Origin of the sequence: Ohessyouella blattaphilus, assembly GCF_024721265.1 — a bacterium.
In the GTDB taxonomy this organism is placed as follows: Bacteria; Bacillota; Clostridia; order Lachnospirales; family Lachnospiraceae; genus Aequitasia; species Aequitasia blattaphilus_A.
In genome coordinates this window covers 1-45,226 of record NZ_JAMXOC010000026.1, presented here as the reverse complement: position 1 = coordinate 45,226, position 45,226 = coordinate 1, and the positions used below count along the sequence as shown (strand labels likewise).

The 45,226-nt window shown below is 45.2% G+C and carries 45 protein-coding genes and 3 riboswitches; of the genes, 2 read left to right on the top strand and 43 right to left on the bottom strand.

Features of this window, described 5'->3' with window-relative positions:
* Window positions 1–60: 60 nt before the first annotated feature.
* From NHH16_RS13455 to NHH16_RS13425, 7 genes are all read right to left on the bottom strand, one after another.
* Window positions 61–2,046, bottom strand: a complete 1,986-nt coding sequence (locus tag NHH16_RS13455) for a 2-isopropylmalate synthase (protein ID WP_262070128.1) — start codon at window positions 2,044–2,046, stop codon at window positions 61–63.
* A 120-nt stretch (window positions 2,047–2,166) separates the two neighbouring features.
* Complete coding sequence (locus tag NHH16_RS13450; protein WP_262070127.1) at window positions 2,167–2,628, bottom strand: YbaK/EbsC family protein; 462 nt, start codon at window positions 2,626–2,628, stop codon at window positions 2,167–2,169.
* A gap of 12 nt (window positions 2,629–2,640) precedes the next feature.
* Complete coding sequence (gene scpB, locus NHH16_RS13445) at window positions 2,641–3,216, bottom strand: SMC-Scp complex subunit ScpB (RefSeq protein WP_262070126.1); 576 nt, start codon at window positions 3,214–3,216, stop codon at window positions 2,641–2,643.
* A 7-nt stretch (window positions 3,217–3,223) separates the two neighbouring features.
* Window positions 3,224–3,973: a segregation and condensation protein A gene (locus NHH16_RS13440; RefSeq protein WP_262070125.1), complete on the bottom strand. Its 750-nt coding sequence runs from the start codon at window positions 3,971–3,973 to the stop codon at window positions 3,224–3,226.
* Between the two features lie 14 nt (window positions 3,974–3,987).
* The gene (locus NHH16_RS13435; RefSeq protein WP_262070124.1) at window positions 3,988–4,881 is read right to left on the bottom strand and encodes a metallophosphoesterase; all 894 of its coding nucleotides are present in this window, start codon (window positions 4,879–4,881) and stop codon (window positions 3,988–3,990) included.
* A 10-nt stretch (window positions 4,882–4,891) separates the two neighbouring features.
* On the bottom strand, window positions 4,892–5,521 hold the full coding sequence (locus NHH16_RS13430) for a pentapeptide repeat-containing protein (RefSeq protein ID WP_262070123.1): 630 nt from the start codon (window positions 5,519–5,521) through the stop codon (window positions 4,892–4,894).
* Window positions 5,522–5,532: 11 nt separating this feature from the next.
* On the bottom strand, window positions 5,533–6,072 hold the full coding sequence (locus NHH16_RS13425) for a prolyl-tRNA synthetase associated domain-containing protein (RefSeq protein WP_262070122.1): 540 nt from the start codon (window positions 6,070–6,072) through the stop codon (window positions 5,533–5,535).
* A 130-nt stretch (window positions 6,073–6,202) separates the two neighbouring features.
* Here NHH16_RS13425 and NHH16_RS13420 point away from each other — a divergent pair, with 130 nt between their 5' ends.
* Window positions 6,203–6,781: a Maf family protein gene (locus NHH16_RS13420; RefSeq protein WP_262070121.1), complete on the top strand. Its 579-nt coding sequence runs from the start codon at window positions 6,203–6,205 to the stop codon at window positions 6,779–6,781.
* Window positions 6,782–6,787: 6 nt separating this feature from the next.
* On the opposite strand, the gene NHH16_RS13415 is transcribed toward NHH16_RS13420, so the two are convergent.
* From NHH16_RS13415 to NHH16_RS13305, 23 genes are all read right to left on the bottom strand, one after another.
* The gene (locus NHH16_RS13415) at window positions 6,788–7,495 is read right to left on the bottom strand and encodes an HAD family hydrolase (RefSeq protein ID WP_262070120.1); all 708 of its coding nucleotides are present in this window, start codon (window positions 7,493–7,495) and stop codon (window positions 6,788–6,790) included.
* 72 nt (window positions 7,496–7,567) lie between these two features.
* The gene (rpsU, locus tag NHH16_RS13410) at window positions 7,568–7,744 is read right to left on the bottom strand and encodes a 30S ribosomal protein S21 (RefSeq protein WP_006864570.1); all 177 of its coding nucleotides are present in this window, start codon (window positions 7,742–7,744) and stop codon (window positions 7,568–7,570) included.
* Window positions 7,745–7,835: 91 nt separating this feature from the next.
* Complete coding sequence (locus NHH16_RS13405) at window positions 7,836–9,200, bottom strand: APC family permease (RefSeq protein ID WP_262070119.1); 1,365 nt, start codon at window positions 9,198–9,200, stop codon at window positions 7,836–7,838.
* Window positions 9,201–9,325: 125 nt separating this feature from the next.
* Window positions 9,326–9,386, bottom strand: a riboswitch (glycine riboswitch).
* Window positions 9,387–9,389: 3 nt separating this feature from the next.
* Window positions 9,390–9,495: riboswitch (glycine riboswitch) on the bottom strand.
* Window positions 9,496–9,569: 74 nt separating this feature from the next.
* Window positions 9,570–12,209: an alanine--tRNA ligase gene (gene alaS, locus NHH16_RS13400; protein WP_262070118.1), complete on the bottom strand. Its 2,640-nt coding sequence runs from the start codon at window positions 12,207–12,209 to the stop codon at window positions 9,570–9,572.
* 55 nt (window positions 12,210–12,264) lie between these two features.
* On the bottom strand, window positions 12,265–12,963 hold the full coding sequence (gene thiE, locus NHH16_RS13395; protein ID WP_316043942.1) for a thiamine phosphate synthase: 699 nt from the start codon (window positions 12,961–12,963) through the stop codon (window positions 12,265–12,267).
* Window positions 12,908–13,372, bottom strand: a complete 465-nt coding sequence (locus NHH16_RS13390; protein WP_262070117.1) for a hydroxyethylthiazole kinase — start codon at window positions 13,370–13,372, stop codon at window positions 12,908–12,910. Before NHH16_RS13390 ends, thiE begins: the two co-directional genes overlap by 56 nt.
* Window positions 13,345–13,860, bottom strand: a complete 516-nt coding sequence (gene thiW, locus NHH16_RS13385; protein WP_262070116.1) for an energy coupling factor transporter S component ThiW — start codon at window positions 13,858–13,860, stop codon at window positions 13,345–13,347. The genes NHH16_RS13390 and thiW overlap by 28 nt, the downstream gene beginning before the upstream one ends.
* Window positions 13,860–14,681 carry a bifunctional hydroxymethylpyrimidine kinase/phosphomethylpyrimidine kinase gene (gene thiD, locus NHH16_RS13380; protein ID WP_262070115.1) on the bottom strand — a complete coding sequence of 274 codons (822 nt, stop codon included), beginning with the start codon at window positions 14,679–14,681 and terminating at the stop codon, window positions 13,860–13,862. Before thiD ends, thiW begins: the two co-directional genes overlap by 1 nt.
* Complete coding sequence (gene thiC, locus NHH16_RS13375) at window positions 14,678–15,994, bottom strand: phosphomethylpyrimidine synthase ThiC (RefSeq protein WP_262070114.1); 1,317 nt, start codon at window positions 15,992–15,994, stop codon at window positions 14,678–14,680. Before thiC ends, thiD begins: the two co-directional genes overlap by 4 nt.
* A gap of 136 nt (window positions 15,995–16,130) precedes the next feature.
* A riboswitch (TPP riboswitch) is annotated at window positions 16,131–16,230 on the bottom strand.
* Window positions 16,231–16,273: 43 nt separating this feature from the next.
* The gene (locus NHH16_RS13370; RefSeq protein WP_262070113.1) at window positions 16,274–17,785 is read right to left on the bottom strand and encodes a 4Fe-4S dicluster domain-containing protein; all 1,512 of its coding nucleotides are present in this window, start codon (window positions 17,783–17,785) and stop codon (window positions 16,274–16,276) included.
* 3 nt (window positions 17,786–17,788) lie between these two features.
* Window positions 17,789–20,179: a homocysteine S-methyltransferase family protein gene (locus tag NHH16_RS13365; protein WP_262070112.1), complete on the bottom strand. Its 2,391-nt coding sequence runs from the start codon at window positions 20,177–20,179 to the stop codon at window positions 17,789–17,791.
* Window positions 20,180–20,198: 19 nt separating this feature from the next.
* A complete protein-coding gene (locus NHH16_RS13360; protein WP_262070111.1) occupies window positions 20,199–20,867 on the bottom strand; it encodes a vitamin B12 dependent-methionine synthase activation domain-containing protein in 669 nt (222 codons plus the stop codon).
* Between the two features lie 3 nt (window positions 20,868–20,870).
* A complete protein-coding gene (glgA, locus tag NHH16_RS13355) occupies window positions 20,871–22,310 on the bottom strand; it encodes a glycogen synthase GlgA (protein ID WP_262070110.1) in 1,440 nt (479 codons plus the stop codon).
* Window positions 22,311–22,324: 14 nt separating this feature from the next.
* A complete protein-coding gene (gene recN, locus NHH16_RS13350; protein WP_262070109.1) occupies window positions 22,325–24,001 on the bottom strand; it encodes a DNA repair protein RecN in 1,677 nt (558 codons plus the stop codon).
* 10 nt (window positions 24,002–24,011) lie between these two features.
* On the bottom strand, window positions 24,012–24,461 hold the full coding sequence (locus NHH16_RS13345; protein WP_262070108.1) for an arginine repressor: 450 nt from the start codon (window positions 24,459–24,461) through the stop codon (window positions 24,012–24,014).
* A 4-nt stretch (window positions 24,462–24,465) separates the two neighbouring features.
* Entirely contained in the window at window positions 24,466–25,299 is an 834-nt protein-coding gene (locus NHH16_RS13340; protein WP_262070107.1) for an NAD(+)/NADH kinase, read from the bottom strand.
* Window positions 25,300–26,103 carry a TlyA family RNA methyltransferase gene (locus tag NHH16_RS13335; RefSeq protein ID WP_262070106.1) on the bottom strand — a complete coding sequence of 268 codons (804 nt, stop codon included), beginning with the start codon at window positions 26,101–26,103 and terminating at the stop codon, window positions 25,300–25,302.
* Between the two features lie 4 nt (window positions 26,104–26,107).
* A complete protein-coding gene (gene dxs / locus NHH16_RS13330; protein WP_262070105.1) occupies window positions 26,108–27,967 on the bottom strand; it encodes a 1-deoxy-D-xylulose-5-phosphate synthase in 1,860 nt (619 codons plus the stop codon).
* A 13-nt stretch (window positions 27,968–27,980) separates the two neighbouring features.
* Entirely contained in the window at window positions 27,981–28,877 is an 897-nt protein-coding gene (locus NHH16_RS13325) for a polyprenyl synthetase family protein (protein ID WP_262070104.1), read from the bottom strand.
* Window positions 28,870–29,076: an exodeoxyribonuclease VII small subunit gene (xseB, locus tag NHH16_RS13320; RefSeq protein WP_262070103.1), complete on the bottom strand. Its 207-nt coding sequence runs from the start codon at window positions 29,074–29,076 to the stop codon at window positions 28,870–28,872. The genes NHH16_RS13325 and xseB overlap by 8 nt, the downstream gene beginning before the upstream one ends.
* Window positions 29,063–30,271, bottom strand: a complete 1,209-nt coding sequence (gene xseA / locus NHH16_RS13315; protein WP_262070102.1) for an exodeoxyribonuclease VII large subunit — start codon at window positions 30,269–30,271, stop codon at window positions 29,063–29,065. Before xseA ends, xseB begins: the two co-directional genes overlap by 14 nt.
* A gap of 8 nt (window positions 30,272–30,279) precedes the next feature.
* Window positions 30,280–30,687, bottom strand: a complete 408-nt coding sequence (gene nusB, locus NHH16_RS13310; protein ID WP_262070101.1) for a transcription antitermination factor NusB — start codon at window positions 30,685–30,687, stop codon at window positions 30,280–30,282.
* On the bottom strand, window positions 30,688–31,071 hold the full coding sequence (locus NHH16_RS13305; RefSeq protein WP_262070100.1) for an Asp23/Gls24 family envelope stress response protein: 384 nt from the start codon (window positions 31,069–31,071) through the stop codon (window positions 30,688–30,690).
* A 127-nt stretch (window positions 31,072–31,198) separates the two neighbouring features.
* On the opposite strand from NHH16_RS13305, the gene NHH16_RS13300 reads away from it, so the two are divergent.
* A complete protein-coding gene (locus NHH16_RS13300; RefSeq protein WP_262070099.1) occupies window positions 31,199–32,383 on the top strand; it encodes a metallophosphoesterase in 1,185 nt (394 codons plus the stop codon).
* Between the two features lie 69 nt (window positions 32,384–32,452).
* On the opposite strand, the gene gpmI is transcribed toward NHH16_RS13300, so the two are convergent.
* The 13 genes from gpmI to NHH16_RS13235 all read right to left on the bottom strand — a co-directional run bounded on the left by gpmI (window position 32,453) and on the right by NHH16_RS13235 (window position 44,988).
* A complete protein-coding gene (gene gpmI / locus NHH16_RS13295) occupies window positions 32,453–33,994 on the bottom strand; it encodes a 2,3-bisphosphoglycerate-independent phosphoglycerate mutase (protein ID WP_262070098.1) in 1,542 nt (513 codons plus the stop codon).
* A 66-nt stretch (window positions 33,995–34,060) separates the two neighbouring features.
* Window positions 34,061–34,810, bottom strand: a complete 750-nt coding sequence (tpiA, locus tag NHH16_RS13290; RefSeq protein WP_262070097.1) for a triose-phosphate isomerase — start codon at window positions 34,808–34,810, stop codon at window positions 34,061–34,063.
* Between the two features lie 42 nt (window positions 34,811–34,852).
* Entirely contained in the window at window positions 34,853–36,046 is a 1,194-nt protein-coding gene (locus tag NHH16_RS13285) for a phosphoglycerate kinase (RefSeq protein ID WP_262070096.1), read from the bottom strand.
* Between the two features lie 211 nt (window positions 36,047–36,257).
* Window positions 36,258–37,268, bottom strand: a complete 1,011-nt coding sequence (gene gap / locus NHH16_RS13280) for a type I glyceraldehyde-3-phosphate dehydrogenase (protein ID WP_262070095.1) — start codon at window positions 37,266–37,268, stop codon at window positions 36,258–36,260.
* Between the two features lie 163 nt (window positions 37,269–37,431).
* On the bottom strand, window positions 37,432–38,250 hold the full coding sequence (locus tag NHH16_RS13275) for a histidinol-phosphatase HisJ family protein (RefSeq protein WP_262070094.1): 819 nt from the start codon (window positions 38,248–38,250) through the stop codon (window positions 37,432–37,434).
* Window positions 38,240–39,319 (bottom strand): tRNA 2-thiouridine(34) synthase MnmA, encoded by a 1,080-nt coding sequence (gene mnmA, locus NHH16_RS13270; protein ID WP_262070093.1) that lies wholly within the window; start codon window positions 39,317–39,319, stop codon window positions 38,240–38,242. The genes NHH16_RS13275 and mnmA overlap by 11 nt, the downstream gene beginning before the upstream one ends.
* 1 nt (window position 39,320) lies before the next feature.
* The gene (gene nifU / locus NHH16_RS13265; protein WP_262070092.1) at window positions 39,321–39,767 is read right to left on the bottom strand and encodes a Fe-S cluster assembly scaffold protein NifU; all 447 of its coding nucleotides are present in this window, start codon (window positions 39,765–39,767) and stop codon (window positions 39,321–39,323) included.
* Between the two features lies 1 nt (window position 39,768).
* Complete coding sequence (nifS, locus tag NHH16_RS13260; protein WP_262070091.1) at window positions 39,769–40,956, bottom strand: cysteine desulfurase NifS; 1,188 nt, start codon at window positions 40,954–40,956, stop codon at window positions 39,769–39,771.
* An 18-nt stretch (window positions 40,957–40,974) separates the two neighbouring features.
* Window positions 40,975–41,418 carry an RrF2 family transcriptional regulator gene (locus NHH16_RS13255; RefSeq protein WP_262070090.1) on the bottom strand — a complete coding sequence of 148 codons (444 nt, stop codon included), beginning with the start codon at window positions 41,416–41,418 and terminating at the stop codon, window positions 40,975–40,977.
* A gap of 13 nt (window positions 41,419–41,431) precedes the next feature.
* A complete protein-coding gene (locus tag NHH16_RS13250) occupies window positions 41,432–42,355 on the bottom strand; it encodes a SufB/SufD family protein (RefSeq protein WP_262070089.1) in 924 nt (307 codons plus the stop codon).
* Window positions 42,356–42,366: 11 nt separating this feature from the next.
* On the bottom strand, window positions 42,367–43,086 hold the full coding sequence (locus NHH16_RS13245) for an ABC transporter ATP-binding protein (RefSeq protein ID WP_262070088.1): 720 nt from the start codon (window positions 43,084–43,086) through the stop codon (window positions 42,367–42,369).
* 144 nt (window positions 43,087–43,230) lie between these two features.
* Window positions 43,231–43,779 carry an NUDIX domain-containing protein gene (locus NHH16_RS13240; protein WP_262070087.1) on the bottom strand — a complete coding sequence of 183 codons (549 nt, stop codon included), beginning with the start codon at window positions 43,777–43,779 and terminating at the stop codon, window positions 43,231–43,233.
* Window positions 43,780–43,791: 12 nt separating this feature from the next.
* Window positions 43,792–44,988 carry a pyridoxal phosphate-dependent aminotransferase gene (locus NHH16_RS13235; RefSeq protein WP_262070086.1) on the bottom strand — a complete coding sequence of 399 codons (1,197 nt, stop codon included), beginning with the start codon at window positions 44,986–44,988 and terminating at the stop codon, window positions 43,792–43,794.
* Between the last annotated feature and the right edge of the window lie 238 nt (window positions 44,989–45,226).

The window sequence follows — 45,226 nt, the reverse complement described above, 5'->3', positions numbered from 1 at the left end:
ACGGTACGTACGGTGCTGTGAGAGGACGGCGGTTAGTCACCGCCTCCTACTCGATTTTAACTATTTATTGCGATATTGCAAAGGTGTTAGCTGATACTCTTTCTTGAAGAGGCGGTTAAAGTGCTCTACATTTGGGTAACCTACCGATTGTGAAATATATTCAACGGTGGAGCTACTGTTTTTTAGGAGCTCTTTTGCTTTCTTCATGCGAATAGTTTTAACTAGGTCACCAAAAGTCATACCAGATTTTTCTTTAATATACTTCGACAGATACGGTTTCGATAGATAGAAGGCCTGAGCTAAGTCGTCAAGGCTAATATCCGCATAGTTTAGTTGGATGTGATTGCGGATTTCAATCATCCGTTTATCCGTTATATAATCCTGCTTTGCTAGCGCCTCTAGCTTATTAACTGCCACAGTCAGTGCTTCTATCGATGCCGTGATAATATCTTGATCGATGCCGACACCCCAGTACGTTTTCTTCTCTAGCTGAATACCAACGTATGCCACCGCTTGGGAAGACGAACCGGTGGTTAAGGAGTGTTCCTCATAAAAGGAAAGCTCGTAGTTCACATTAAAGTATTGCTTAATGGCATTACTAACGGCGTCAAGACGTCCATTACCCATAGCTGTTACGGTATTCACCTCTTCGCCCCGGGAAATCTTCACATCGGCAAAGGTGCTATCGCCTCTGCGAATATGGTATTCATCCACATGGAAAATCGGTTTGGTATTCACATAATTTTCTGAGAAAATTTGGTAAACCAAGGCTGGCGTTAATTCTTTGTGAGCCTTATCCGAGACATCCTTTACCAGATAGCCCACCTCTTCCCGCATCTTCTCTGGCACATTGATACCATAGGACTGCTTCAAGATGTAGCTTACGCCACCTTTACCCGATTGGCTATTAATACGGATAACATCCGAATCGTAACGTCTACCGATATCCTGGGGGTCAATTGGCAGATAAGGAACCGTCCACTTCTCTTCACCTCGCTCTTCCCGGTATGTCATGCCCTTCGCAATAGCATCCTGGTGAGACCCAGAAAAGGCGGTAAAGACCAAATCGCCGGCATACGGTTGCCGTTCGTAGACGTGCATTCTCGTTAACCGTTCATACTTTTCTCGAATGTAAGACATATTTGAAAAATCAAGTCCCGGATTAACGCCCTGGGAGAACATATTAAGTGCTAATGTGATAATGTCCACATTACCAGTACGCTCACCGTTACCAAAAAGCGTCCCTTCAATCCGGTCAGCCCCTGCAAGCATTCCTAGCTCTGCTGTCGCCACCCCAGTTCCTCGGTCATTATGAGGATGAATGCTCAAAATAATATTCTCACGACTATTTAAATTTTTATGCATATACTCTAGCTGGGTAGCAAAGGTATGAGGCATCGCATTTTCCACCGTCGTGGGCAAATTGATAATGCACTTATTACTTTCGTTGGGCTCCCAGATATCGATAACCGCATTGCAAACTTCTAAAGCGTATTCCATCTCCGTACCGGAGAAACTTTCTGGCGAATATTCAAAGGTAAAGTTCCCATCGGTCTTTTCCGCTAGGTCTTTTAACAGCTTCGCCCCTTTAATGGCAATTTCTTTAACCTGAGCCATGTTCTTTTTAAACACCTGCTCTCTCTGAGCTAAAGAGGTGGAATTATAGACGTGAACTACCGCGTGAGGCGCACCTTTAATCGCTTCAAAGGTTCTGCGAATAATATGATCACGAGCCTGAGTAAGTACTTGAATGGTCACGTCCTCGGGAATGTGATTCTGCTCGATTAGGGCCCGCATAAACATAAACTCGGTCTCTGACGCCGCCGGAAAACCGACTTCGATCTCTTTAAAGCCAATATCCACTAGCAAATCAAAGAACTCTAGCTTCTCTTCTAGACTCATGGGCTCAATCAAAGCTTGATTGCCGTCTCTTAAGTCTACGCTGCACCAAATCGGCGCTTTATCTATAGCATCTTTGCTCACCCAATCATACGTTACCTTCGGTGGCATATAATACATTTTTTGATACTTAACAAAATTCTTCATAACCTATCCCCATTCTCATTGCCTAATTACATCAATTAGGTTGTTTTATTTTATCTTCCTAATGGTAACATAGAAGACAAAAAAAGAAAAGTGATATTTCTTCACTTTTCTTGATGTTTTTTATTTCGATACGTCAACAAAGCCTTTGGCGCACCCATATTGACTTAATTGTTCTAGAGAGAGCTCAATCATCGAGTTGCCGCTACCGGCGGCGGGAAATACGGTCTCAAAGCGCTCTAGGGAGCGGTCCAGATAGACATCCACCCCTTCATTTACCCCAAAGGGGCACACTCCGCCAGCGGCATAGCCCACCTTCTCTTCCACTTCTTCTAGCTTTAACATCCGGGGCTTAAAACCAAAAGTATCACGGAATTTCTTATTATCGGTTTTGCAATCACCTGCCATAACGATCAAGATTACTCTTTCGTCATTATTAAAGGTCAAGCTTTTGGCAATTCGGGCTGGTTCTACTCCGAGAGCCTGGGCCGCCAGCTCAACCGTAGCTGACGATTGTTCCTTTTCAATCACCTGATTCTCTACCCCAAATCTCGCGAGATAGGCCTTTACTTTTTCTACTGACATACTAATATCCTCTTACAAATCTAATTTCAGCTGAATCTCTTCTTCTGCTTGGGTTTTAAGCGTCTCCACCTCTTCGGCCTCAATGGTCGGCAAATCTTCAATCGAGTGAATACTAAACTTCCGCAAGAACTCTTCGGTGGTGCCAAATAAAATCGGTCTTCCTGGAGCATCTAAACGCCCCTTCTCACACACCAATTCGTATTCTACAAGCTTATTCACCGCATGATCCGTCTTAACCCCGCGAATCTTCTCAATATCTAACTTCGTTACCGGTTGTTTATAGGCGATAATCGAGAGGGTCTCTAAAAGCACATCCGTTAAAGCGTATTTCTTCGGTTGCTTAGCTACACGAATCAAATAGTCGTACATTTCCTTCTTGGTACACATTTGATAGGAATTCTCTAGTTCAATGACCCGAATTCCCCTGTCTTCTTGATCGTATTTATCCATCAGCTGATGAATCAGCTTTCTCGTAGTTTCATCGTCATGGCCGATAGCATAGGCAATCTTTCCTAGCTCAACAGAATCCCCCATGGTAAATAAAATGGCTTCTATCGCACTTTCTAATTTATTAATTTCCAAATCCATACTCCTCTTACGCCGCCTCTTTCGCTGTAATAGTAATATCATCAAAGGCTTTCGTCTGTTCTATCTCAATAGTGCCATCCTTCATCAGCTCTAAAATCGCTAAAAAGGTCACCACAATCTGAGTCTTAGAACTCTGCTTTTCTAGCAGTTCACGAAAACTAAAACGCTTGGAAGTCCGGGCGTAATTACGTACATACGTAAGCTTCTCCGGTAGCGTTACCTCTTCTTTTTCAATCTTGCCAAACTGGCTTCTCACTGGGTCAATCTTACCGGCCTGCTTTTTGATCACATCCTGAAAGACTTCACTTAAGCGAGACAGAGTCAAATCTCCTAATAGTAGGTCTAAATCCACCGGTTGCTGGTACTTAGAGACTTCCTCCGGAATCGAAGGCTCTTTGAACCACAGTAGCTCTCCGTCCACCTGCTTATCTCTAAGCTCTAGCCCCATCAACTTGTACATCTTATATTCTAGAAGCTTTTCTACCAGTTCTGCTCGGGGATCTTCCTCCTCGCCTTCTTCGTTAACTTCTTTCGGTAGAAGCATCCGGCACTTAATGTCGAGAAGCGTGGCCGCCATTACCAGGAATTCACTCATCACGTTTAAGTCATCCTGTTCCATCGCCGCGATATACTCCATATATTGACTGGTAATCTCCACAATCGGAATATCGTAGATATCAATTTTATTTTTATCGATTAGGTGCAAAAGAAGATCCAAGGGACCTTCAAAAGCTTCCAATTTAACCGGAATACCCATACTTAACCTCTCTCCTAATTTTTCACTTTGTCCATTATACCTTCTTTGCCCTGTAGATGTAAAGTAATCACCTCGGCCTTATTAAATAGTCGCAGCTTAACCGTGTGGTTCCCCAGACCGCGACTAACCACAATCCGCTTATCCCCATCGAGATACACACTGCCAGAATAGCGCTTATACTTGCCAAAGCCGGGAATAATCAAACCGCGCATTCCGGGAATACGAATAATCCCTCCATGAAAATGACCAGAGAGAATCAAATCCGCTCCCCAGTCCTTGTACACCTCCACATAAGCTGGATTATGGGCCAAAAGAATATTGTATCCGTCTTTTGCCTGACCAATTCGCTCTTCAATCTCTGAAAGGGCTAGCGGCGGCATCCGTAGATGCTGATAATTTTCCACCGGAATCTCCAGACCGGTAAGCTGGATACGAACCTGATCCTTCTCAAGAGTCACCGTTTCGTTTTCCAAAAAAATCACCCCCAATGCTTCTAGCTCCTGACGATACAAAGTAAAATCCATCTGGTAGCGCTTCGGGAATTCTTTTACCCTTTGTTCGTGATTGCCATTGGCGTAGTAAACCGGGGCAATGGCTGGTAGCTGGGCGACAAATTCCCGCGCCAACTCAAAATTCTTCCCCTCTTTGCTAATCATCATATCGCCACCGATTAAGATAAGCCACGGCTCCTCCTTTTTGATAGCGTTTAAAAGCTCGGCGTTATGCTTCCCGTATTGCTGGTCGTGAAGGTCGCTTAAAAAGACGATTTTACGCTCTCCAGAAAAGGTGTTTAATTTGGGCGATGCAATGAGGTAATGAGTAACTTGAAAAATCCGCAACTCTCTTCTAATTTCCAAAATTGCCATTAGCAATACAATCAGTAACACTAAGGCTATTGCTATCTTCATACAGTCTCCTCTAGTAATTCTTTGCCTCTTCCCTAGTCATCCAAAAATGAATACCTGTGGTGGAGTCCATAAAGCGATCCGGATTAAAATCAGGCACGCTTACCCACTCACCGACCCGGTAGACAAAATTCTCATCCACCAAGGACCAGGCCTCTTCATAGCTTTCTTTATAGTCGAAGCTTTTAATCGTCAAAACCTTGGCTTTATCACAGCGACAAGATGGATACGTCGCCGAGGTTCGCCTAGCATCTGCTGGGATAAGCAGTTGCACCAGACGGTCGTAGACACATTTCTTATACCCTAAGAAAGCACCTGTTTCCGGGCAGTGCATATGAAACCACTGGGTCTTGTCATCGGTAATCACCGTCTCTACTGCCGTACCTTCTAGCACCGCTGAATATAGATTCGCCCCTGATAAGTCACAGCCACTCAAATCATTATCGCGAATCGTAGCTCCCACCATCGAAGCCTGACGAAAACAAGCCCCCTTTAAAGGGCTATCGAGAAATAGCGTATTGTCGAGATTCGCCTCTGTAAAATTAGCGTCTTGCAGGTCACAACTGCGAAAGACCACCTTGGCTAAATTTTCTTTAGAAAAATCTTTCCCGCTAAAGTCTTCGCTTACATATTCTCTAACCATGGAAATGCCCTCTATAAGTTTACAATCCTAGGACGGTGATGATTCTTTGGTAAAAATTTCTTCAACAAATCTTCTGTCTTAAACTTCAAATGACTAGTATTGATACCCGGATTACAAGCAAAGTACTCTTCATCTGCCACCTCTTTATCAATAATCACCTGAACGTAGTCATCCAAGTCACAGAGAATACCGGCTACGGAAGCCGAGCCTGGCGTTGTCCCCAAATGCTCCAGCATATACTCAGGAGCCGCAAAAGACATATGAGAAACCCCCAATTTCTTACTAAAGGCACCGGTATCAAAGGCCTTATTCGCTGGCATCACCAGTAAGAAAAAGCTGGTCTTCTTCTGGTTGCAAAGAAATACGCTTTTGCGAATTTCACAGCCGATAACCGCATCCACTTCCGCACATTCTTCCATGGTGTGAGCTGGATCGTTATCTACGTGCTCATAGGGAATTCCTATTTTTTCTAAAGCGTCATACATCTTAAGTTCAAGCTCTGTCCGTTCGCCATCGCGAGGAGCTTTCGTTCTAATTTCACTAATATACATAGCCATCTACTCCTATCAAATTTATCTTTTCTATTATACTATATTTAGGCGCTCTTGCAAAGATTTTACCATATCTAGTTTTTGTGATAAAATCGTCTGGAAGCATAAGATACTCTTGGAGGTTATCCGTATGAAATACATTCTCGCTTCTGCCTCTCCTAGAAGGGCAGAGCTTTTAACCGAAATGGGCCTTGATTTTACGATTATGCCCGCCGATACCGAAGAAACCATCACTGCCGAAAAGCCTGGGGAAATCGTCACCTGTTTGGCCAAGGAAAAAGCCCTTAAAGTAAACGAAAGCCTAGTTCTTGCTGATAATTACTGCATCATCGGTGCCGATACCATCGTCTACTATGAGGGCGAGGTGCTAGGAAAGCCGGAAGATAAAGACGACGCTACCAGCATGCTGCTGATGCTACAGAACCGCACTCATCAGGTCTACACCGGCATCGCCCTTTGTTACAAAAAAAATGGCCAAGAAAAACTCTTGACCTTTTTCGAAAAAACCGATGTCACCTTCTATCCTGTGGACCGCTTTGATATTAAAGCCTATATCGAAAGCGGTGACCCTCTTGATAAAGCCGGTTCCTACGGAATCCAAAGCGGCTTTGGCAAACACGTAAGAAGCATTAAGGGAGAGTACACCAATGTGGTGGGCTTGCCCATCGGTCGCCTGTATAACGAGTTGTTAAAAGCCAAGCTTCTTTAACGCTCCTTATAAATTTTGCAAAAAGATTTTTAACTCTTCAAAATTGCCGTTTTGATAAACGCTAGGATCTGCCTTTTCCGGATTCTCCAGATATTCATTTACGAGAAACGTCTTAATTCCCAAGGCTTCCGCCACCATATCCTCCCGGATGTTATTGCCAATCATCAGGCAGTCTTCCGGGCGTTTGCCAATCTTTTCTAGCACTTCTCTATAGTAGGCAGTGCTAGGTTTACAGTACGTCGAGTTCTCATATGTAGTTACGTAATCAAAATCATCGATTCCCAGACCAATCCAGGATAGTCTAGTGGATACCGCCGTCTCTGGAAATAAAGGCGCCGTCGCTAAGACTAACGAAAAACCACGGTACCGCAAATCCTGAAGCATTTGTTCCTGGCCATAAGAATCCCCTAACACTTCCTTCACCTGATCAAACTCCCCTTGATAGAAATCCAAAAACAACGCTTCCCATTCGCTAATATCCCACCCTGTAAGTTCTACAAAGGTTTGAAAAAAACGCTCTCTATTAGACATACTGCCATCGTTTTCCACGATCGCTTTCGTCCCTGCCCAGATAACCTTGGTCAGCATTTCCTGATCACAGGCCTTTTCTCTCGCTAGATGACTTGTAAGCTTGCTAAAATAACTAGTGATAAAATCACCTTGATCAAAGGGAAGTAGCGTCCCATCAAGATCAAATAAAATGGTATTTTTCATCTCTCATCTCCTATAAAAGTGAAGTAAAAAGGAGTTTCCATAGGAAACTCCTTTCGATAAACATTGTGTTTATTAATTGAATTTACGTTTTCTAGCCGCTTCAGACTTTTTCTTACGTCTTACGCTTGGCTTCTCGTAATGTTCTCTTTTACGAATCTCTTGTTGGATCCCCGCTTTAGCACAGTTTCTTTTGAATCTGCGTAGAGCGCTGTCTAACGTTTCGTTTTCTTTAACTATTACATTTGACATAGACTCACACCTAACCTCCCTCCAGTCCTATATTGTGCGTAATACGACTGTTTGGGTATTTTTTTTGCACTATTAGAATTATATCATATTTTCACGCTACGTCAATGCTCTTTTTGCTTTTTAATGTTTTTCCTTTCTTACCGTTCCTTGTTGCGTAATATACCGGGACCCCAATCAAGGTTACCGTCATGCTCGCAATTGATAAAAGAGTAGCCTGTAAGCCCGATAAAAAGACGCGACTGATAATCACGTAAATACCACTAATTACTGCGACGATGGGCACCACCGGATAAAGGGGCACTCTATAAGTACGCACGGCCTCCGGCTGATCCTTTCTAAGCTTCATTACACCTAAGAAGGTCAGCGTATAGAAGGTCCAACTGGCAAAAACGGCTACATCCGTTAGCAGATTAAACTGTCCAGAAACAGCGTAAAGAGCACCGATGCCACCTACTAGATAGATAGAATTAGAAGGTACCTGAGCCTTATTAAGCTTAGAGAAAACTCTGCTAAAGGGAATCTCTCCTTCTTTAGCAAGGGAGTACGCTACTCGCGAACCCGATAGAATAAAACCATTGCAGGCACCGTATACGGAAATCATAATGCCAATGGAGATAATCTTGCCACCCACGTCCCCAAAGATAGCGATTGCTACCGCGGACGCAGGTGCTGCTAGATTTGCAAGCTCACTGGAGGGTAGTACTTGCAAATAGGCAAGATTAATCACGAAATAGACCGCCATAATGACCGATACTCCGCCCACTATAGCTATGGGTAAATCTTTTCCCGGACGTTTCATCTCGCCGGCAATTGCCCCCACATTGGTCCAGCCTTCAAAGGCAAAAAGAATAGAAACCATTAAGGATCCCAGAACGATGGCCGGATTAAGACCTTCGCCAACCATGGGCGTAAACACAGGATTTCCGCCACCACCCCGGGCAAAACCGAAGATCATCAGGATAAAGAGGGGAATCAGCTTACAGACAGTAAAGATAATCTGAACGGCTCCGCCAACCTTTGACCCTAGGTTATTTAAAAAAATGATAGAGATAATTACTCCAATAGCCACCGGCACTACAAACCCTTCACCGATAAATAGCGACGCCTGCGTCGCACACGCTACCGCTAGCGCCGAAATCATCGCCGGGTAAAAAATCAGCGTCTGAATCCAGCCCGCCAAAAATCCCACCAGCGGGTTGTAAATCTCTTTTAGATACGCAACCATACCACCGGTCTTAGGAATCATAATCGCCACCTCGGCAAATGTAAGCGCTCCGGCAATACTTGCCACCCCAGCCACAATCCAAGCGATCATTCCTAGTCCTGGCGCCCCACCGGTCGCTGCGTAAATCGCTTGGGGTTTGAAAAATACACCGGAACCGATGACCGAACCTACCACGGTGGCAAGGGCTGCAAAAACACCTAAATTCTTTTTTAGCTCCTTTTTGTTTTCCATCAATTAACCTCACTTTCTGAACTCACTTTCTTAAATAGAATTTGCGCTTGGCAAATTCTTGCGCCTTCGGTGTATGCTTTTACGTAAAAACAGAGGATACACACACGCAAATCACGTGCCGTATCCTCTGTCTGTTTACCTGAAAGCATTACTTCGTCGGTGAATCCCTACGGATTCTCTCCAGAGTTACATCCATAATAGGTACACTTACCTGAAAGATTCTCGTAAGACTAGGCGGTCTTACAATTGCTTCATCGGTTTTCCATATTTTTCGGAAATCTCCCTACTATTTCAACTGTCCGTCTTTAATTACCTTTAGTTTAATTGATGAAAAGTCTCTCGTCAACCATAGTTATTTTTTATACAATTCTAGACCACCTGCGCAGTAAAGACTTCTTTGGCTTTCGCCATGGCTTCACTTATCTTATCGGGATTTTTACCGCCAGCTTGGGCCATATTCGGGCGTCCACCGCCACCGCCGCCAACCATGGGTGCTACTTCCTTAATCAGATTTCCGGCGTGAGCACCGCCTTTAATCGCATCATCCGTCGCCATAGCAATCAGATTGACCTTGTCGCCGTTCTTAGATGCAAGGACCACCATACCGCTTCCCACTTTCGTCTTCAGCTGATCTCCTAAATCCCTAAGTCCGTTCATGTCAATGCCTTCTACTGCTGTTGCAATAAAGGCAAAATCGCCAATTCTTTCTATCTTTTCACTTACATCACCCATGGAATCCTTAGCCAACTTGCTCTTTAAGCTTTCCACTTCACTACTTAAAGCCTTATTCTCCTTAAGGAGATTTTCCACTCTTTCCTCTAGCTTATCGGGAGTGGTTTTGGCCTTGCCGGCAATTTCTGAAAGGGTGTTCTCCAAACGGTTGTAGTAAGCGAATAAGCCTTTTGAAGTAATGGCTTCGATTCTTCTCACCCCTGCCGCAACGGAAGTCTCCGAAACGATCTTAAAGGCCATAATCGAGCCCGTATTCTTAACGTGAGTTCCGCCGCAGAGTTCTCTTGAGAAGTTACCCATGCTGACTACGCGAACCACATCACCGTACTTTTCACCGAATAGAGCGGCAGCCCCGGTCTTCTTCGCCTCTTCGATCGGCATTAGTTCCACACTAACTGGTAAGTCGGCGGCAATTTCTCTATTGACGATCTCTTCTACCTTCTTAATCTCTGCTTTTGTCATCGCCTCAAAGTGGGTAAAGTCAAAGCGTAAGCGCTCCGAGTCCACAAAAGAACCGGCTTGCTCAACGTGATCGCCTAAAGTCATCCTTAAGGCTTTGTGAAGCAAGTGAGTGGTACTGTGGTTTCTCGCCGTTAGCTCCCGGCGCTCTTTATCCACCTGCAAAGTAGCTATTTCGCCCACATTAAACTCGCCCTTGGTCACGTGACCGATATGAGCAATTTTATCTCCAAGTACCTTAATCACATCGTCGATAACAAACTCGCTATCCCCGTAAGTGATAACGCCCCGGTCAGCCTCTTGTCCACCGCTGGTGGCATAAAAAGGCGTCTCCTTAACAAAAATCGTCCCGTTTTGTCCTTCTTTTAATGTCTCAACTAGCGCTTCTTCGGTCGTCAACACTAGAATCTCACTATCAAATTCCAAGTGGTCATAACCGACGAAGCTCGCTTCCATCTTCGGATCAAGTTCCAAATACACAGTGGCATCCGCACCCATGTAGTTCGTAGATTTCCAGCTTTCCCGAGCGATTTTCTTCGATGCCTCCATCGCCTCGGCAAAGCCTTCTTGATCCACCCTTAAACCTTTTTCTTCCAAAATCTCAATGGTTAAGTCGATAGGGAAGCCGTAGGTATCATAGAGCTTAAAAGCGTTTTCACCGGAAAGCACTTTCTTTCCTGCCGCCACCATCTCGCGCTCCATCTCCATTAAGATATTCAGGCCTTTGTCAATGGTCTTATTGAATTTTTCTTCTTCCTGAGCTACTACTTTTTCAATAAAGGCCCGTTTTTCTTCTAATTCTGGGTATCCGTCTTTAGAGCCCTTAATTACATCATCAGCTAGTCCTACTAAGAACTCACCGTCAATGCCCAAAAGTCTGCCGTGACGACAAGCCCGCCTGAGAAGTCTTCTAAGAACGTAGCCCCGGCCTTCGTTAGAAGGCATAATACCGTCGGAAATCATAAAGGTCACTGAGCGAATATGGTCGGTAATCACGCGAATCGAAACATCGGTGGCATCGTCCACGCCGTACTCTTTGTCTGCTAAGTTAGAAACAGCCTCTCTCAGAGCCTTAATCGTATCCACGTCAAACATCGAATCCACGTCTTGAACCACACAGGCCAAACGCTCTAGCCCCATCCCGGTATCAATATTCTTTTGATCTAGTTCGGTATAATTATTATTGCCATCGTTCTCAAACTGGGTGAAGACGTTGTTCCAAATCTCCATATAGCGGTCACAGTCACAGCCAACGGTACAATCTTCTTTGCCACAGCCGTACTTTTCACCCCGGTCGTAATACACCTCCGAACACGGTCCACAAGGTCCGGCACCGTGCTCCCAGAAGTTATCCTCTTTTCCAAAACGGAAGATTTTCTCCGCCGGAATACCGATTTGCTTATTCCAGATTTCCCAAGCTTCATCATCATCTAGGTAAACCGATGGATATAGGCGGTCGCCGTCAAGGCCTACCACTTCTGTTAAAAATTCCCACGTCCAAGCCAAAGACTCTTCTTTGAAATAGTCGCCAAAGGAAAAATTCCCTAGCATTTCAAAGAAGGTTCCGTGACGAGCAGTCTTACCTACGTTTTCAATATCCCCTGTCCGGATACACTTCTGACAGGTAACCACCCGTTTGGAAGGTGGTACCTCCTGTCCTGTAAAATATGGCTTTAAAGGCGCCATCCCGGAATTTATCAGCAATAAACTCTTGTCGTTATGAGGCACTAAGGAAAAGCTTTTCATCGCCAAATGTCCCTTGCTCTCAAAATACTCTAAAAACATCTGTCTTAATTCGTTAACACCGTATTTTTTCATAAATTATCTCCTCTTTGGTTCTAACCATTAATTATAAAGGAGGGATTCCCGTCTGTCAACGAAGGAGGTCCGTTACTTTCTTCACTAACCTACCTGCCTTTGCCCCTGGATCATCTGCTTCCATCAGTTCACTTACAACAGCGATCCCCTGGGCTCTAGAGCCTTTTAAAATCTCCAGATTGCCTTCCTTTAAGCCGCCGATAGCCACAATCGGTAGCTTCGCTTCTAGACTAATGGCGTTTAATGTAGCCACTTCTGTTCTCTTAGTTATCACCTTCGTCTTTGTGGGGTAGATCGCCCCCACACCTAGATAATCGGCTCCTTTGGCTTTCGCCGCTAGCGCTACCGCCACCGTTTTCGCCGTAGCGCCAATAATCTTTCCTGGCCCTAATACCTTTCGCGCTTCTTCTAAGTCATCATCCATGGCTCCTAGATGAACCCCAGCGCAGTCTAAGGCTTTGGCTACCTGAACCCGGTCATCAATCACTAAGGGCACCCCGTAAAAGTCGGTTAACTCCTTTACCTTTTTCCCAAGAGCTAACACCTCTTCATCGGTTTTATCCTTCTCCCGCAGCTGACAAAAGGTCACCCCGCCTTTAAGTGCCCCTTCTACCTGACTTAAAAATTCCTCTTCGCTAAGTTTATCGCTATTGGTAACTAAATAGAGTTTTAAGTCAAAGGCTTTTTCGCTTGTCTCCCTAGTTAATGCACTTAAGAGGGCCTCTCGGTGACAGAGCCAGTTCCGTGGTGCTATCGATACCAGAGGTCCGGTGGTCTTTATCTAAGAGCGCCATGATTTCTCCCCGGTTTCCTTTCAGTACTGCCGGAGGATATAGTTTAATGAGCTCCTGGACAAATTCTCGGCGCAAGGTGCTACAACCTATGCCGACACAGTCTAAAACATAGGGAATCTGCTCTTCTTTTGCTTTCTCCACAGCAATTCTCATGCTCTCCTGAGACTCCCCAGTAATCGTCCCTAGATTAATCAGGAGAGCGGCCGCTGTTTTCGTTATCTCCCCCACTTCTCTCGGGTCACACGCCATAATCGGCCTTGCGCCAATTGCTAAAAGACTATCGGCAAGAAATAAGGAGGTCACACTGCCGCTTAAACAGTGGATTAAAGGCGAAGCAACTTTTACTCTTTGCAAAATTGTTCCATCCACGATAATACCCCCCTTTTCTTAAAAGCAATCAATAATAGATAAGCTACGCTACCGCCGATAATCGTTCCTAGTAGAAAAGACGGTAAGTAGGTATACCACTTAATATCCGGGAAGCCGTAGATATACTTCATAATCGGTCCCGAAATTAATGCGCCGATAATGCCTGTCCCGAAAATTTCCCCTAGCACGGCGGCAAAGAGCTTTCCTGTCTTTTTATAGAGCAGTCCTGCGAAAATAGGTCCAATAATCGCTCCCGAGACGGCCAGTAAGTTAATTCCCATAAAGGTCATTCGCAAAAGCGCGATTAATAACGCGCAAGCAAAGCTATACCAGGGACCAAGGAGAACAGCCGCCAATACGTTAATAAAATGCTGCATTGGTGCCATGCCAGGAATCCGCAAAATCGGCGATAGAACGTATCCTAAGGCTACTAAAAAAGCCAATATTGTCGTCTTTAAGACCACTTTATTTCTCACTGCTGTCTTCATTATCTACTCTCCTCTATTCTCTCAAGTTGTCGGTAAATTTCATTTAAATGCCCCAGGGGACCGACACCGTGACCAATGGCTAGCCCGTCCTTAATCCCTTGCCCAACGTAAGCTTTTGCCTGCTTAATAGCCTCTACCGGCATTAGACCCTTAGCTAGGTTACTAGCAATGGCTGCCGATAAAGTACACCCGGTGCCATGGGTGTTTTTCCCTGGGATTTTCGGACTTTCAAAGGGATAAAACTGTCCCTTATAACAAAAGATATCTAGCGCGCTACCTGGCAGGTGCCCGCCTTTTATTAGGACAGCCGCTGCGCCTCTTTCACTGATTACTCTAGCGGAGCGCTCCATCTCTTTTGGCCCCTTGATTTTAATACCGCTTAAAAGCTCAGCCTCTGGGATATTAGGGGTAACAATATCCGCAATCTGGAGAAGCTCACTCATCGCCGCTATGGCTTCTTCTTTTAAAAGACTAAAACCGCTTTTCGAAATCATCACCGGATCAAGCACGATGTTTTTTGCCTTTTGGCGCAAAAGTTCCTCTTTAATCGCCTGAATAATCTGGACATTAGAAACCATCCCGATTTTTACTGCGTCCACTTGAATATCCTCATAGACCGCGCGGATTTGGCCTGTTACAATCTCGGGATCGATATCCTGAGCCGCGTATACCTTCTGGGTATTCTGAACCGTAACGCTAGTAATTACACTCATTCCGTAGACCCGGTGGGCACACATAGTCTTTAAATCCGCTTGGATTCCGGCCCCGCCACTGCAATCTGAGCCAGCGATTGTTAGCACTTTTTTTAATGTCTTACTCATCTGTTCTCACCACCAATCCACACCTCTTTGCCATTTAAGATATCGTTCATATTTTTCATAGCACACATATTTCCGCACATGCTACAGGTATTCTCTACCTCTGGAGGCGCACTCTCGTGATAGCTTCTTGCTTTTACAGGATCAAGAGCTAAAGCAAACATCTGCTCCCAGTTTACCTCTTGACGGGCTTTACTCATGGCATCATCCCAAGACCTGGCTCCCTGTAAGCCTTTCGCCAAATCTGCGGCATGAGCGGCTATTTTAGAGGCTACAATCCCTTCTTTCACATCATCTACATCCGGTAAGCGCAGGTGTTCCGCTGGGGTTACGTAACAGAGAAAGGAGGCACCCTTCCAGGCGGCTAACGCCCCGCCTATCGCCGCCGTAATATGATCGTATCCCGGTGCCACATCGGTCACTAGCGGCCCTAGCACGTAAAAAGGCGCACCATGGCAAAGACTTTCCTGAATCTTCATATTGGCCTCGATCTGGTCCATTGGCATGTGACCTGGTCCTTCAATGATTACCTGTACATCCTTTTCCCAGGCCCTTTTCGTCAAGTCGCCAAGGGTGATCAGTTCTTCAATCTGCATGCCGTCGGTAGCATCGTGGAGCGAGCCTGGGCGCAGAGCATCCCCAAGACTAAGAGTAATATCATAGCGGCGACAGATTTCTAAAAGTTCATCGAAATACTCGTAGAAGGGATTCTCTTCTCCGGTCATCTCCATCCAGGCAAACATTAAAGATCCGCCCCGGGAGACCACGTTCGTCAGTCGCCCTCTGCGCGCTTTAAACTTCTCGGCATTGGCGCGGTTAAGGCCAGCGTGAATCGTCAGGAAATCAATGCCGTCCTGACCGTGCATTTCGGCAACGGCTAACCATTCTTTAGCAGTAATGTCTTTTAAGGCCTTATTGTAATAAACCAAGGCGTCATAAATAGGTACTGTTCCCAGAACCGCTCCGCACTCCTGGCTTAGCCGCTTTCTAAAGGACTGGGTGTCACCATAGGTACTAAGATCCATAATGGCATCGGCGCCCATCTCTTCTGCCGCTTTTACTTTAGCCACTTCGCTATCTAGAGACACTAGATCTTTTGACGTTCCAAGATTCACATTGATTTTCGTCTTCAAAGCCTTGCCGATTCCCTTAGGTTTTAGAGCCACGTGATTAACATTGCAAGGGATCGCCACCTCTCCTTTAGCCACTAATTGTCGCAACTCCTCTGGCACTAGATTCTCCTCTTTTGCCACTGCCGCTAATTCCTTGGTAATAATTCCTTTTCGTGCTGCTTCCATTTGGGTGTGATAATTCATTTTCTCTTTCCTTTCCAAAAAAATAGTCACGCACACGTTCTCTGAGCCTGAGTACGTATGCGCGACATCTTTTAAGAGAGGATTCCGCTTGCGAATATAAAAAGCGCCTTTTCACTATTTAGAATAATGAAAAAGCGCTACGCGTTCTTTTCTTTCCTACGACGGCATTACCCGCATCAGGTTCAAGGGTTCGGTTTACACCATCTCAGCCGGTTAAAGCACCCCTATATACGTTATGCAATTACAGTGACAGTATAGCAAATTCCTATCTATTTGTCACTAGTTAAGTTCGATCTCTTTTAATTCTTTGGCCGGAAGTTTTTTTGATGATATCTTAACTATCTCCTCAACATTTTTCATCGCCTTAGGAATCGGAATGACGGTACCAGCCCCAGCCACACAGCCGCCTGGACAGCCCATACCTTCAATCAAGCAACCATCTAATCTTCCTGCTTTTGCCAGTGCTAAAATCTTTTTACAGTCCGCTAATCCTTGCGCTTTTTCTATCTTCACTTCCGTGCCTGGATAATAGGCGTCCACACACTGTTTGATGGAATCAGCAACTCCGCCGGCGACGGCGTAGCTTCGGCCAACACCGGTGGCATCATGAAAAGAATGCTCCGTCTCCTTGGCAGTTACTTCGATTCCTTTCGCATCAAGCATAGCCTGAAGCTCTTCAAAAGTTATGACGAAATCCACGTCACTACGAACACTTTTTCGCATGGCTTCTAATTTTTTAGCCGCACAAGGTCCGATGAACACTACTTTTGCCTGAGGATGCTCTTTTTTAATTGAGCGGGCGGTGGCAACCATTGGCGTTAACTCCTGGGACACTTGGGAAGATAAATCCGGGAAATATTTTTTTGCTAACATTGCCCAAGAAGGACAGCAAGAGGTTAATAGAAACGGCAACTCTCCTGTCGTCACTTTTTCCACATAGTGATGAGCCTCAGCAATAGCACCGATATCAGCGCCTAGAGCGACTTCGTAACATTCTTTAAAGCCTAATTCCATTAAAGCGGCCTTAAAATTCTTCGAAGAAACGTTATTGCCTAATTGACCGACGAAGGCTGGCGCTACCTCGGCAATAACTTCCCCGCCTTCACCTAGCGCTCTCATTAGTTGGAAGATTTGCGACTTGTCAGAAATTGCGCCGAAGGGACAATTCACCATACACATTCCGCAAGATACACACTTCTCATTATCAATATAGGCCCTTCCTAGTTTATCATTTACAATCGCATTTACGCCACAGGCTTCCTTACAGGGGCGCACTTTCTTAACGATTGCATCGTAGGGGCAGACAGCCTTACATTTTCCGCATTTAATACACTTGTCTTGATGAATATAGGATTTGCCATTAATCATTTCAATCGCATTCTTTGGACATACTTCCACGCAGGGATGAGCTAGGCACCCTTTACACATATTGCTAACTTCGTATTTATTATCTTCGCAGCTTTCACATGCCGAAGGGATTACCTGCATAAGCGGCGGCTCATAATATTTATCGGCCACATTACTCGCTTCCAAGCCTTGGGTTAGGTGAACAGCTTTGTCTTCAGGGCGTAGAGAAAGTCCCATGGCTAAGCGAAGGCGCTCTCGAATGATGGCACGAGCACGGTAGATACTTTCACGATACGTCTTATTGTCTTCAGGAACCAATTCATAGGGTAACTCTTCTATTCGTTTTACCAGCGTTTCCTCATTAGGATCTAGCCCCAAGATTGCTACGGATTTAAATACTTTTCTTCTGATTTGTTTAACTGTGGTGTCTAAGCCTCTGACCATTTTTTAGCTCCTCCTTGATGTGTGTACTTCTTTTGCATAATTTACCGATTGCATGGCGTCTTTTCCATAAAAATCGGCGCCAATCATATCGGCATACTCTTGGTTTAACACCGCACCGCCTACCATGATCTTGGTAGCTGGAGCGGCCTTTCTTAGTTGTTTTATCGTTTCTTCCATACTGGCAACCGTAGTAGTCATTAACGCACTTAAGCCAACGAGACCGACCTGCTCTTCTAGACACGCGGCCACCACTTTTTCTGGGGGCACGTCTTTGCCTAGATCTATCACTTGGAAACCGTAGTTTTCTAAAAGCACCTTCACAATATTTTTCCCGATATCGTGAATATCGCCCTTCACCGTCGCCACAATCACTTTCGGGCGCTCCTCTTCGCTGGCTCCTGCACTACTAAGGGCTTCTCTGATAACGGCAAAGGAGAGCTTCGCCGCATCGGCACTCATTAAAAGCTGAGGCAGATACAGGGTCTTGTCTTCAAAGCCTTGTCCTACCACATCAAGAGCTGGCATTAACTCTACATCAATTAGCTCTAGTGGCTTCCGGCCTTCTTTAAGCGCCGCCAGCGTCAGTTCTCTTGCTTCGCTTTTCAGGCCCTTTTCAATGGCGTATTTAAGGGTCATCCCGCCACTTACCTGCTCTTCTTTAACCCCACTCATATAACCGATATAATTCTCACAGTTCTCATCGAAATTCATTAACGCGCAGTAAGCGTAATAAGCATCCATCATACTCTTCGCGCTAGGATTAATAATGCCACAGCTTAAGCCATTCTGTAAAGCCATGGTATAAAAAGTAGCATTAACTAAGGGGCGCCCCGGTAGACCAAAGGAAATATTAGAAACCCCTAAAGTCGTCCGTACTCCGAAACGCTCTTTTACCTCTTTAAGGGCTGCTAACGTAATCTTCGCACCTTCTTGCTCAGCACTCACGGTCATGCACAAAACGTCAATGATAATATCCTTTTTATGAATACCGTACTTCGCCGCTTCACCAATGATTTTTCCGGCAATCTCTACTCTCTTTTCAACCGTCTCGGGAATTCCGTCCTCGTCTAGCGTCAGTCCGATTACGGTACCACCATATTTTTTGATCAGGGGAAAGACGCTGTCCATTGAAGAGCGCTTACCGTTGACTGAATTAATCAGCGGTTTCCCGTTATAAATCCGCATGGCGGCTTCCATGGCACTCGTATCCACCGTGTCAATTTGTAGCGGTAGATTGGTCACTCCCTGGAGCTCTTTGACTACTTCCACCATCATCGCCTTTTCATCGATATCTGGCAGCCCCACATTCACATCCAAAATATGAGCACCTGCCTCTTCTTCTGCTAATCCTTCTTTCAGAATATATTCTAGGTTGTGCTCTTTCAGGGCCTGTTTAAACTTTGGCTTTCCCGTGGGGTTGATCCTCTCGCCGATAATCAGTGGTTTCTCGGTGAACACAAGCCCCTTTCCATAGGCCGAAACAATGGTCTCTTCCTTTAGCGTAACGGGATTTACCGGCAGATTACGACAAAGGTTAATCATCGCTTCTACATGCTCTGGTGTAGTTCCGCAACAACCGCCGATAATATGGCCGCCTTTTTCTACAACTTCTTTCATTAGCTGAGCAAATTCTGCTGGTTCCACATCGTAATAGACTTTCCCGCCTCGTTGTTTTGGCAGACCAGCATTTGGTTTCACCACTAACGGTAAGGAAGAAAGCTTCTGTAGCTCTTCTAAAATCGGCAGCATTCCCGCTGGCCCAAGCCCGCAGTTGATTCCTAAGGCATCCACTCCCAGTCCTTCTAAGAGAGCGATAACACTGGCCACATCACCGCCGGTAAGAAGCTTCCCTTCCTCATCAAAAATCATCGTTGCAAAGACAGGCAAGTCACTGTTCTCTTTAGCGGCAAGCACCGCCGCCTTCACTTCATACGTATCACTCATAGTTTCGATGTGAATCAAATCCACACCGTTTTCCACCCCAAACTCTACCACCTCTTTAAAGACATCATAGGCCCGGTCAAAAGATAAATCGCCCATGGGCTCTAAAAGCTTTCCCGTAGGGCCAATATCTAGTGCAAGGTAACGCGGAGCCTCCCGTGTGGTTGCTGAGGCAATCGCCGCTTTCCCATTATTAATTGCCGCCGTAACTACCTCTTTCAGGCTAATCTGGGCATTGTGGAACTTAAGCGCATTTGCCCCAAAGGTATTGGTCAAGATAATATCACTACCAACGTCTAAATAACGCTTATGAATCTCAATAATCGCTGAGGGGTTTGTGGTATTCCATAATTCCGGCAATTCCCCAGGTTGTAGTCCTCTCTCTTGCAGGAGTGTCCCCATGCCGCCATCAAAAAACAGCAGCTCACGCCCAATCTTCTCCTGTAAACTCATGTCTTATCCTTTCTTAATCTTAGCACCCATCTTTTCGATACGTACAATCCGTCTTGGTGCAATTCATACACCCGGTACGTTCACATTCTAATTTTTCATCGCCAATCCCGATAACGGCGGTCACCGACTTCGTCGGAGTTAGCATCCCACCATCGGTTAGGGTTAGGCCAATGGTTTTCGCTGCCTCTACTAACCTAAGAATCATCCCTTGGCTATCTAGGTCAAAATCCCCATAGCCAGGGGAAAACCGAGGACGCAAATGCTTTTGACTCTTGGCGTACTCGGTCTTTAATTCCTCATTATATTCATCTAAATACGCCTCTAAGACAGCTGCGCTGGCCGCCTGCAAAACCACCACCCTAGCCATGTCGCCTGAGCTATAACGCCTGATTAGTAAATCAATACCCGTTCCCAGCGTGCAAGCTATAACGAGAATTTCCTGACAACCTTTTAAGTTCTCCGCTAAGGCCGCACTTTTCGTGCTGACCGAGCCAAAAGTCACGGTTTCGCTATCTACCACTAAGGGAAAGCACCGATTACTAAAACGCGGTTTTGCAACTTCAGTCACTTCCTGCAAGGCATCCTTAATAAGCTCTGCTACCGCTGTTGTGGCTTCACCCTTTTGATAGCCTAAGTACCGTTTCGTTTCCCGGAATAGGCGCTGGTTATTAAAATCTAATTTCGTCATTATTTATAAGCTTTCATATAAATCTTTATACTGCTTTGCCGACTGTTCCCAGGAGAAGTCTTGCTTCATTCCTCGTTCTACAATTAAATTCCACTGCCGCTTTTTATCGTAATACGTCATTTCGCCGTAACGAATCGTCGCCAGCATCTCGTGGGCGTTGTAATTAAGGAAGGCAAACCCTGTCCCGGTTTTTTCGTATTCGTTATAAGGATCTACCGTATCGATTAGACCACCCGTTTGGCGAACGATCGGCACCGTACCATAGCGCAGACTCATTAGCTGAGAGAGGCCACAAGGTTCAAAGAGGGATGGCATCAAAAAGGCGTCGCAAGAACCGTAAATCCGGTGAGATAACTCCTCTGAATAGAAGATGTTTGCCGCCACTTTCTCGGGATACTTCCATGCATAGTGACGGAACATATTTTCATACTTCTCGTCCCCGGTCCCTAGAATCACTAATTGAATGTGATCGTTACATAATTCATCCATCACGTGTTCAATTAAATCAAAGCCCTTTTGATCCGTCAAGCGGGAGACGATACCAATCATCATCACCTTCCCGTCTTCCGGTAGACCTAGTTCCTTTTGGAGGGCCAGCTTATTCTTAACCTTATCTTTTCTAAAGGTACTAGGAGAAAAGTTTTTGGCTAAGCTTTTATCCATTTCCGGATTATACACTTCATAGTCGATGCCGTTGACGATTCCCACTAGATCACCACTCCTGGCCCGCATTAAGCCGTCTAAGCGCTCGCCGTAGAAAGGCATCTGAATTTCTTTAGCGTAAGAATTACTAACTGTGGTCACCTTATCAGCATAGACGATTCCGCCCTTTAGGTAATTGGCATCGTTATATGCTTCCATCTTATCCGGGGCAAAGTAGTACGCCGGTAAACCGGTAATATCCTTAACCTTCTTCGTATCCCAAATTCCTTGGAACTTAAGGTTGTGAATCGTCATTACCGTCTTAATTCCCCGGAAGTACTCATCTCCATAGCGGAAATTATCGAGATACACCGGTACCAAACCGCTTTGCCAGTCGTGGCAGTGAATAATATCCGGCCGGAAATCAATAACGGGAATCGCGCTTAAAACCGCCTTAGAGAAGAAGGCAAACTTTTCAATATCCTCATAGATTTGACCGTAAGGAGTCGGTCCCGAAAAATAGAATTCGTTATCTAAAAAGTAATACGTAATCCCTTCATATTTATACTCAAGAATACCCACGTACTGTTTGCGCCAATTCAGATCCATATAAAAGTGAGTAATAAACTTAAACTTACTGCGCCACTTCTCATCAATACAGGTATAATTAGGCAACACTACTCTTACGTCGAACTCTTTTTTATTGAAGCACTTTGGCAGGGAGCCAACCACATCTGCTAGTCCTCCCGTCTTGATAAAAGGCACCGATTCCGACGCCACAAATAATACTTTTTTCTTCATAGAAACCCTTCCCATTATCTTCTCTTCTCCTCATGTGCTAACTGTCGCATCTCTCTAGCATTCGCCATCACCGTCTCGGTAATCGTCTGACCGCCCAGCAAACGGGCTAGCTCAGTAACGGATTCTTCTTCGCTAAGAGTTTTGATCTCCGTTTGCGAATGCTGTCCTTTAATCACTTTCTCAATTAAGTAATTCTGATTAGCCATGGCCGCTATCTGGGGCAAATGGGTAATCGTAATCACCTGGTGTTCGCTAGCGATTACCTTCATTTTCTCCGCCACCTTATAAGCCGTATTGCCACTGATACCCACATCGATTTCATCAAAAATCAAGGTGGGAATTGCATCTTTCTTCGCCATCACCGTCTTAATCACCAGCATGATCCGAGATAATTCGCCGCCGGAAGCCACCTCGTTAAGCGGCTTTACCTTTTGACCGGGATTCACCGATACCAAAAAGACCACCTCGTCCATTCCGTCTTCACTCGGCTTTTTCTCCGAGAAATCGATAACAAACTGGTTATCGGCAAAATTAAGATCCGCAATGCCAGCACGAATGTCGCCTTCTAGTTCTTTAGCCACACTCTTTCGAAGGCTTGATAGCTTTTTACCTATTTTTTCCAGACTAGCAAGCTGCTTCGCGGCTTTGGCTCTTAGGTTTTCTAGATGCTCCTCATAGTTTTCCAGAACCTGAATTTCTTCTTGTTTTTCAGCCAAATACTCCAGCATTTCACTAGCCGATCCCCCGTATTTGGTCTTTAAGTAATTTATCGTATTAAGGCGGGATTCTAGCTTACCAAAATCTTCTTCCGAATAATCCAAGGTCTCCAGATAGGCGCTTAGCTCGTGATTAAAATCATTTAGCAGATTATCAATCTCTGTTAACTGGGACACAAGGTTCTCGCTCTTTTCGTCGTATTTAACGGCTTCTTGCAGCGCCCTGATACCTCTTGAAATTTGCTCGCTGGCACTATCATCACCGGCGGCCGTCAGTCCATAGGTAATGCTGACTTCCTCTTTGATGTTTTTGCTGTGAGCAAGAAAACGATACTCTTCGTCTAGCGCTTCGTCCTCCCCCGGCTTAAGCGCTGCTTCTTGAAGCTCATTCACTTCAAAACGAAGGAGTTCTAACTCTTTTTCTCTAGCGCTGTCGTCCTTCTGACTTTTTGCCAGCTCAGCAGTGGTTTGCCGATACTCGCTTAAGCGCTCCTTTATCTCCCGCTTCAATTCCCAAGCCTCTTCACCGGCATAGCTATCTAAAATCTGCAGGTGATACTGGGGGTCTAAAAGAGACTGGTGCTCGTGCTGACCGTGAAGGTCTAGAAGCAAGCTCGATACCTGACGCAAATCATTCATATTGACCGTTTCTCCATTAATCTTACAGACACTGCGGCCATTCATAAGTTTGCGACTGATAATTAGTTCCCCATCATCTAGGAACACGTCCTGCCGAGCTAATGCCTCTTTAAGGGATGCTGACTCAATCTGAAAACGGAGCTCGGCTAAACCGTACTGGGCACCTTCTCTTAGGACCTCGCCTTTATAGCGGGCGCCAAGAGCCAGATTAATGGAACCGATAATAATCGATTTACCGGCCCCCGTTTCCCCTGACAAGACGTTAAGACCCGGGGCAAAATCCACTTCAATCTCATCGATTAAAGCTAAGTTTTTCACATATAAACTTTGTAGCATATAGTTGCTCCTATACTAAGATTTTCCGAATCTTCTCTTCCACCACTCGGGCGCCGTCCTCGCTTTTGATAGCACACATCAAGGTATCATCACCAGCAATACAACCAGCCACCTCCGGATACTCCAGAGAATCAATCGCTGCCGCTACCGCCATCGCCATGCCCGAGACGGTTTTAATTACTAAGAGATTTCCCGCTACTTCCATAGAGAGAAAGCCTTCTTTAAGGACACGAATAAACTTTTCGCCTAGCTGAGGCTTCCCTGGTTCTAAGACGCCGTACCGGTGGCGACCATTTGCCGTCGGCACTTTGGTCAGCTTCAAATCCCGAATATCCCGACTGATGGTAGCCTGAGTCGTGGTAATGCCCTCCAGACGAAGATGCTCCGTTAAATCCTCTTGGGTTTCAATCTCGTATTTATTAATTAACTCAATGATTTTTTGTCGTCTATTACCCTTCACCTGTTTAACTTCCTTTCATTTTTCGGCGCAGTGTTTCTAAGAAACTCACGTCACCTAGCTTGATGATCTTCGTCACCGTTTTTGCTTTCTGCACATGAACTTCGTCACCGGTCACTAAGTTATAGGGTCCGGCGCCGTCAAAAGAAACAATGGCCTCTTCTACCGTCTGATTGCGGCCCTCTAACACCTTAATCGTAATCTCATCCGTATCCGCCAGCACAATGCTGCTGGTGTTTAGAGCGTGAGAGCAAATCGGCGTTAAAAGAATTAAGGACGCTGTCGGCTTAACGATGGGACCGCCCGCCGACAGATTATAGGCCGTCGAGCCCGTCGGCGTGGAAATGATAATTCCATCGGCTTTATAGGTATTCAGATACTCGCCGTTTACATAGACCTCATAAGCGATGACCCGTAAGCCGCCTTTTCTCGAAACTACAATGTCGTTAAGAGAAAGGTCACTTACCCCCGCGTTCACCTGCCCGGCGAGCATCATTCGCTCCTCCACCTGATAATCTCCTGAAGCTAGCTTGGTTACGGCCTCTTCCAGGCAATTTGGCTCTATCTCGGTGAGATAACCTAGAGTCCCCATATTTACACCGAGAAGGGGTACCCCCGTCTTATGCAAGTAACCAGCCACCTCAATTAAGGTGCCATCTCCACCGATAACGAGTACGAAATCTATTTCATCCCTTTTCAGATTCTCCACAATGGTTTTGCGTTCGGCATTTTCACATAGCACGCAGGTAATTCCCCGCTGCTCAAAAAGCATTTTAGCTTCCATGGTTCTTTGAAAATCGGGATCTTTTGTCTCATTTGTCACGATTAGTATCTTTTGCATCTACTTAAGCTCCTTCGTCGCTTCTATCGTAATTTCATCAATATTTATACCATCATTTATAATACCATAGTTATCGCTCTTTTTCAGCAAAACCAGATATTCTATGTTCCCCTCAGGTCCTTTAATCGGCGAAAAGCTTAGTTTACAGACGTCAAAGTTAATAGAAGTTGCATAATTAATCACTTTTTCAATCACTTCTACATGGGTGCTTCGCTCTCGCACCACTCCTTTTTTTCCCACCTTTTCTCGCCCTGCCTCAAACTGGGGCTTAATCAAAGCCACCACAAGAGCTGCTGGCTTTAAATAGGCGTAAATCGGCGCTAACACTTTTGTTAACGAAATAAAAGAGACGTCGATGGAAGAAAAATCGATAGCTTCTCCCAAATCCTTTGGTTCAAGGTAACGGATATTCGTCTTTTCCATACTGATAACCCGAGGGTCATTTCTTAGCTGCCAATCTAGCTGGCCTCTTCCTACATCGATGGCATAGACCTTTCTCGCACCATTTTGGAGCATGCAGTCAGTAAAGCCGCCGGTAGATGAGCCTACATCGGTACAGACCAAATCCGTTAGGGAAAGGGCAAACTCCTTCAGCGCCTTTTCTAGCTTATAGCCACCGCGGCTCACGTAAGGCATGTCTTTGCCCCGAACCTCGATTTTGGCCTCCTCGCTAAAGGTGCTACCGGCTTTATCTTCCTTTTGATCATCGACATAAACGATGCCTGACATAATAAGCGCCTTTGCTTTTTCCCTAGAAGCGGCTAAATTTCTTTTAACTAATAATATATCCAAACGTTCTTTCATCGTCCTACCCTTTTAGATCTTTTTCTATTTTTTCCGCGATGGCACTGCCATTTAAGCCCAATACCTCTCGTAGAACCTCTACATTCCCCTGTTCTACATAATCATCGGGAAGCGCAAAAGGACAAACCTTTACTGGAAGGCTGTGCTCCTCGGCATAGTCTGCCACTTGGGAGCCAAACCCACCGATTTTAACATTCTCCTCGACGGTGTAGATTATCGAGTGGGTTTTTGCCACTTCTTCGATCATCTGAGTATCGAGGGGTTTGACAAAGCGAGCATTAATTAAAGACACCTTACGCCCTGCCTCTTTCAGTTTTTTATAAGCTAAAACCGCTTCGCTAAACATGTGCCCTACACTGATAATGGCCACTTCTTCTTCTCGGTAAATCCATTCACTTTTTCCTAAAGCAATTTCTTCTCGGTATTCTTCAAAGGCATCGAAAGCGCTGCCTCTTGGGTAGCGAATGGCCACTGGTCCTTGAAGCTTAAAGGCAAATCTAAGCATATCTGCCAGCTCCCATTTGTGCTTCGGCGACATAACCGTCATATTGGGAATCATCGACAAATACGAAAGGTCAAAAATCCCTTGGTGAGTATCCCCATCATTGCCCACAAGTCCTCCTCTATCAACTGCAAAGACCACCGGCAATTTCTGAAGAGCCACATCGTGAATCAACTGATCAAAGCCTCTTTGTAAAAAGGAAGAATACACCGCAAAAACCGGCTTCATTCCCGCACAGGCAAGTCCCGCGGCAAAGGTAACCGCGTGCTCTTCAGCAATCCCCACATCAAAAAAGCGTTTGGGAAACTTACTGGCAAAGCGTTTTAGACCAGTACCATCAGCCATGGCCGCCGTTATCGCCACCACGGTTTCATCTTTCATGGCAATGTCCGTCAGAACTTTCCCAAAGACATCGGTATAAGAATCCTTAGTCGCTGGTGAAAGCGATTCACCCGTTTCGATATCAAAGGGGCCCACCCCGTGGAATTTATCCGGCATAGCAATCGCCGGCTCGTAACCTCGTCCTTTTTCCGTTAGAACGTGAACTAGCACCGGCCCTTTAATCCTTCTTGCTTCCCGGAAGGTCTTACATAGCTTCTCCACGTCGTGACCGGCTACTGGTCCTAAATACGTAATACCCATATCTTCAAAAAGCATCCCTGGAATCACCAGTTGCTTCAGGGAATTCTTAGCCTTTTTCAGCTGACGAATCATCGGTTTGCCGACGCCAGGAATATATTCTAACGTCTCTTCTACTCCTTTTTTTAGACCGTGATACAGCTCTGCACTGCGCAGTCGATTCAAATACTTGGAAATACCACCCACATTTTCCGAAATCGACATATGGTTATCGTTTAAGACAATGATAAAATTGCTTTTTACTTGAGACGCGTTATTAAGGGCTTCATAAGCCATACCGCCAGTTAATGAGCCATCGCCAATTACAGAAATCACCTGATAATCTTCCCCTTTAATCTCCCTGGCCCGGACGTATCCTAGGCCTGCCGAAATCGAAGTGGAACTATGTCCCGTTCCAAAAGCGTCGCATTCGCTTTCACCAGGCTTAGGGAAGCCACTTAAACCGCCAAAACAGCGGAGCTCATCAAAACCGGCCGTCCGACCAGTTAGTAGCTTGTGGGTATAGGACTGATGTCCCACATCCCAGATGATCTTATCCTCCGGCAGTGTAAAGGTTAAATGCATGGCCATGGTCAGTTCCACCACACCTAGATTAGACGCCAGATGGCCGCCGGTTTTACTGATTTTTTCGATTAGAAATGAACGGATTTCTGCCGCCAATTCTTGATAATCTTCAGGGGCAATCTCTTTGATATCATTCGCTTTTTTTATTTGCTCTAACATACCATTCCCTCATCTATTTCCTACGGTTTATTAAATACGTGAGTAGCTGCTCTAAAAAGGCAGTGTCTTTTCCAAGTTTTAACAATAAGGAAATCGCTTCTTCCGAAGCGTTCTTTACCGCTTCTACCGCTGCTTCCTTGCCGTAAAGAGTAACGTAAGTGGTCTTCTCATTTTTAGCATCACTACCGATTGGCTTTCCTAGTTCAGCGTATGTCCCTTCCACATCTAAGATATCATCCTGAATCTGGAAAGCTACGCCGACTAAGCGCCCGATTTTCTCAAGGGCTGTCACCTCACTTGCCGAAGCGCCGCCAGTAATACCACCAATCATCAACGAGCCTTCGATTAAGGCCGCCGTCTTCTTCTCGTATATATAGTTTAGGGTCGTGGCCTCTAAGGCCTTACCCGTCTCCTTCACATCCACTACTTGACCGCCAATCATCCCATAGATACCAGCTTTCTGGCCAAGGACACGAATCGCTTGAATGCCTAATTCCCGGTCCACCTGGCTATCAAATACTTTCATTGCCGTTTCAAAAGCGTAGTTAAGCAGAGCATCTCCCGCGAGAATGCCCATATCTTCGCCGTAGACTACGTGAGTAGTCTTTTTGCCCCGACGGTATTCATCGTTATCCATTGCTGGCAAATCATCGTGTACTAGCGAATAGGTGTGAATCATCTCCATCGCGGCCATTAGCGGCCACACAATTTTCTCCTGATCGTTAAATAGGCGAAAGCTTTCCTGCATAAGCAGGGGACGCAGGCGTTTTCCTCCTGCCACCAGGCTATAATCCATCGCTTCCATCACCAGACTAGCCGGTCCTTCCGGTTGTGGCAAGAAGCTCTTCACAATCTGTTCTACCTCTAAGACGTGCTTATCTAACACTTCTGAAAAATTGCTATTACTCATCGATGTCTCCTTTTTCATCCAAGACGATAATACTCTTTTCTATTTTATCTAATTTATCATTACACTCTTTTAGGACTTTCATCCCCTTTTCGTACAAAGAAAGACTGTCCTCTAGACTTACCTCTTCGCTCTCCATCGCCTTCGTTACATCCTCTAGCTCTGTAAATAGCTCATTCAAATCCTTTTTATTTTCGGCCATCTGTTATTTCCTCCACCTTGGTTACTTCCGCTGACACCTCGCCGTCGCGAAGATAAATGCTTAGGGTATCCCCTACCTTTACTGATTTGACGCTATCAAGCTTCGCCTCTTCTCGCTTTACATAGGCAAACCCGCGACTAAGCTTCTCTAAGGGTGAAAGCCCTCGTAAGCGCTCGACATATATGGCAAGAGTATGTCTAGCCCCTTGAAGCTGATTGTGAATTCGGGTGCGCATCCGTTCCTCTAACTCGCTTACGTACTGCTTTTGTTCCCGCAATTTGGAGACGGGATGCAAGAAACGTATTCGCGTCTCATACTCTTTAAGCTTAAAGCGCGTCTCCCGAACCTTACTCATCAAGCTACGCCTCAGTCTAGCTTTCACACTTTCTAGCTGTTCGTTAATCGCTAAGACATCGGGTACAGCAATTTCCGCCGCTGCCGATGGTGTAGGCGCTCGTAAATCCGCCACAAAATCCGCAATCGTCGTGTCTGTCTCATGACCAACCGCCGAAATGACGGGAACCTGACTGTCGAAGATGGCTCTTGCCACCACCTCTTCATTAAAGGCCCACAAGTCTTCTATCGAACCGCCACCCCGGCCCACAATAATCAAATCTACCTGCTTTTCATTGAGAATTTCGATGCCTTTCACAATGCTTTCTTTTGCCCCTACTCCTTGCACCAAGGCCGGATATAAAATCAGCTGAACATAAGGGTTGCGCCTAGTCGCGACGCTGATAATATCCCGAATAGCCGCTCCCGTTTTCGCAGTTACGATGCCGATGGTCTGGGGAAAGCTAGGAATCGGTTTTTTATATTCGGGCGCAAACATTCCCATCTCTTCTAATTCTTTTTTAAGCGCTTGAAACTTCTCGTATAAAAGGCCATCGCCGTCCAAGCGAATCTCTTTGGCGTACAGCTGATAAGAACCGGCTCGCTCGTAGACGCTTATCTGTCCAAAAGCGATTACCGATTGACCCTCGGCCATACGAAAAGCGAGTCCGCTCCTCTGCCCCGCAAACATCACGCAGGCAATCGTACCAGACTCGTCTTTCAATGAAAAATATATGTGCCCCGAGGTATGGTACTTGCAGTTAGACACCTCACCTTTCACGTAAATCTTATTCATCATGAAATCCTGAGCAAACATATTTTTTATATATCCATTTACCTGTTTTACAGTGTAAACATTCATCGCTAAGGTTATTCCCTTTCCTGGGTAAACTTAGCCAAAACACCGTTAATAAACGCCGGTCCATCGCCGCCGCTGTACTTTTTGGCAAGTTCTACCGCCTCATTAATCGCCACCTTCTCAGGGACTTCTTCATCATAAAGCATTTCGTATACCGCCAGACGCAAGATAGCTAAGTCCACCTTATTCATCCGACTAGTCTTCCAGCCTGCGGTCTTGGTGTTAAGAAGCTCGTCGATGGCTGTCGCGTGATCGGCAACAGCCGAAGCTTTCTTCTGAATACTCTCGGTTTCCTGCGGTTCCACTTCTCCTAATGAGGAAAAGTATTCCTGTTGCTGCTCCGGTATTTCTCCATTAGAGTGAAACTCCAATTCGAAGACTAGCTTGAAAACATGCTCTCTTTGCTCTTTTCTAGTCACTTATTGCTCCTCCGATACGTTCACACCGGCTACACGTACATTCACATCAGCCACGCTAAGACCGGTCATGTTTTCAATAGCCGTCTTAACCTTTTCCTGAACGTTCTTCGTAATCTCCATAATATTATTTCCGTATTTAATATTAAGGGCTAAATGAACTTTTACCACGTTGTCCTGTATTTCAATCTTTACCCCTTTAGAAAGAGATTTGCGGCCCAACTTTTGCATAATATCCTTGGTGGCATTACCGACCATGGAAGCTACTCCATCAACTTCCATCGCAGCAATCCCGGCGATAACCGCTACCACCTCATCGGCAATTTTCACTGAACCTGCGCTTCCTTCCTTAGTAATTGTATATGTATTTTTTGTATTTTTCTCCACGTCTTAGCTCCTCCTATTTCGTAATCGTAACTAGATTATAGCAAATTTGCAATTGTTTGTACACTTTTTGCGTTCATCTTGTGTTACTATAGTTTCAGAAAAAAACTTGTGTGAAAGGATCCTCAAAATGATTGCATTATTTCTTGCTCCGTTATACATTTTGTTAAATTTCTATTTGGCGCGCTGGCTACTTCGCTGGATGGGCGCTTGTACCAAGCACTTCCGCAGACGTGGACTTCAGATCTTTATTGTCGTTGTTTACTGCTTGATATCTTCTTCTATTCTAACCGCCTTTTTGCTTCCTTGGCGCTGGCTTAAATACGTAGCTAATACTTGGTTTGGAACCGCCTGCTACATTCTCCTGACGGTAATTATCGTCGATGGCATCCGCCTACTCTTAAAATACGTCTTCAAAGTCAAGTGGGACTGGCTCGGTTCGCGAAAAACCTTTGTCCGAGTAGGAACTATTTGTATTGCGATTATTCTCTCCCTCTCTGTCTACGGAACGTTAAACGCCCGTTACATCCGCATCACTGATTACCAGGTAGACCTGGCAAAGGAAGCCCCGGAGACCGATGGCATGCGGATTATTCTCGTAGCTGACTTACACCTTGGCTACAATAAGGGCCTCTCTCAGATGACGCAAATGGTACGCAAAATCAACGAGCAAGAACCTGACCTTGTAGTCATCGCCGGTGATATCTTCGATAATGAATTTGAAGCAATTAATCAGCCCGCTAAAATCGCCGAGGCTCTACGACAAATCAATAGTACCTACGGCACCTATGCTTGCTACGGCAATCACGATATCGAAGAAAAAATTCTCGCCGGCTTTACCTTCTCCTCTAAGGAGAAGAAAATGGCCTCCCCAGAAATGGACCAGTTCTTAGTCGATGCTGGTGTTACTCTCCTGCGGGATGAAGGAGTTACCTTACCGAACGGCGTCCAGCTCTACGGTCGTGCCGATAGAGAACGCCCCGGTAGAGGTATCGAAAAGCGGAAGACTCCTGAAGAAATCACCGCTACCTTCGACCAGGAGAAACCCATCTTTATTATCGACCACGAACCAGCCGAGCTAGAAGAACTAGCTAGCGCCGGCGTAGACTTAGACTTAGCCGGACACACCCATAACGGCCAGATGTGGCCTGGAACCTTAACCATCGGCTTCTTCTGGGATAATCCCTACGGTGAACTAAAAGTTGGTGACATGACCAATATCGTCACCTCCGGGGTGGGCGTCTTCGGCGCCAATATGCGAGTCGGCACGAAAGCCGAAATCGCCGTCATCACCATTGGGGACGGAGTAAAGTGACGAAAAACTCCGTCCCAACCTGAAAAGAAGTGTGTCCCCGACACACTTCTTTCCTTTTTTACTTTATCTTTATTTTTCAATCAACAACGAATGACCTGTCATTTCTTTCGGTTGCTCCATACCCATTAACTGAATCAAGGTCGGAACGATATCGCAAAGAGCGCCGCCTTCTTTAAGTCCATACTTTGAATCCGCATTTACTAAGATAAATGGTACCGGATTGGTTGTATGAGCCGTAAAGGTCTCGCCATCATTAGGATCGATTAGCTGTTCGGCATTGCCGTGATCGGCACAGATAAACATCTGACCATCTACTTTTTTGAGAGCTTCTACTGCACGACCAACACAGCCGTCTATTACTTCAATAGCCTTGATGGCGGCTTCAAGTGCGCCTGTATGACCAACCATATCAGGGTTAGCAAAGTTCGTAATAATCACATCGTATTTATTGCTTTCAATAGCGTCCACTAACTTATTGCACACTTCGTTTGCGCTCATTTCTGGCTTCAAGTCATAGGTTGCCACCTTTGGTGAAGGCACTAAAATCCGGTCTTCGCCTTTATTTGGCTCTTCCACGCCACCGTTAAAGAAGAAGGTAACGTGAGCGTACTTCTCCGTCTCTGCAATTCTGGCTTGGGTTAAGTTATGAGCGGCCAAGAATTCGCCGAAGGTATTGGTTATTTCGTCTTTTCTAAAAGCTACTAAACAGTTCTTAAACGTATCGTCATATTCGGTAAAGCACACAAATGTTGTTCGAATTCTCGCTTCTCTAGGAAATCCGGTGAAGCTATCATCCACAAAGCAGCGCGTAATCTCTCTAGCTCTATCCGGACGGAAGTTAAAGAAGATAATAGAATCCGAATCGATGATTGAAGTCACTGGTTTGCCATCCTCTTCAATCACTGTCGGTAAAACAAACTCATCAGAAACATTAGCGGCGTAGGAATCCTTAATGGCCTGTACGGCATCTGTTGCCACCTCGCCAACGCCTGCTGTCATTGCCAGATACGCTTTTTGTACCCGTTCCCAGCGATTGTCACGGTCCATAGCATAATAACGTCCCATTACCGTAGCGACTTTACCCACACCGATTTCCGCCATCTTCTTTTCTAGCTCGGCCACAAATCCAGCACCACTTTCTGGTGGTGTGTCCCTGCCATCTAGGAAACAGTGAACGTAAACCTTTTCTACTCCTTGCCTTTTCGCTAATTCTAGTAGCCCATAAATATGGGTGTTGTGACTGTGAACACCACCATCGGAAACAAGTCCCATCAAATGAAGAGCGGAATTATTCTTCTTAACATTCGCACAAGCAGCTAAAAGAGCTTCATTCGTAAAAAAGTCACCATCTTTAATCGCCTTCGTAATCTTGGTCAAATCCTGGTAAACCGTGCGTCCGGCACCCATGTTTAAGTGACCTACCTCGGAATTACCCATCTGTCCTTCAGGAAGACCTACCGCCAAACCGCTGGCATTCCCTTTTACGAAAGGATATTCTTTCATCAGCTGATCCATAACCGGGGTGTTTGCCGCAGCAATAGCGTTTCCTTTCGTATTGTCACTTAATCCATATCCATCCAAAATCATTAATACTGTTGGTCTTTTACTCATTTATTATTCTCCTTTATCCGCAAAAATATGCAAGGAAGCACATTGAAGCTTCCCTGCACGGATTACTTATTTATAATTTACAATTTTACCAAAGTCTGCTTTCAAAGAAGCACCACCAACTAAGCCACCGTCGATATCAGCCTCTGCAAAAAGTTCAGCAGCGGTATCGGCAGTAACGCTACCACCGTATTGAATACGAATAGCATCTGCTGTCGCTTGGTCAAAGATTTCTGCTACACATGCTCTAATACCAGCACATACTTCTTCTGCTTGAGCAGTGGTTGCTGTCTTGCCTGTACCAATAGCCCAGATAGGTTCATAAGCGATAACCGCTTTCTTTGCCTGCTCGGCTGTTACGCCAAGAAGACCAATCTTTACTTGTTGACGAATAAAGTCCATGGTCACACCTTGTTCTCTTTGCTCAAGGGTCTCACCGCAGCACATGATTGGCGTTAGGTTGTGTTCGAAAGCTTTTAAGACTTTCTTGTTAACCGTCTCGTCTGTCTCAGCAAAGTACTCTCTTCTCTCAGAGTGACCGATAACCACGTATTCTACGCCGGCGTCTACTAACATCGCTGGTGAAATCTCACCTGTGTAAGCCCCGCTTTCTTCAAAGTACATATTTTCTGCACCAACCTTGATGTTGCTGCCTTTAACTGCTTCTACTACAGGAATAATATCGATTGCTGGTACGCAAAAAACCACATCCACATCATCGCTCTTAACAAGAGGCATTAATTCCTCCACAAGAGCTACTGCTTCTGATGGAGTTTTGTTCATTTTCCAGTTACCTGCTACAATTTTTCTTCTAGACATCTTTCTCTCCTTCTTATACCTTGTTATCTACTACGTTTCAATTTATTTATCGTTGGCAGCAGCTACACCTGGTAGCTCTTTCCCTTCTAAGAACTCTAAAGAAGCACCGCCACCGGTAGAAATATGGGTCATTTTATCGCCAAATCCTAGCTGATTAACGGCAGCAGCTGAATCTCCACCACCAATAATCGTTACTGCATCCGCTTCTGCTAGGGCTGCGGCAACAGCTTCGGTACCGTGAGCGAAATTAGGCATTTCAAAGGTTCCCATGGGACCGTTCCATACCACTGTTTTTGCGTCTTTGACAGCATCGATAAAGATTTTTTCTGATTCTGGTCCAATATCAAGACCTAACCAACCATCAGGAATCTCGTCGATCTTCACAACTTTATGATTGGCATCATTTGAAAATTCATCGGCGATAACCGTGTCTACTGGTAAAAGCATCTTAACGCCTTTATCCTTCGCCTTTTTCAGCATATCCAGTGTATACTGTAAAAAGTCTTCTTCCAAAAGCGAGTTACCAATACTACCACCTTGAGCTTTAATAAAGGTATAAGCCATACCACCACCGACGATTAATGTATCTACCTTATCTAACAGGTTTTCGATAACAGAAAGCTTGCTAGAAACCTTTGCGCCTCCAAGAATTGCCACAAATGGACGTTCTGGATTATTGACAGCATTTCCTAAAAAGTCGATCTCCTTTTGCATTAAATAACCAACTACAGCGGTATCCACATACTTGGTCACCCCTACATTAGAGCAGTGTGCCCGGTGAGCGGTACCAAAGGCATCATTAACGAAAACATCGCAAAGAGAAGCCAGATCCTTAGAGAAAGCATCACCATTCTTGGTCTCTTCTGCCCGGTAACGAGTGTTTTCTAGTAAAATCACATCGCCGTCTTTCATCTCCGCAACGGCTGCTCTGGCATTTGGTCCTACTACCTCTGGATCCGCAGCAAACTTAACCTCTTGACCTAGAAGCTCAGAAAGGCGTACCGCTACTGGTGCTAATGATAATGAAGGCACCGGCTCTCCTTTTGGCTTTCCTAGATGAGAGCAAAGAATAACCTTGCCACCATCAGCAATCAGCTTCTTAATCGTTGGTAGTGCCGCTACCAAACGGTTTTCATCGGTAATTTTACCATCGATTAAAGGCACGTTAAAATCACAGCGAACGAGTACGCGTTTTCCTTTAACGTCAATATCATCGATTGATTTTTTGTTCAACATATGTGTATCCTCCTAGTTTATTCTCTTATTTTAGATGGAATTTGCGCTTGGCAAATTCTGGCGCCTTCGGCGTGTGCATACGCACAAAATACATTACGCCGAAGTGCGCATCCTAGCGGAGCGCTTTTTATAACAAAAGGCATTTCGTGCCTTTTGTTATAAAAAGGGTCCGGCCTGGTACGACCGGACCCCTTGGTTGAGTCTGTGTATTCTATAAATCAGATAGATATTTGATAGTACGAACCATTTGGCTGGTATATGAATTTTCGTTATCATACCAAGATACAACTTGAACTTCTGTAGTTCCGTCGCCAACTGGCATAACCATTGTCTGAGTAGCATCAAAGATAGATCCGTAGGTGCTACCGATAATGTCTGAAGAAACGATTTCGTCAGTGTTGTATCCAAAAGATTCTGTTGATGCAGCCTTCATAGCAGCATTGATTTGATCTACTGTTACTTCACCTTCTACTACTGCAAAAAGAAGAGTTGTAGATCCTGTTGGTGTAGGTACACGTTGAGCAGCTCCGATAAGCTTGCCGTTAAGTTCTGGAATAACAAGGCCGATTGCCTTAGCAGCACCAGTTGAGTTAGGTACGATGTTCTCAGCAGCAGCGCGAGATCTTCTTAAATCGCCTTTTGCTTGAGGTCCATCAAGAGTCATTTGATCACCTGTGTAAGCATGGATTGTTGCCATGATACCAGATTTGATTGGAGCTAAGTCGTTAAGAGCCTTAGCCATTGGTGCTAAACAGTTTGTTGTACAAGACGCAGCTGAAATTACATTGTCCTCTGCTTTAAGTGTCTCGTGGTTAACATTATATACGATAGTAGGCAGATCGTTGCCAGCTGGAGCTGAGATAACTACCTTTCTTGCACCTGCTGTGATGTGTGCAGAAGCTTTTTCTTTTGAGGTGTAGAATCCAGTACACTCAAGAACTACGTCTACTCCAAGTTCTCCCCAAGGAAGGTTAGAAGCATCTCTCTCTGCGTAAATTTCGATTTCTTTTCCGTCTACAACGATTGAAGTTTCTTTCGCTTCAACTTTGTCGTAAAGTTCGAATTTACCTTGTGTAGTATCATACTTAAGTAAGTGAGCTAACATTTTAGCATCTGTTAAGTCGTTGATTGCTACTACTTCATATCCTTCTGCTACAAACATCTGTCTGAATGCAAGACGTCCGATACGTCCAAATCCATTAATCGCAACTTTTACTGCCATGTTTAATTTCCTCCTAAATTTGGTTAATTAAGAAACTATTTATAGTGATAACCCGTAACAAGTAAGTATTTATAGTCGCTATACTTGTTAAAGAATCGTCAACCGTGTTTTATTGTACTAAATTCTGTACAACTTTTCAAGGGCATTTCTGTACTTTTTGCCCTCATATTAAATACTTTTGCACAAATCCTCCCGCTTGCGGTTCGCTATAGTACGAAAATCCGCATTCAGCAAGATAATTAGGTACTTTATCAAAGGCGTAAGCCAGCTGTTCGGGCTGGTGGCCATCTGAGGCGATCGTCACATTTTTTCCGCCTAAGTTCCGGTAAAGCTTAAGGGCTGATGACTGGGGATGAGGAAAAGGTAACTTATACTTAAGCCCAGCCGTATTAATCTCAATGGCCTTGCCCCGGCGAATAATCTCTGTAAAAATCTCCGCAAACACATCCCGGTAATCCTCAAAATGATACGTACTATCCCTCCCTTGCCCATAACGCACCGCGTAATCTAGATGTCCAAGTACGTCAAAGGCGGTACAGGCTCGAACATTTGCCAATACCTCTTCAAAATATTCCAGGTAGACTTCTTTATCCGGTCGCCCCTGATGAATATCGGCTACCGCTGGGTCTCGTCCTTTCACAATATGGGTAGAACCGATGGCATAGTCAAAGGGGTATTTCTTTCGCAAATCCTGGAAAAAAGCGCCCCGCTCTGGCTCTAAGCCCATTTCAATCCCGATTAAAACCTTTATCTGCTCCTGGTACTTCTCCTTTAGCGGTAATAACTCCTCAAAATAAGCATCCACATCGAAAGTACCATCCACCGGATAATCAACGGAAGGAAAATCGTAGTGATCCGTGATTCCGATACAGGTAAGCCCGGCAGCGATGCCGGCTCTAATCATCGCCTCAGGCTCGGCCTTGGAGTCGTGAGAATATCGCGTATGAAGGTGACAATCTGTCAAAATCTTATTATCTTCCAATAATCGTTCCTCCCGCCATCACGTATTCACCGTCGTAAAGCACCAGCGCTTGCCCCGGAGTAATGGCCCTTTGAGGTTCATCAAAGGTTACCAGGATTTCGTCTGCGCCTGTCTTTTGGACCGTACAAGGAGCCCCTGGGTGATTATAGCGAATCTTACCAAAGGCTTCTACAGGACCACTAATATCCGCTACAGACATAAAATTCACCTGATTTGCCCGCACCGTATAAGAAAGCGACTGCTCATCATCACCAACCACTACTTCGTTGGTCGCTGTGCGAATTTCTAGAACGAAAAGGGGACGGCCAAGGGATAGTCCTAAGCCTTTGCGCTGCCCCACCGTATAGTGAGTAATCCCTTTATGCTGACCTACTACGGTCCCATCGGTCAAGACAAAGTTTCCGGGAGTCTGTTTTTTTCCCGTTTCCTTTTCGATAAAACCTTTATAATCGCCGTCGGGAACAAAACAAATATCCTGAGAGTCAGGTTTATTGGCAATTCGCAGATTAATCCGCTCCGCCATCTCCCGGATCTCTTCCTTTGTATAATCTCCTACCGGCATCAGTGTCCGCCTAAGCTGGTCCTGGGTCAGATTATAAAGTGCGTAAGTCTGATCTTTCGCTGCTGTCTTTGAATTAGCAACAGCGTAGCGACCATTTGGCAGCTTTGCAATCCTTGCGTAGTGTCCCGTAGCGATATAATCGGCGCCAATCTCTAGGCTGCGCTGTAAAAGGGACTCCCACTTAACATACCGATTGCAGGCAATACAGGGATTAGGAGTACGCCCCTGCTGGTATTCGGCAATAAAGTAATCAATCACCGCTGATTTAAACTCTGACTTAAAGTTCATTACGTAATACGGAATATCAAGCGCGGCGGCTACCCGCCTGGCATCATCGACGGCACTTAAGCCGCAACAACCACCATTTTCTTGCTGGGCTATTTCCTCTTCGTCCTGCCAGATTTGCATGGTAACCCCAATTACGTCATATCCTTGTTCTTTTAAAAGATAGGCCGCCACCGAAGAGTCCACCCCGCCGGACATTCCCACTACTACTTTTTCTTTCATCTTAATATTCTTCTTCCTCTTCCTCTTCGTCCTCGTGGATATCGCTCTTTGGCTTCTCCAAGCCTTCGATTTTTAGATTATGCTTCTCGGCATAGTCCCAAAGAGCCGCATGAATTGCCTCTTCCGCTAGCAAAGAACAATGCACCTTTACCGGTGGCAGCCCATCAAGAGCTTCCATTACCGCCTTATTGGTCACACCAAGGGCTTCCTCGACGGTTTTCCCTTTTACTAACTCCGTCGCCATCGAACTGGTGGCCACGGCAGCTCCACAACCGAAGGTTTTAAATTTTACGTCCTGAATCACCTGATTATCATCGATATCCAAATAGATTCTCATTATATCGCCACACTTAGCGTTTCCTACGGTTCCCACACCACTAGGGTTTTCAATTTCGCCCACGTTACGGGGATGTTCAAAATGATCCATTACTTTTTCTGAATATGCCATCTTATTTCACCTTTTCTTTCTTTAGAAAATCTTCGTATAGCGGCGACATCTCGCGAATTCTTGCCACTATCTTTTTCAGTTCATCTACCAAATAATCGATATCTTCCTTGGTCGTCTCCTCGCTGAGACTCACTCTTAAAGAGCCGTGAGCGATCTCGTGAGGTAAACCAATCGCTAAAAGTACATGAGAAGGATCTAGAGACCCTGATGTACAAGCCGAACCACTAGAAGTACAAATACCTTTCATGTCCAGCATGATTAGTAGACTTTCCCCTTCGATAAAGCGGAAGCTAAAGTTGGCGTTATTCGGTAAACGCTTAACCCGGTCACCGTTTAAACGTGTATAAGGGATTTCCTTTAAGACCCGATCAATCAGATAATCTCTTAGTTCACTCTCGTATTTTGCTCGCTCATCTAAGGTTGCGTAAGCCAGCTTCGCTGCCGTTCCCATGCCGACGATTCCCGGCACGTTCTCTGTTCCCGCCCGGCGCTTGCGCTCCTGAGCACCGCCGTGAATAAAGGAGCGAATCTTAACTCCTTTACGGATATAGAGAAAACCAATCCCCTTAGGACCGTTAAACTTATGAGCACTGGCACTAAGCATATCGATATGTAGTTCTTCCACATCAATCGGTACGTGCATATACGCCTGAACCGCATCGGTATGAAAAAGAATACCGTTTTCTTTCGCAATAGCACCAATTTCCTTAATCGGTTCAATGGTTCCGATCTCATTGTTGGCAAACATCACAGAAATAAGAATCGTCTCTGGACGAATCGCCGCCCTGACCGCCTCTGGGTCTACTAAGCCATTTTCATCCACATCCAGATACGTCACCTGGATGCCCTTTGACTCTAAATACTGAGCCGTATGCAAAATTGCGTGATGCTCGATTTTTGTCGTAATAATATGATTCCCTTTATCGGCGTAAGCCTCTACTGTCGCCTTTAACGCCCAGTTATCACTTTCTGAGCCACCTGCTGTAAAGTAAATCTCGTTAGTCTTGGCCCCTAAGCTTTTCGCGATGATTTCTCGCTGCTCGCTTTCCACTTCCTTGTTGGCTGCTGCAAAACTATACACACTAGAAGGGTTGCCATAGTTCTCGGTAAAGTAAGGAAGCATCGCTTCTACTACTTTAGGGTCCGTCTTCGTCGTTGCCGCATTATCTAAATATATAAATTTGCCCATCTTTATTCTCCTCGTCAATCACTTACACTGATTTTCAAATTCGCCGTCAGGATTAATGTCTTCGCTTTCTTCTGCTAACTTACTTAAAAGCATCTCATCCACTGTATGGTTGATGCTATCGTTGATTTTGCGCCAGACATACTTGGTCACACATTCATCAGCTACCGTACAGCCACCTTCCGCCGAACAATTAACCGCGTCTAAATCCCCCTCTAACGCACGTAAGATGTCACCTACAGAAATCTCATTCGCTTCTTTTGCCAAGACGTAACCGCCACCGGCTCCGCGCACACTTTTCACCAACTCCGCTTTTTTGAGAAGGGCGACGATTTGCTCTAAGTACCCTTCAGAAATCCCTTGCCTTGCAGCAATACTGCTAATTGACACCGGTGCTTCCTTGCCAAAGCGAGCAAGGTCGATGATGGCCCGCAGACCGTATCGTCCTTTTGTTGATAATTTCATTAAAAACGCCTCCTTAAATACCTAAGAAACCTGCTACTATTCTCTCCTCGGCCTCTGCTTCTGTAAGGCCTAAGGTTTCTAACTTAATAATTTGATCACCGGCAATCTTGCCAATGGCGGCTTCGTGAATAAGCGAAGCTTCTACATGATTGGCGGTTACATCCGGCACTGCCTTCACAAACCCTTGATCCATAATAATGGCGTCGCACTCCGAGTGCCCTGCACATTTATTATTGCCGTTAAGCACCGAATAGAAGTACTGCTTTGACTGTCCTTTGGCCACCGATCTAGAGCTAACGGTGGTGCTGGAGTTTTCCCCGTCAAGGTCGACACTAAAACGAGTAATCGCCTCTTGTTCGCCATTAGTTAAAAGTTTCTCTTTTATAAGCAGCTTCGCGTTCTCTTTCACATCACCTCTAGTGGTACGATCGGTTTTATCTACACCTTCAATTTGCACCGTTTCGATTTCTAAGACGCTGTCCGCTTCTAAGTGAACCTCCGTCACGGGATTTAGCACCTTCGAACCGGTGCCGCCCCCTTCTCCGTAATGCTTCTCTGTATATTTGACCTTGGCCCCTTTACCTACGTAAAAAGTATGAATACCATCGTGCTGAGTTAAGTGATCGCCGTCATTATGTATGCCACAACCGGCAACAATATTGACTTCTGCTCCTTCACCAATATAAAAATTGTTATAGACCAAATCATTCATCCCACTGGCATCCATCACCACCGGAATATGCACCATCTCATTTTTCGTACCGGGAGCAATGTGAATATCCATACCATCACCGGCGGGCCGGGGGATAATCTCCACATTTTCGCTGCTACTACGCTTTACGCTTTTTCCATTTACCCGGATATTAAAGGCGCCTTTTGGTAGCTCCTTAATTCCAGAAACAATATCTAAAATCTTATCAACTGTTGTATTCTTCATCTCTTAGCACCTCAAATTCTGTCACAGACTTGATTTCCGGGAATTAACTCCGGTAGAATATCGGCTTTGGCTCCCACTTCTTTCACCTTGCCATCGGCTATAACCGCAATCCGATCGGCAATCTCCATAATTCTCTCCTGATGAGAGATAATCACAATACTTCCGTTTACCTCTCTTTGTTGCTTTTCAAAGACCTCAACTAAGTTTTTAAAACTCCATAAGTCAATCCCGGCCTCCGGCTCGTCAAAAACCGATAAAGCTGTCTTTCTGGCAATTAAAAGGGCGATTTCAATGCGCTTTAATTCACCTCCCGAGAGACTGTCATTAATCTCTCTTTCGATATAGTCAGCGGCACATAAGCCTACTTGGGACAAATAGACACAGGCCGTATTAACATCTATCTCTTGTCCCGCCGCTAGCTTTAAGAGATCGTAGACTTTAAGCCCTTTAAATCTAACAGGGGCCTGAAAAGCAAAGCCGATTCCCTTGCGGGCTCGCCCAGTAATATCAAGATTCGTAATATCCTCTCCCTGAAAGAATATCTGACCGGAAGTGGGCTTTATAATTCCCATAATAATCTTGGCAATGGTACTTTTACCGCCGCCATTGGGGCCAGTAATAACCATAAATTCTCCATCTTCAATCTTTAGGTTAACCCCTCGCAAAATGTTTACATCGCGTGCTTCGTCATCATCGTGAACTTCATAATAGATATCTCTTAATTCTAACATAGCTTCTCCTAATTCCTACTCATTTACTAGGTTTTTGTATTCCTAGTGTATCACTAGGGTATAATTTGGTCAAGAGGGATACACAATGTATTCACAAAAAAACAAGGACCACCTATCCCTAGGAAGTCCTCGTTTACTATCGTCTTATATTTCCTGATCATGCAAAAGGTTGGCATAAGCCATAATCGCAGCCACCGTCTTAGAGTCTTGCATCTTACCACTATAGATAAGCTCCTTACACTCCGCAAGCGTCATCTCCAAAACTTCCACGTATTCATTCTCGTCTAGCTGCTGTCCCTCTTGTCGTAAGTCACTGGCAAGATACACTTCGATATTCTCATCGCAGAAGGCCACCGTTGTCTTAATCGTCAACAAATGTCTCATGTTCGCCGCCAAATAACCGGTCTCCTCTTTCAGTTCTCTGGTGGCGCACGCCTGAGGGTCTTCATCGGGGGTATCTAGCTTACCTGCGGGAATTTCAATCGTATCGCGTTCTAGGGCGTTGCGATACTGCTTGACTAGCACCAAACGCCCGTCTGGTAAAATAGGGAGAACGGCCGTCGCTCCGTCGTGGTGAATCGTATCCCAGACAGAGGTATTGCCGTTTTCAAATTCCATGTAATCCTTGTATACATCGATAATTCTGCCTTTATAGGCAAGTTCTCGCTTTACTCTTCTAACTTCATTAGCCATTACCATTCCGCCTTACAGTGTATTTAAAAACTCCTCCAAGCGATCTAGTCCCTTGTCGATAGCTTTCATGGAAATAGCATAAGACAGGCGAATATAATTGTCAAATCCAAAATCGGCGCAAGGAACTACCGCCACGTTATAATCCTCAATGAGAATTTCCGCCAGACGATTAGCTGTCCCAATCCGGGTGCCCTTATAAGATCTCTCAAGGGCATCTGTACAATCCACAAAGACATAGAAAGCACCTTCTGGCTCAAGGGTATCTACTAGCGGCATCTGGACGATACGCTCATACATATGCTTCCGTCGTTTGTCAAACTCAAGGCGCATCTCTTCCACCGCATCCTGCGGTCCTGTAATCGCCTCAAGAGAAGCCTTCTGAGCGATCGAGCAAGGATTGGATGTCTGGTGAGACTGAACCGAACTCATTAACTTAGCGATCTCTAAAGAAGAGCCCGTGTAGCCAATACGCCATCCCGTCATGGCGTAGCTTTTAGAAACTCCACTACAGGTAATGGTGCGCTTATAGATCTCTTCCCCTAAGGAGGCGATACTAATATGTTCTTGCTCGCCGTAAATTAGGTGCTCATACATCTCATCTGCAACTACGTAGATGTCATTGCTTACCACCACTTCAGCAATTGCTCGTAGTTCCTTTTCACTATAGACCATGCCTGTAGGGTTGCTAGGCGTGTTTAAAATAAGAGCTTTCGTCTTCGGCGTAATCGCCTCTTCAATCTGCTTGGCGGTTACTTTCAAATCATTCTCTTTCTTTCCGTATAATTCTACCGGTACCCCATCACAAAGCTTGACAATCTCCGGATAGGTCAACCAATACGGTGCCGGAATCAACACTTCATCACCTGGATTAAGCAAGGCTTCAAACACATTCGTTAAAGAATGCTTGCCGCCGTTACTAATAACAATCTGGCCTCTTTCGTAATCGATGCCGTTAAACTCTTTAAACTTTTTAGCCACTGCATCTCTTAATTCGTCTGTACCAGCCGCTGGCGTATACTTGGTAAAGCCTTCGTTGATTGCGCGAATCGCTGCATCTTTAATATTCTGTGGAGTATCGAAGTCCGGTTCTCCGGCACCAAAACCCACAACGTCAACACCTTTTGCCTTCAACTTCTTAGCCTTAGCGGTAATCGCTAAAGTCGATGAAGGTTTTACTCGCTTTGCTTTTTCTGATAATGATAATGACATAATTCCTACCCACCTACTTTTTTTCATATTCTCTTAACACTTTCTTGATTATAATATACTTATCGTCAATGTGCAAGATTTAAAAACGATTAATTCTCTTTTTCGTATTATTCATTGTTTAAATTGACTAAAATCGTAATTTTTGCAAGTTTCTCTTTTTAAACTTGCAATTCCGGCGTTTCTTATATCGAGTAGGAGGCGGTGACTAACCGCCGTCCTCTCACAGCACCGTACGTAC

Bases quoted from the DNA above. Each gene is read 5' to 3' on its own strand.
- NHH16_RS13455 (WP_262070128.1), bottom strand. From the start codon at position 2,046: ATGAAGAATTTTGTTAAGTATCAAAAAATGTATTATATGCCACCGAAG.
- NHH16_RS13450 (WP_262070127.1), bottom strand. From the start codon at position 2,628: ATGTCAGTAGAAAAAGTAAAGGCCTATCTCGCGAGATTTGGGGTAGAG.
- scpB (WP_262070126.1), bottom strand. From the start codon at position 3,216: ATGGATTTGGAAATTAATAAATTAGAAAGTGCGATAGAAGCCATTTTA.
- NHH16_RS13440 (WP_262070125.1), bottom strand. From the start codon at position 3,973: ATGGGTATTCCGGTTAAATTGGAAGCTTTTGAAGGTCCCTTGGATCTT.
- NHH16_RS13435 (WP_262070124.1), bottom strand. From the start codon at position 4,881: ATGAAGATAGCAATAGCCTTAGTGTTACTGATTGTATTGCTAATGGCA.
- NHH16_RS13430 (WP_262070123.1), bottom strand. From the start codon at position 5,521: ATGGTTAGAGAATATGTAAGCGAAGACTTTAGCGGGAAAGATTTTTCT.
- NHH16_RS13425 (WP_262070122.1), bottom strand. From the start codon at position 6,072: ATGTATATTAGTGAAATTAGAACGAAAGCTCCTCGCGATGGCGAACGG.
- NHH16_RS13420 (WP_262070121.1), top strand. From the start codon at position 6,203: ATGAAATACATTCTCGCTTCTGCCTCTCCTAGAAGGGCAGAGCTTTTA.
- NHH16_RS13415 (WP_262070120.1), bottom strand. From the start codon at position 7,495: ATGAAAAATACCATTTTATTTGATCTTGATGGGACGCTACTTCCCTTT.
- rpsU (WP_006864570.1), bottom strand. From the start codon at position 7,744: ATGTCAAATGTAATAGTTAAAGAAAACGAAACGTTAGACAGCGCTCTA.
- NHH16_RS13405 (WP_262070119.1), bottom strand. From the start codon at position 9,200: ATGGAAAACAAAAAGGAGCTAAAAAAGAATTTAGGTGTTTTTGCAGCC.
- alaS (WP_262070118.1), bottom strand. From the start codon at position 12,209: ATGAAAAAATACGGTGTTAACGAATTAAGACAGATGTTTTTAGAGTAT.
- thiW (WP_262070116.1), bottom strand. From the start codon at position 13,860: ATGAAGACAGCAGTGAGAAATAAAGTGGTCTTAAAGACGACAATATTG.
- thiD (WP_262070115.1), bottom strand. From the start codon at position 14,681: ATGAGTAAGACATTAAAAAAAGTGCTAACAATCGCTGGCTCAGATTGC.
- thiC (WP_262070114.1), bottom strand. From the start codon at position 15,994: ATGAATTATCACACCCAAATGGAAGCAGCACGAAAAGGAATTATTACC.
- NHH16_RS13370 (WP_262070113.1), bottom strand. From the start codon at position 17,785: ATGGTCAGAGGCTTAGACACCACAGTTAAACAAATCAGAAGAAAAGTA.
- NHH16_RS13365 (WP_262070112.1), bottom strand. From the start codon at position 20,179: ATGAGTTTACAGGAGAAGATTGGGCGTGAGCTGCTGTTTTTTGATGGC.
- NHH16_RS13360 (WP_262070111.1), bottom strand. From the start codon at position 20,867: ATGACGAAATTAGATTTTAATAACCAGCGCCTATTCCGGGAAACGAAA.
- glgA (WP_262070110.1), bottom strand. From the start codon at position 22,310: ATGAAGAAAAAAGTATTATTTGTGGCGTCGGAATCGGTGCCTTTTATC.
- recN (WP_262070109.1), bottom strand. From the start codon at position 24,001: ATGCTACAAAGTTTATATGTGAAAAACTTAGCTTTAATCGATGAGATT.
- NHH16_RS13340 (WP_262070107.1), bottom strand. From the start codon at position 25,299: ATGCAAAAGATACTAATCGTGACAAATGAGACAAAAGATCCCGATTTT.
- NHH16_RS13335 (WP_262070106.1), bottom strand. From the start codon at position 26,103: ATGAAAGAACGTTTGGATATATTATTAGTTAAAAGAAATTTAGCCGCT.
- dxs (WP_262070105.1), bottom strand. From the start codon at position 27,967: ATGTTAGAGCAAATAAAAAAAGCGAATGATATCAAAGAGATTGCCCCT.
- NHH16_RS13325 (WP_262070104.1), bottom strand. From the start codon at position 28,877: ATGAGTAATAGCAATTTTTCAGAAGTGTTAGATAAGCACGTCTTAGAG.
- xseB (WP_262070103.1), bottom strand. From the start codon at position 29,076: ATGGCCGAAAATAAAAAGGATTTGAATGAGCTATTTACAGAGCTAGAG.
- xseA (WP_262070102.1), bottom strand. From the start codon at position 30,271: ATGAATGTTTACACTGTAAAACAGGTAAATGGATATATAAAAAATATG.
- NHH16_RS13300 (WP_262070099.1), top strand. From the start codon at position 31,199: ATGATTGCATTATTTCTTGCTCCGTTATACATTTTGTTAAATTTCTAT.
- gpmI (WP_262070098.1), bottom strand. From the start codon at position 33,994: ATGAGTAAAAGACCAACAGTATTAATGATTTTGGATGGATATGGATTA.
- tpiA (WP_262070097.1), bottom strand. From the start codon at position 34,810: ATGTCTAGAAGAAAAATTGTAGCAGGTAACTGGAAAATGAACAAAACT.
- NHH16_RS13285 (WP_262070096.1), bottom strand. From the start codon at position 36,046: ATGTTGAACAAAAAATCAATCGATGATATTGACGTTAAAGGAAAACGC.
- gap (WP_262070095.1), bottom strand. From the start codon at position 37,268: ATGGCAGTAAAAGTTGCGATTAATGGATTTGGACGTATCGGACGTCTT.
- mnmA (WP_262070093.1), bottom strand. From the start codon at position 39,319: ATGAAAGAAAAAGTAGTAGTGGGAATGTCCGGCGGGGTGGACTCTTCG.
- nifU (WP_262070092.1), bottom strand. From the start codon at position 39,767: ATGGCATATTCAGAAAAAGTAATGGATCATTTTGAACATCCCCGTAAC.
- nifS (WP_262070091.1), bottom strand. From the start codon at position 40,956: ATGGGCAAATTTATATATTTAGATAATGCGGCAACGACGAAGACGGAC.
- NHH16_RS13255 (WP_262070090.1), bottom strand. From the start codon at position 41,418: ATGAAATTATCAACAAAAGGACGATACGGTCTGCGGGCCATCATCGAC.
- NHH16_RS13250 (WP_262070089.1), bottom strand. From the start codon at position 42,355: ATGAAGAATACAACAGTTGATAAGATTTTAGATATTGTTTCTGGAATT.
- NHH16_RS13245 (WP_262070088.1), bottom strand. From the start codon at position 43,086: ATGTTAGAATTAAGAGATATCTATTATGAAGTTCACGATGATGACGAA.
- NHH16_RS13240 (WP_262070087.1), bottom strand. From the start codon at position 43,779: ATGGCTAATGAAGTTAGAAGAGTAAAGCGAGAACTTGCCTATAAAGGC.
- NHH16_RS13235 (WP_262070086.1), bottom strand. From the start codon at position 44,988: ATGTCATTATCATTATCAGAAAAAGCAAAGCGAGTAAAACCTTCATCG.